This window comes from Rudanella lutea DSM 19387 (assembly GCF_000383955.1).
Lineage (GTDB): Bacteria > Bacteroidota > Bacteroidia > Cytophagales > Spirosomataceae > Rudanella > Rudanella lutea.
In genome coordinates this window covers 1,024,110-1,081,780 of record NZ_KB913013.1, presented here as the reverse complement: position 1 = coordinate 1,081,780, position 57,671 = coordinate 1,024,110, and the positions used below count along the sequence as shown (strand labels likewise).

The 57,671-nt window shown below is 54.5% G+C and carries 40 protein-coding genes and 3 tRNA genes (1 of these 43 only partly in view); 21 read left to right on the top strand and 22 right to left on the bottom strand.

Translation table 11 applies throughout. The features are described 5' to 3' along the window. Both RUDLU_RS0104725 and RUDLU_RS0104720 read right to left on the bottom strand, forming a co-directional pair. Positions 1-865, bottom strand: partial view of a polysaccharide deacetylase family protein gene (locus RUDLU_RS0104725; RefSeq protein ID WP_019987203.1) — the 5' portion only. Its footprint begins 5 nt before the window's first position; only the first 865 of its 870 coding nucleotides appear in the window; it begins with the start codon at positions 863-865; its stop codon lies off the left edge, out of view. 44 nt (positions 866-909) lie between these two features. Continuing rightward, positions 910-1,674 carry a methionyl-tRNA formyltransferase gene (locus RUDLU_RS0104720; RefSeq protein ID WP_027302765.1) on the bottom strand — a complete coding sequence of 255 codons (765 nt, stop codon included), beginning with the start codon at positions 1,672-1,674 and terminating at the stop codon, positions 910-912. A gap of 298 nt (positions 1,675-1,972) precedes the next feature. On the opposite strand from RUDLU_RS0104720, the gene RUDLU_RS0104715 reads away from it, so the two are divergent. The 8 genes from RUDLU_RS0104715 to RUDLU_RS0104680 all read left to right on the top strand — a co-directional run bounded on the left by RUDLU_RS0104715 (position 1,973) and on the right by RUDLU_RS0104680 (position 20,220). Continuing rightward, entirely contained in the window at positions 1,973-2,902 is a 930-nt protein-coding gene (locus tag RUDLU_RS0104715; RefSeq protein ID WP_027302764.1) for a glycosyltransferase family 2 protein, read from the top strand. Then, on the top strand, positions 2,871-3,458 hold the full coding sequence (locus RUDLU_RS0104710; protein ID WP_019987200.1) for a WcaF family extracellular polysaccharide biosynthesis acetyltransferase: 588 nt from the start codon (positions 2,871-2,873) through the stop codon (positions 3,456-3,458). The genes RUDLU_RS0104715 and RUDLU_RS0104710 overlap by 32 nt, the downstream gene beginning before the upstream one ends. After that, on the top strand, positions 3,455-4,222 hold the full coding sequence (locus RUDLU_RS0104705; RefSeq protein ID WP_019987199.1) for a glycosyltransferase family 2 protein: 768 nt from the start codon (positions 3,455-3,457) through the stop codon (positions 4,220-4,222). The genes RUDLU_RS0104710 and RUDLU_RS0104705 overlap by 4 nt, the downstream gene beginning before the upstream one ends. A gap of 183 nt (positions 4,223-4,405) precedes the next feature. Next, positions 4,406-5,623, top strand: a complete 1,218-nt coding sequence (locus RUDLU_RS0104700; protein ID WP_019987198.1) for a glycosyltransferase family 4 protein — start codon at positions 4,406-4,408, stop codon at positions 5,621-5,623. A gap of 767 nt (positions 5,624-6,390) precedes the next feature. Continuing rightward, positions 6,391-14,019, top strand: coding sequence for an Ig-like domain-containing protein (locus tag RUDLU_RS0104695; RefSeq protein WP_019987197.1), 7,629 nt, complete (start codon positions 6,391-6,393; stop codon positions 14,017-14,019). A gap of 72 nt (positions 14,020-14,091) precedes the next feature. Continuing rightward, the gene (locus RUDLU_RS28630) at positions 14,092-17,679 is read left to right on the top strand and encodes an Ig-like domain-containing protein (RefSeq protein WP_019987196.1); all 3,588 of its coding nucleotides are present in this window, start codon (positions 14,092-14,094) and stop codon (positions 17,677-17,679) included. 69 nt (positions 17,680-17,748) lie between these two features. Next, a complete protein-coding gene (locus tag RUDLU_RS28625; RefSeq protein ID WP_019987195.1) occupies positions 17,749-19,287 on the top strand; it encodes an Ig-like domain-containing protein in 1,539 nt (512 codons plus the stop codon). A 9-nt stretch (positions 19,288-19,296) separates the two neighbouring features. Next, complete coding sequence (locus RUDLU_RS0104680) at positions 19,297-20,220, top strand: T9SS type A sorting domain-containing protein (protein WP_019987194.1); 924 nt, start codon at positions 19,297-19,299, stop codon at positions 20,218-20,220. Between the two features lie 190 nt (positions 20,221-20,410). Here RUDLU_RS0104680 and RUDLU_RS0104675 read toward each other — a convergent pair. Then, a tRNA-Arg gene (locus RUDLU_RS0104675) sits at positions 20,411-20,484 on the bottom strand. 412 nt (positions 20,485-20,896) lie between these two features. On the opposite strand from RUDLU_RS0104675, the gene RUDLU_RS0104670 reads away from it, so the two are divergent. Beyond that, on the top strand, positions 20,897-22,054 hold the full coding sequence (locus RUDLU_RS0104670; RefSeq protein ID WP_027302762.1) for a sensor histidine kinase: 1,158 nt from the start codon (positions 20,897-20,899) through the stop codon (positions 22,052-22,054). A 41-nt stretch (positions 22,055-22,095) separates the two neighbouring features. On the opposite strand, the gene RUDLU_RS0104665 is transcribed toward RUDLU_RS0104670, so the two are convergent. From RUDLU_RS0104665 to RUDLU_RS0104635, 7 genes are all read right to left on the bottom strand, one after another. Continuing rightward, positions 22,096-23,502 carry a sulfatase family protein gene (locus RUDLU_RS0104665; RefSeq protein WP_019987193.1) on the bottom strand — a complete coding sequence of 469 codons (1,407 nt, stop codon included), beginning with the start codon at positions 23,500-23,502 and terminating at the stop codon, positions 22,096-22,098. Positions 23,503-23,568: 66 nt separating this feature from the next. Then, complete coding sequence (locus RUDLU_RS0104660) at positions 23,569-24,630, bottom strand: glycoside hydrolase family 2 TIM barrel-domain containing protein (RefSeq protein ID WP_019987192.1); 1,062 nt, start codon at positions 24,628-24,630, stop codon at positions 23,569-23,571. A 193-nt stretch (positions 24,631-24,823) separates the two neighbouring features. Further along, a complete protein-coding gene (locus tag RUDLU_RS0104655) occupies positions 24,824-26,317 on the bottom strand; it encodes an efflux transporter outer membrane subunit (protein WP_019987191.1) in 1,494 nt (497 codons plus the stop codon). Beyond that, positions 26,262-29,474 carry an efflux RND transporter permease subunit gene (locus tag RUDLU_RS0104650; RefSeq protein ID WP_019987190.1) on the bottom strand — a complete coding sequence of 1,071 codons (3,213 nt, stop codon included), beginning with the start codon at positions 29,472-29,474 and terminating at the stop codon, positions 26,262-26,264. Before RUDLU_RS0104650 ends, RUDLU_RS0104655 begins: the two co-directional genes overlap by 56 nt. Before the next feature lie 27 nt (positions 29,475-29,501). Further along, positions 29,502-30,638, bottom strand: coding sequence for an efflux RND transporter periplasmic adaptor subunit (locus RUDLU_RS0104645; protein WP_019987189.1), 1,137 nt, complete (start codon positions 30,636-30,638; stop codon positions 29,502-29,504). Positions 30,639-31,103: 465 nt separating this feature from the next. After that, positions 31,104-31,177 (bottom strand) — tRNA-Pro (locus RUDLU_RS0104640). A gap of 7 nt (positions 31,178-31,184) precedes the next feature. Then, positions 31,185-31,274 (bottom strand) — tRNA-Ser (locus tag RUDLU_RS0104635). Positions 31,275-31,441: 167 nt separating this feature from the next. Between RUDLU_RS0104635 and RUDLU_RS0104630 the strand changes: the two genes are divergently transcribed. From RUDLU_RS0104630 to RUDLU_RS0104595, 8 genes are all read left to right on the top strand, one after another. Further along, complete coding sequence (locus RUDLU_RS0104630) at positions 31,442-32,404, top strand: vWA domain-containing protein (protein WP_019987188.1); 963 nt, start codon at positions 31,442-31,444, stop codon at positions 32,402-32,404. A gap of 57 nt (positions 32,405-32,461) precedes the next feature. Then, positions 32,462-33,127 carry an outer membrane protein assembly factor BamD gene (locus RUDLU_RS0104625; RefSeq protein WP_019987187.1) on the top strand — a complete coding sequence of 222 codons (666 nt, stop codon included), beginning with the start codon at positions 32,462-32,464 and terminating at the stop codon, positions 33,125-33,127. Between the two features lie 129 nt (positions 33,128-33,256). Continuing rightward, on the top strand, positions 33,257-34,432 hold the full coding sequence (locus RUDLU_RS0104620) for an acetyl-CoA C-acyltransferase (protein ID WP_019987186.1): 1,176 nt from the start codon (positions 33,257-33,259) through the stop codon (positions 34,430-34,432). A 63-nt stretch (positions 34,433-34,495) separates the two neighbouring features. Continuing rightward, entirely contained in the window at positions 34,496-35,431 is a 936-nt protein-coding gene (locus tag RUDLU_RS0104615) for a phosphoribosylaminoimidazolesuccinocarboxamide synthase (protein ID WP_019987185.1), read from the top strand. A gap of 111 nt (positions 35,432-35,542) precedes the next feature. Beyond that, on the top strand, positions 35,543-35,953 hold the full coding sequence (locus RUDLU_RS0104610) for an STAS domain-containing protein (protein WP_019987184.1): 411 nt from the start codon (positions 35,543-35,545) through the stop codon (positions 35,951-35,953). Beyond that, a complete protein-coding gene (locus RUDLU_RS0104605) occupies positions 35,916-36,887 on the top strand; it encodes a ribonuclease Z (protein ID WP_019987183.1) in 972 nt (323 codons plus the stop codon). Before RUDLU_RS0104610 ends, RUDLU_RS0104605 begins: the two co-directional genes overlap by 38 nt. Positions 36,888-36,984: 97 nt before the next feature. Then, positions 36,985-37,806 carry a diadenylate cyclase CdaA gene (cdaA, locus tag RUDLU_RS0104600; RefSeq protein ID WP_019987182.1) on the top strand — a complete coding sequence of 274 codons (822 nt, stop codon included), beginning with the start codon at positions 36,985-36,987 and terminating at the stop codon, positions 37,804-37,806. A 54-nt stretch (positions 37,807-37,860) separates the two neighbouring features. Continuing rightward, complete coding sequence (locus RUDLU_RS0104595) at positions 37,861-38,625, top strand: hypothetical protein (RefSeq protein ID WP_019987181.1); 765 nt, start codon at positions 37,861-37,863, stop codon at positions 38,623-38,625. Between the two features lie 39 nt (positions 38,626-38,664). Here the strand turns inward: RUDLU_RS0104595 and RUDLU_RS0104590 are convergent, their stop codons facing one another. The 4 genes from RUDLU_RS0104590 to RUDLU_RS0104570 all read right to left on the bottom strand — a co-directional run bounded on the left by RUDLU_RS0104590 (position 38,665) and on the right by RUDLU_RS0104570 (position 42,237). Continuing rightward, positions 38,665-39,072 (bottom strand): DUF4332 domain-containing protein, encoded by a 408-nt coding sequence (locus RUDLU_RS0104590; RefSeq protein WP_019987180.1) that lies wholly within the window; start codon positions 39,070-39,072, stop codon positions 38,665-38,667. A gap of 63 nt (positions 39,073-39,135) precedes the next feature. Continuing rightward, positions 39,136-39,312 carry a hypothetical protein gene (locus RUDLU_RS29990; protein ID WP_019987179.1) on the bottom strand — a complete coding sequence of 59 codons (177 nt, stop codon included), beginning with the start codon at positions 39,310-39,312 and terminating at the stop codon, positions 39,136-39,138. Between the two features lie 544 nt (positions 39,313-39,856). Further along, the gene (locus RUDLU_RS0104575; RefSeq protein WP_019987177.1) at positions 39,857-40,837 is read right to left on the bottom strand and encodes a UDP-glucuronic acid decarboxylase family protein; all 981 of its coding nucleotides are present in this window, start codon (positions 40,835-40,837) and stop codon (positions 39,857-39,859) included. Between the two features lie 83 nt (positions 40,838-40,920). Next, the gene (locus tag RUDLU_RS0104570; protein WP_019987176.1) at positions 40,921-42,237 is read right to left on the bottom strand and encodes a UDP-glucose dehydrogenase family protein; all 1,317 of its coding nucleotides are present in this window, start codon (positions 42,235-42,237) and stop codon (positions 40,921-40,923) included. 373 nt (positions 42,238-42,610) lie between these two features. On the opposite strand from RUDLU_RS0104570, the gene RUDLU_RS0104565 reads away from it, so the two are divergent. After that, positions 42,611-43,774, top strand: a complete 1,164-nt coding sequence (locus RUDLU_RS0104565; protein ID WP_019987175.1) for an acyl-CoA dehydrogenase family protein — start codon at positions 42,611-42,613, stop codon at positions 43,772-43,774. Positions 43,775-43,982: 208 nt separating this feature from the next. Here RUDLU_RS0104565 and RUDLU_RS0104560 read toward each other — a convergent pair whose 3' ends face one another. Then, the gene (locus tag RUDLU_RS0104560; RefSeq protein WP_027302758.1) at positions 43,983-45,017 is read right to left on the bottom strand and encodes an aldehyde dehydrogenase family protein; all 1,035 of its coding nucleotides are present in this window, start codon (positions 45,015-45,017) and stop codon (positions 43,983-43,985) included. Between the two features lie 178 nt (positions 45,018-45,195). Here RUDLU_RS0104560 and RUDLU_RS0104555 point away from each other — a divergent pair, with 178 nt between their 5' ends. From RUDLU_RS0104555 to RUDLU_RS0104545, 3 genes are all read left to right on the top strand, one after another. Then, a complete protein-coding gene (locus tag RUDLU_RS0104555) occupies positions 45,196-45,546 on the top strand; it encodes a 4Fe-4S dicluster domain-containing protein (protein WP_019987173.1) in 351 nt (116 codons plus the stop codon). A 292-nt stretch (positions 45,547-45,838) separates the two neighbouring features. Continuing rightward, positions 45,839-47,023 carry a porin gene (locus RUDLU_RS0104550; RefSeq protein ID WP_019987172.1) on the top strand — a complete coding sequence of 395 codons (1,185 nt, stop codon included), beginning with the start codon at positions 45,839-45,841 and terminating at the stop codon, positions 47,021-47,023. A gap of 27 nt (positions 47,024-47,050) precedes the next feature. Next, positions 47,051-48,385: an ammonium transporter gene (locus RUDLU_RS0104545; RefSeq protein WP_019987171.1), complete on the top strand. Its 1,335-nt coding sequence runs from the start codon at positions 47,051-47,053 to the stop codon at positions 48,383-48,385. Between the two features lie 107 nt (positions 48,386-48,492). Here the strand turns inward: RUDLU_RS0104545 and RUDLU_RS0104540 are convergent, their stop codons facing one another. The 7 genes from RUDLU_RS0104540 to RUDLU_RS0104505 all read right to left on the bottom strand — a co-directional run bounded on the left by RUDLU_RS0104540 (position 48,493) and on the right by RUDLU_RS0104505 (position 57,504). Beyond that, positions 48,493-49,782: a sensor histidine kinase gene (locus RUDLU_RS0104540; RefSeq protein WP_019987170.1), complete on the bottom strand. Its 1,290-nt coding sequence runs from the start codon at positions 49,780-49,782 to the stop codon at positions 48,493-48,495. Positions 49,783-49,846: 64 nt separating this feature from the next. Beyond that, positions 49,847-51,220, bottom strand: a complete 1,374-nt coding sequence (locus RUDLU_RS0104535) for a sigma-54-dependent transcriptional regulator (RefSeq protein ID WP_019987169.1) — start codon at positions 51,218-51,220, stop codon at positions 49,847-49,849. Between the two features lie 191 nt (positions 51,221-51,411). Beyond that, positions 51,412-52,575, bottom strand: a complete 1,164-nt coding sequence (locus RUDLU_RS0104530; RefSeq protein ID WP_019987168.1) for an ABC transporter permease — start codon at positions 52,573-52,575, stop codon at positions 51,412-51,414. Between the two features lie 4 nt (positions 52,576-52,579). After that, positions 52,580-53,827 (bottom strand): ABC transporter permease, encoded by a 1,248-nt coding sequence (locus RUDLU_RS0104525; protein WP_019987167.1) that lies wholly within the window; start codon positions 53,825-53,827, stop codon positions 52,580-52,582. Between the two features lie 89 nt (positions 53,828-53,916). After that, the gene (locus RUDLU_RS26950) at positions 53,917-54,618 is read right to left on the bottom strand and encodes an ABC transporter ATP-binding protein (RefSeq protein WP_019987166.1); all 702 of its coding nucleotides are present in this window, start codon (positions 54,616-54,618) and stop codon (positions 53,917-53,919) included. A 123-nt stretch (positions 54,619-54,741) separates the two neighbouring features. Continuing rightward, a complete protein-coding gene (locus RUDLU_RS0104510; protein WP_019987164.1) occupies positions 54,742-56,217 on the bottom strand; it encodes a TolC family protein in 1,476 nt (491 codons plus the stop codon). 33 nt (positions 56,218-56,250) lie between these two features. Beyond that, on the bottom strand, positions 56,251-57,504 hold the full coding sequence (locus RUDLU_RS0104505) for an efflux RND transporter periplasmic adaptor subunit (RefSeq protein WP_019987163.1): 1,254 nt from the start codon (positions 57,502-57,504) through the stop codon (positions 56,251-56,253). Positions 57,505-57,671: the final 167 nt, after the last annotated feature.

Below are 57,671 nucleotides of genomic sequence, written 5' to 3'. Positions count from 1 at the left end.
CCGGGGTAGGGGTCAGCTCCCAGCTTTTGCGCACGGCCGACGACCAGTCGATGCGCCGGTCGGCCTCCGAAATGTCGATAAATTCGAAGTCGGTGAGCAGGCGCTTCAGCTTGGGCAGGCATCCTTTTAGCCCGTAGTACGACTTGAACTTGCGCGTCAGGCTGAGGTCTTCAATCATCGGTTGAGCGGGGTCGAAGTCGCGCGGATGGAAGTACGTCATCACGTAGGGCGACTGCCGGGTAAACCGCTGAATCATAGGGTAGGGTAGTAGCCGGAAATAGCCCCCTCCCGAAAAAATCATATCCTGCCCCAGCAAAGGCACCGTGTTGATGGGAAACTCTTTGAGTGGGTAGCCGTCAACGTCGATAATGGCCGGTTGGCTGATGCCAAAGGCTGTGTCGCCCCCGTGAGCCCGGCGCGCCGAAAACACTGAACAGTCAATCTCGATACCGTTCTCGACCAGAATCGGAAATACCCAGCGGTTCAGAAACTTGATTGAAAAGCCGGGTGCCCGGTACGCCCGAATCGGTTTGCCCGTTACGTCCTGCAAAGCCTTGATCGACCGTTCCAGATCGTCGCGGAACTCGGTCTCGGTTTGTTCGTAAGCGAGTTGGTGCGCGTACGAGTGGGTAGCAATTTCGTACCCGGCCGCGTCGATTCGCCGAATTACGTCGGGGTGTTGATCGGCCACCCAACCCAGGCAGAAAAAAGTAGCCCGGCAGTTGGTGTCGGCGAGCAATTGAAAAATCCGGTCCATGTTGGCATGAATCCGGGATTCGTAGCGGCTCCATTCGGTAGCCGTCCGGGTCGATTTATGGTCGAGGAGGTGAAACCACTCCTCAATGTCGAAGGTAAGGATATTCATAGGGCGGTGGCAGGTTTAGGGTTGGGCAAAGGTGACGTAAACCGTCAATAAAACCGTTTGCCAGCGGCCTGAAACGCTTTTACATCGTCCCGGGTCGGAAAGGTGAAATACGTCATCTGCGAAGCATCATTCTCCATGAGTTCAACGGTGCCATCGTGAATTTTCTGTACCGATTCGACAATAGCATCCATGCCCATTTTCTTCGTCACGCGGATCAACTCCTCCTGCGACATGTTGCCGATTGCCAATGGTTTCTGTACAATAATCGGGCCTGAATCAATGCCTTCATCCACAAAAAATACCGACACGCCCGTGTGGGTTTCACCGTTTTTCAGTACCCAGAACGAAGGCATCAGGCCGCGGTATTTGGGCAATAGGGCCGTGTGCAGGTTGATGCAGCCGTGCGGAGCCAGATCGAGCAATTTACGCTTGAAAATCTGATTGCCGGCAATGGACACGAGCAGGTCCGGGTTGTAGGCTTTCAGCCGGGCCAGGTTTTCGTCTTTGTTGATGTTTCCCTCAATCTCAATCAGCGGTACGCCATAGTTGGCAAGCACCTTCCGAACGTTGTTGCGACTATCCAGTTTCGACGCTACAAACTTGAATCCGTAACGCACAAAGAAAGGAAGCCCGAAGATCTGAAGCGTTTTTTTCATCTTGTCGGCAAACGTTTCGCGCTTGCCAAACGGCGACACGTCGAACACAACCGTAGCCACTACCTCGGCGTAAGGAGGCAGGTGCTTCATGAGGTAGTCGATGTTACGAGCCAGATAAAATGGGTCGTCCTGAGTGAGTAAGAGTAGACGCATGAAAAGGAATAATTCGTAGCAATAAGTAGAGCAAAAATAAGGAAAGACCAACCGCCTGTAGCGTCATTCGGGTATTAGCGGCCTAATTTAGGCGCAGAACAAATGATCAAAATTGAACAAAAGTAATTTCCTGTGGATAAGATTACGGTAGTGGTGATAGGTGATTTCTAAAAAAAGTGATAGTATTGCAATCAATCTGGGCAAAAATAAGGCAAATTGTAGCTGTATGACCCGGTTTTGTTCAGTTTAGTCCGCCGACCGGTTTGGTGTATTTTTCAAAGGTAGCAGTGTCGTCTGTATGCTTGATTTGTCCGTCATAATTTTAACCCATAACGAGGAAAAACACATCGGGCGTTGCCTGGAGAGTCTGCGGCCGATGACGGACAAAGTGTTTATCGTCGATTCGTTCTCGACCGACCGAACGGTCGAAATTGCGCGCGCTATGGGAGCCGTGGTTGTCCAAAACCCGTGGGTAACCTATGCCACTCAGTTCAATTACGGGATTCAGCACACGCCGTTCCAAACGGCCTGGCTCATGCGGATGGATGCCGATGAGTATATACTGCCCGAACTGGCCGAAGAAATCACTCACCGTCTGCCGGCACTGGCGGCTCAGGTGGGCGGGGTGTACGTAAAGCGCCGGGTTATGTTTATGGACCGCTGGATTCGGCACGGCGGTTACTACCCGATCTGGCTGTTGCGGTTGTGGCGTCGGAATCAGGGTATCTGCGAGCAGACCTGGATGGACGAGCATATCAAGCTGAGCCCGATCAACGGTGCCCCGGCCCAAACCGTGCAGTTTGCCAACGATCTGGTGGATCATAACCTGAATAACCTGACCTGGTGGACGCAGAAGCACAATCAGTATGCTATTCGGGAGGTGATCGATTTGCTCAACATCCGGCATAACTTCGAACAGGCCGAGCGGGTTACGCCCAGCCTGACGGGGTCGCAGGAGCAGCGGAAGCGGTACCTCAAAGAACGGTACGCATCGTTACCCCTGTTTACCCGCCCGATTCTGTACTTTTTGTACCGGTATTTTGTCCGGTTTGGTTTTCTCGACGGCCGACGGGGCTTTGTCTGGCATTTTTTGCAGGGGCTTTGGTATCGGTTTCTGGTAGACGCCAAAATGCTGGAAGTTTACCGCCGGGCAGGCAACGACCGGGAGGCTATCATCGACTTTTTCAAAACGGAATATGGAAAAGACCTTCGAGCCGGTGTCCGCTAATCCGTCGGGAACCACCGACCTGTCGCGGTTCGACAATAGCTGGTACAATCCGGGGCCACGTCTGAAAGTAATTGGCTGGTTTATTGTCAACTCGCTGGTATTGAATAATCATCTGCCTATTCCGGTCGCTTTTAAGCGCTGGGTATTACGCCTGTTTGGGGCGCGTATTGGGGTGGGCGTTATGATTAAGCCGGCTGTGAATATTAAATATCCGTGGTTACTAACCGTGGGCGATCACGTCTGGATAGGTGAGTACGTCTGGATTGACAACTTGTCGCCGGTAAGCATCGGCAACCACGCCTGCCTGTCGCAGGGGGCGTTGCTGCTGACGGGTAATCACGATTATCGGCTCCCGACGTTTGATCTCACCACGAAGCCCATTCGGCTCGAAGACGGGGTCTGGGTTGGTGCCAAATCGGTGGTTTGCCCCGGTGTCACCTGCCGCTCGCACTCGGTACTGGCGGTGGGGTCAGTAGCTACCCGCGATCTGGAGGCATACGGTATTTATCAGGGAAACCCGGCAATTTGGGTTCGCAAACGAATTATCTCAACGTGAAAGTAAGCATCATAACCGTAGTATATAATGGAGTAAGTACCGTGCGCGATTGTCTGGAATCGGTACTGGGGCAATCGTACCCCGATATTGAGTACATAGTAGTGGACGGTGGCTCAACGGACGGAACGGTTGAGTTGATCCGGGAGTACGGCACGCGAATCAGCCGGTTTGTGACCGAGCCCGACAAAGGCCTCTACGATGCCATGAACAAAGGAATTAGTATGGCCACGGGCGATGTAATCGGGTTTCTGAACTCCGACGATCTGTACCGGCATACTGAAGTCGTGAAGCACGTGGTGGAACGGTTTAAGCAAACCGGCTCTGATGCCGTGTACAGCGATATGGTTTACGTAGACCGGTACGACATCAGTAAGGTGAAGCGGTACTGGAAAGCGGGCAGCTACCGGCCCGGCGACTTTTTGTGGGGTTGGATGCCGGGGCACCTGTCGTTTTTTGCGCGCAAATCGGTGTACGATGCATACGGCCATTTTCGGCTCGATTTGCGGAGTGCGGCCGATTATGAGCTGATGCTGCGGTTTATTCACAAGCACAACATCAGCTTGTCGTACCTGCCAGAAACCACCGTGATTATGCGTGAAGGCGGGGTGAGTAATGCGAATCTGAAAAATCGGGTACGGGCCAATCAGGAAGACCGGATGGCCTGGGAGATGAATGAGCTCAAGCCGTATTTTTTCACGCTGACACTCAAACCCCTCCGAAAAATTGTTCAACTGTTTCAACGGGAACGTCCTTCTGTAAGCTAACCGTTTACTAAGTTCTGACCGTAACTGAAAGAAACTGCTTGGATAATCTTTAAATAATGTAATTTTCGCGCCCGGTTCGCTCTGGACTGAGCCATGGCACACTTTTGGTGTCCAGTTTAGGTAAGACATACCGCTGTCTGCCGTCTCCCGGAGCACGAATGGTTTTAATCCAAGTGACCGCTTATGAACCTCGACCTACTACTGGCTTATTTGCAAAATAAGTTTCGCGATGAACTCTTTACGATTGGGCTTTACCAATCCGTATTGTCGTTTCTCGTGGCTTGTTTTGTGGCTATCATATCGATTCCGGTCGTTATCAAAATATCGGAATTAAAAGGGCTTATGGAGAAAACGGGCGAGCGTCGGGCTCATACCACACCCACGCCCACGTTTGGCGGGATCGCGATTTTTGCCGCTGTCCTGATCAGCTATTTCCTCTGGCCGAGCATTGACCAGACCGACATTTATCGTACCAATCTTTCCATCGTCGGGATGACTATCCTCTTTTTCGTCGGTATCAAAGACGATCTGGTGGGTGTTGATCCGAATAAAAAGATATTCTTCCAGGTACTTCCTGCGCTTATTCTCATTTTCTTCGGCGATCTGAAAGTAGATTACCTCTACGGGATCATGGGCTTTCACCACATAGCCGAGATCGTGAGTGTGCTACTCACCTGTTTCATCTTTATTGCGGTGACCAATGCCATAAACCTCATCGACGGAATCGACGGGCTTGCGGCTGGTATTGCCACTATTGCAAGTGCCACCTTCGGGGCCTGGTTTCTGCTCACTAATCACTTTGCCATGGCCTGCATGGCGTTTACGCTCGCGGGGGCGTTGGTAGGCTTTTTGCGGTTCAACTTCTCCAAGACCAGCAAGATCTTCATGGGCGATACCGGCTCGCTTATTCTTGGGTTTATGTTGTCGTTTTTTGCGGTTCGGTTTGTTAACCTGAATACTTCGTTCCGGTTTGACCCGACGGCTTTTTTCAACGCACCGATCATTGCCGTAGTAGTTTTGATCATCCCTATTTTTGATACGTTGCGGGTGTTTACCGTTCGGATTCTGGCGGGTAAGTCGCCCTTCTCGGCCGACCGGAATCACATGCACCATATTCTGCTCGACAACGGTATGTCGCATATGGGGGCTACCGCAACGCTCTGTGGTATCTCGCTGCTGAATACGGTGTTGTTCTTTGTGCTCCACCGCAACATTACCAACACGGAGTCCGTACTGATTCTGTGTGGTTTGTTTGCCTTGTACATGATGGCGAGCTTCCTGCTCAAGATGCGTGCCCTTGTGATCACCACGCATCCTCGCCGTCGCCGGGCGGTCATGCGTCGGGCCATTCAGAATGCATTTGAGGGCCGAAACACGCGTAAGCTGATCGATTATCTCTAAAAGCACCGGTTTCACATACACGAGGCAGCACTCATTCGGAGTGCTGCTTTTTTTATGTCTGAACTGTAGCACAGCCCTATTTGTCCGGGTCAGCAAACAACCTTGGATAAAGTGGTACACTTACCAAAATACTTAGTAATTACCCGGAGGTAAAGATTGAGTTTTTATACTCAAAAAGCCAAGTTGTATTAGGTTGGATATAAATTAAAAGGAGTATAAAAATACCGTTTTACTAAAGACAAAAATAAGTTTGGTGTACAAATTGTGCGAATATAAGCGATATAAAGTCTCCTAAAAGAGTATGATTTTGAATATAAATTAATATATAAAGTATATAACATTTCGATGTAATTATAGCTATACATGAAGGTTTAGCAATATTTTTGATTCTATATATAGGGGCGTATTTCATACGATTTGATTTCTAAAAAAGCCATCTGAATTAACTCGTATTACTCAAATTTTGATCATGTAAAAATTGAGTAATTGAGTGAGTTGAAGACGGCTATTTCTGCACCTACTCAATAATGGAAAGCTGATCAGGATTCCCGTACTCGAAGAGGGGTAGCATCCCATTGAGAGATACGTACCCCAGCCGCAGAATACAATTGAGTTGGCCTTTCTATCGGTCCTATATGCGTATAAAATTTTACGAGCTTTTATTTTCTAGTGTAGTACAGTGGCGTGCCAGAATCCTGTTCTGGCAACGAGACGGATGTGGGGTATGGTCAACCTCGGCAGGAAGGGCGTTACCTGTCCGATTTATCTTGTGGCTGGCTGGTATAGCATTGCTGGTGGGCGTAACCCCCGAAGGAAGGGCGCAGACGCTGCCTTGCGGCTACCGAACCCTGACGGTCAACAACTTTCCGAATGCGGGCATTGTGAGTGGCCGTACCGGTGGCGTAGGTGGGCTATTGGGCATTGGAGCTGGTAGTGTTTCGAACCCTGGAAACGTGGTAGATGCTAACCTCACCAACCTTGCATCCATCAATACGGTACTCGGCGTAGGCAGCGGTGGACAGATCTCGGTCAATGCTAACCAGAACGGTGGCTCAACCGTGTTTAGCGCTGGCTCGATTGCGGGCTTTGTGGTAGCGGATAACAGCGCGCTTGGGGCTGACCTGCTGGCTTCGATGACTATTCGCACGTACCTGAACGGTACGCTACAGGAATCGTCAGGTTCGTCGTCGTTACTGAACCTGTCCTTGCTTTCTGCCAATGGTCAGATAACGGTGGGCTTCGTGACAACCAAAAATTTCGACGAAGTTCAATTAACTATTGCCAGTGTAATCAGCCTTATTTCCAGCACAGGGATTTACTATCCGTTTGTGCAGTACCCCGACCTGTCGGCCACCACACTGGTAACGAATGCATCGAGTGCAACCACGGCCGACGGTGCCGTTTTTGTAACGGCAAGCGGAGGCCGTACTCCCTATACATATTTATGGAATACGGGAGCCACTACACAGAATCTCCAGAACGTAGCACCGGGCTCCTACACCGTTACTGTGCGGGATGCCAATAACTGTACCACTACGGCGACCGCAACGGTGGGCATCCGGGTATCGGCCTGTCCGGTACCGGGGCAGAATGGATTTACCCAATTTTCGTTTGCTACGGCGCCCGTTATCACTGGGCAGGGCGTTGGCCGACGGGGACGGTATGCAAACGTAGCTACCATTGGTGGGCAGGCCGTCGATATTGTCGGTGAAGTGCTCACGTATTCGGGAACAGCCGATGCTACCTTTCCTCGTTTCGATAACTTCACCAGTGTTACCGGTTCGGTACTCGCTCGTTATGCCATTTCGGGAGCGTCGACGGCACCCAACGGCCTGACATCTACCGTGCGGTGGACCGTTGTGAAGGCGGGGACGAATACGCCGTTTCCGTTCCAGGGTTCCTTCACGGTTGGTGATATCGACAACGATCAGACCCTGAATAGCACAACGCTCGAGTCGGTTATTGTGAATAAGAGCGATTTGTATTCGTACAAGCTGAGTAGCCCAACCAATACCTCTGTCATAACTACTACTGCTTCGCCAACGATCCGATTTCAGGGGACACAGAATCAGGTGGGTATCGACGGAATTGACCCGGCCTTTACGGTGGCACTCGCTTACGTAGGGGTTTCTTCCTTTGATATTACCTACTCCAAAGTCGGATCAAGTACGGGTACGGCCAACTTCCCCTTTGATGGACGGGGAGGCATCGTGTTCACAAATACGACCTGCGTACCTGTACTGGATACAGATGGCGATGGGATTGCCAACGCGGTTGATATTGATGATGATAACGATGGTATCCTGGATGATACCGAGGGGCTACTCGCCGATGCCGATAGCGATGGTATTTCGAACGCGCTGGATCTGGATTCCGATGGCGATGGGATCCCGGACAACATAGAAGCCCAGACAACAAGCGGGTACATTGTTCCCGGAACGACGGTGACTTCGCTGGGTCTGCCAACAGCCTACTCGGCTACCGGAGGTCTGATGCCCGAGAATACCGATAAAACCGACACCCCGGACTATCTGGACACGGATAGCGATAACGATACCAAATCAGATACCAATGAAGCCGGGCTCACACTGGCTGGCGTCGACTCAGACAAGGATGGGCTCGATAATAACATTGACACCAACGATGCCCTTTTCGGGCCGGTCAATGCCGGTATCACCAATCCGCTGGCCACGTATCCATCCGGCAGTGGTCAGGTATTATGGCGGGTTAAAGAGGGGGCGTTTACGTTTGGCAACTGTGCGAATGCTACCGTAGCGGGGACGTTTGTGGTGGGTATTCCCTCTACCGGCGTTCTGAACATCCCAATCACCACTACCCGCGACGGACAAATTATACTGGCCTCGCTTTCGGGTGGAGGCTTTACGTCGGTACCACTCTCGGTAACGACATCGTTAGTGGCTAGCCAAACGGTATTGTCGATCCCGATTTCATACGATGGCTCAGGGAGTATTGGTACCCGCACGCTGTCGGTCAGTTCGGCCCAAGGCACCGGAACCTGTTCGCCAACGGTCAGCGTAATTGGTTTGGCCGATCTGACCACATCTATTGGGCAGCCAACGCCTGCTTTTTTGCCGGGTCTGACCAGCACACTACCGGTTGTGGTGAGCAACATCGGTTCGGCTGCCTCCTCGGGCCTGATTACAACTACGTTGGTTATTCCGACTACGGTTGTTACACCAGCCTCGTTTACCAGTAACGGATTCGCCTGCGTGACCACGGGGGCGAGTGTTACGTGTTCGAGTTCGGCGTCTATCGCTACAGGAGCCAGCACGACCATCAATGTGCCTGTTACACCCGCTGCGGCTGCGGCCGGAACGACTCTCAGCTTCACGCATACGGTTTCGATTACGTCCGAAATCAGCGTGACCAACAACATTGGTACGGCCACTGCGCCGGTTGGTTCGACGGTATCAGCCGTACCTGACTCCGGGACAGTCAGTGCCGGAACCGGGGGGACCGCCGTGGCTAATGTGGTTGCCAATGATTTGGTTAATACGTTGCCCGCTACGTTAGGCGGAGGGGGCAATGCCACCCTGACAGCGGTAGGTACGTATCCGGCGGGCATCAGCCTCAACACGACAACCGGTAGCGTGAGTATCGCTGTAGGCACCACGCCGGGCTCGTACACGGTGGCTTATCAACTTTGTGACAAGCTCACGCCCACCACCTGCGCCACCACGATTGTATCACTCACCGTAGCGCCCAGCGCGACGGCCAACCCTGACAGCGGCACAGCCAGTGCGGGTACGGGTGGAGTTGCGGTGACCAACGTGCGGGCCAATGATTTGGCCAACGGCTTGCCCGCTGATGCGACCAACTCCAGTCTGAGTCTGGTCAGCAGCGGCTCGGCAGGCATCACTCTCAACACGACCACCGGTAGTGTGAGCGTAGCCCAGGGCACGGCTCCGGGAGCTTACACACTGGTTTACTCGTTGTGCACGACCCTTGGCACAAGCACCTGCACTACCGGGATTGTCTCAGTGACGGTGACCCCAAGCGTGGTAGCTAACCCCGACAGCGGCACGGCTAACGCGGGCACCGGTGGGATCGCAGTGGCGAACGTTGCACTCAATGACCCGGTCAACGGTGTGCCCGCAACGTTGGGCGGAGGTGGGAATGCCACTCTGACCCCAATCGGGACATACCTGGCGGGCATCAGCCTCAACACGACAACCGGTAGCGTGAGTGTCGCGGTGGGCACCACGCCGGGCTCGTACACGGTGGCCTACCAGCTCTGTGACAAACTCACGCCCACCACCTGCGCCACCACGATTGTATCGCTCACCGTGGTGCCCAGCGCGACGGCCAACCCCGACAGCGGCACAGCCAGTGCGGGTACGGGTGGAGTTGCGGTGACCAACGTACGGGCCAATGACCTGGCCAACGGCTTACCGGCTGATGCGACCAACTCGAGCCTGAGTCTGGTGAGCAGCGGCTCGGCGGGCATCACCCTCAATACCAGCACGGGCAGTGTAAGTGTCGCCCAGGGCACGGCTCCGGGAGCTTACACGCTGGTCTATTCACTTTGCACGACCCTTGGCACGAGCACCTGCACCACCGGGATTGTCTCAGTGACGGTGACCCCGAGCGTGGTGGCCAACCCCGATAGCGGCACAGCCAGCGCGGGTACGGGTGGAGTTGCGGTGAGCAACGTGCGGGCCAATGATTTGGCCAACGGCTTACCGGCTGATGCCACTAACTCCAGCCTGAGTCTGGTCAGCAGCGGCTCGGCAGGCATCATTCTCAACACGACCACCGGTAGTGTAAGTGTGGCCCAGGGCACGGCACCGGGAGCTTACACGCTGGTCTATTCACTTTGCACGACCCTTGGCACAAGCACCTGCACCACCGGGATTGTCTCAGTGACGGTGACCCCAAGCGTGGTGGCTAACCCCGACAGCGGCACAGCCAACTCAGGCACGGGTGGGGTAGCGGTCGCGAACGTCGCGCTCAACGATGTAGTCAACGGCGTACCCGCTACCTTGGGCGGAGGAGGTAATGCCACCCTGACCCCAATCGGGACATATCCGACAGGTATAACGCTGGATGCCGCGACCGGCAGCGTGAGTGTCGCGGTGGGTACTACGCCGGGCTCGTACACAGTGGCTTACCAGCTCTGTGATAAACTCACACCCACGACCTGCGCGACAGCCATAGTCTCACTCACCGTGGTGCCCAGTGCGACAGCCAACCCCGACAGCGGCACAGCCAGTGCGGGTACGGGTGGAGTTGCGGTGGCCAATGTGCGGGCCAATGATTTGGCCAACGGCTTACCGGCTGATGCGACCAACTCGAGCCTGAGTCTGGTCAGCAGCGGTTCAGCAGGTATCACGTTGAATACCACCACCGGCAGCGTAAGTGTGGCCCAGGGCACGGCTCCGGGGGCTTATACCTTGATCTATTCACTCTGCACCACTCTCGGCACAAGCACCTGCACCACAGGGATTGTCTCAGTGACGGTAACTCCGAGCGTGGTGGCCAACCCGGATGCGGGTACGGCTAACGCGGGCACAGGCGGGGTCGCGGTGGCGAACGTCGTGGTTAACGATGTGGTCAACGGTGTGCCAGCCACCTTTGGCGGAGGGGGCAATGCGACCCTGACCCCAATCGGGACATACCCAGCGGGCATCAGCCTCAACACGACAACTGGTAGCGTGAGTGTCGCGGTGGGTACTACGCCGGGCTCGTACACGGTGGCCTACCAGCTTTGTGACAAACTCACGCCCGCTACCTGCGCCACCACGATTGTATCGCTCACCGTGGTGCCCAGCGCGACGGCCAACCCCGATAGCGGCACAGCCAGCGCGGGTACGGGTGGGGTCGCGGTGGCCAACGTACGGGCCAATGATTTGGCCAACGGCTTACCGGCTGATGCGACCAACTCCAGTCTGAGTCTGGTCAGCAGCGGCTCGGCAGGCATTACGTTGAATACCACCATCGGCAGCGTAAGTGTGGCTCAAGGCACGGCTCCGGGGGCTTACACACTGGTTTACTCGTTGTGCACCACTCTCGGTACAAGCACCTGCACCACCGGGATTGTCTCAGTGACGGTGACCCCAAGCGTAGTAGCTAACCCCGACAGCGGCACGGCTAATGCGGGTACCGGCGGGGTGGCCGTCGCGAACGTTGCAGTTAACGATGTGGTCAACGGTGTACCCGCAACGTTGGGCGGAGGGGGCAATGCTACCCTGACAGCGGTAGGTACGTATCCGGCGGGCATCAGCCTCAACACCACTACCGGCAGCGTGAGTGTCACGGTGGGCACCACGCCGGGCTCGTACACGGTGGCCTACCAGCTCTGTGACAAACTCACGCCCACCACCTGCGCCACCACGATTGTCTCGTTGACGGTTACGGCAGATATTCAACCGGCGCCCGATAGTGGTACGGCACTCGCTACGGGTGGGGTGGCTGTGACGAATGTGGTAGCCAACGATTTAGTGAATGGATTGCCAGCGACGCTGGGAGCCGGTGGCAACGCTACCATAACACCTGTTGGTACGTACCCGTCGGGTATCACACTGGACACCGTGACCGGGCGTTTACAGGTAGCCCCCAACACGTTCCCCGGCTCGTACACGCTAACCTACCAGATTTGTGATAAACTCACACCCGCTACCTGCGCAACCGCATCGGTGGCAGTGACGGTAGTTCCGCTCTCTCCGCTGGTGACGCCCGATATTGCCAACACTCGCCCCAACACGCCGGTGACAGGTAATGTGCTGATCAACGATATTGACCCGCAAGGGTTGCCGCTGACGGCTTCGTTGTTAACGCCACCCGCTCAGGGCACGGTGACCATTGCACCCGATGGTAGCTATACCTACACCCCCCCGATGGGCTTCACCGGCGTGGTAAGTTTCTGCTACGCCCTGAGCAATACGGTTGGCCTGAGTGGTTCGGCGTGTGTGTCGGTCAACGTCGTTCCCGACCCAATGCTCGGCAACGAAAAGCCGGTAGCCAATGACGATAACACGCAAACTATTCAGGATCAGTCAGTCGTGATTGCTGTGTTGGCGAACGATACCGACCCTGACTCTGCTACCTCACTCAATGGGCAGTTAGGGTTACCTATTATTACCACGCCCCCAGCAGTGGGTACGGCGGTAGTCAATGCCGACGGAACCATCACCTACACGCCCCCCACAGGTTTCACCGGTCTGGTAAGCTTTACGTATCAGGTGTGCGACGGGGCAACGCCGAGTCTGTGTGCAACCGCACAGGTGAATGGCCGGGTACAACCGACGCCAGCTCCCGGAACCATACTGGCTCCTGTCGCCGTCGATGATGTGCTTCTGACCCGAATCAATACCATACGTACCGGCATTGTCAGTGCCAATGATCTGGATCTTCAGGGATTGGCCCTGACCTACACCACGGGTCAGCCCGCGAGTGGAACTGTTGTTATGTCGGCTACGGGTAGCTATACCTACACCCCGGCTCCGGGCTTTACGGGTCCCGATAGCTTCACGTATACCGCTTGCAATACGTCTGGTCAATGTAGCCGGGCCACCGTGTCAGTGCTGGTGCAGCCGCAACCCCCGCTCGTATCCGTATCACCTAAGGTGTATTTGCAGGGAGCTTTGATTGGGGTGGTGGGTTCACTCATGCGCGACGACCTGCGGGCGGGTGGATACCTCCCGTCTACGCACCCCTACGCTACGCTCAACCCGATTACGCCGGTAGCTGCGATGGCCGCCGGGGTCACGGCTGTTACGGGCAACAACGCCATTGTCGACTGGGTATTTGTGGAGCTACGTTCGGCCACCAACCCGAGTGTTGTGGTCGATAGCCGGGCGGCCCTGCTGCAGCGCGATGGCGACGTTGTCGATGTGGACGGCACGTCGCCCCTCATCTTCAGTCAATCGCTGCCAGCGGGTTATTACGTGGCCGTGCGGCACCGCAATCACCTGGGCGTGATGAGCCGCCTGGCCGTTCCGTTGTCGACCACAACGACGGTTGTCGATTTCCGCAATCCATCAACCCCAACGTACACCACCACCAGTACCAGTAGCTATACGCAGGTGACCGTCGATCAGGCACAGGTGGTGGTGAGTCAGGGGGTAGCCATGTGGGCCGGCAATATTCTGGCCGATAATGCTCCGGTGGCACCGCGTAACCAAATCATTTATCAGGGTACCGACAACGACGTGAACGGTATCTATCAGCAGGTAGTCAATGCGCCGGCCAACGGCTTGAAAAGTCCATTCTACCGGTTACGCGGCTACTTCTCCGGCGACGTGAATCTGGACGGGCAAACGCTCTTTCAGGGTACCGGCAATGACGTAGAACTGATCTACCAGAACGTGGTGAAAAATCACCCCGGAAATAGCCTTAGAGTTTCATTTTTTACCATCCGTGAACAAATACCGTAACGCAAAAAACAGGGCGAGACCAGGCTTGCCGCTTTGTTTGTCAACTTTTCAAAGTCTTAAAGTTAACCATCGATGAAGCAGTTTTTTACTTGTCTACTTGTAGGGTGCCTTCTGTTGGGGGCGCGCCTTGCCATGGCTCAGCAGTCGACCAATACGGTTGATTATCAGGTCACGTACAACGTCGCAACCGGGCGCTACATCGCCTGGGTGATTCCGAATTATGCTACTCCCAACGCCAACAACCCGAGCAATGATGAATTGGGTGGAACGGCGCAGTTTACCATTAAAGTACCGTCGTCGTTCTCCATTACCAACATTCAGGATTTGACCGGAAGTTGGGACAAGACGCCCCTGCGGCTGGGGCCGGGTAATCCGAACCAGACGTACACCACGGCCCTCGACCCGAACTACAATTACTTCGTGATTGGTAAGTCGCCAAACGAAGTCAATTACGGAAAGTTTACGGCTGGCACACCCGTTCCGCTGTTCTCGTTCACGGGCAACGGCTGTTTCGGTGAAATTACGCCCCTCGCGCCGGGTGATCCGTTTATCGCAGCTGCCGACAACGATTTGTCGTTGAACGTAGCCAACAGCTTCTACTCGCGGTCGGGCCAGCCTGCCGGGGGTAACCAGGCTCCGCTGGAGCAGTTCCGCACGTTGTTTGGCCCGGCGGCTCAGTGCGCCGTGTTGCAGGCCAACCCCGATAGCCAGACGCTCACGGCCGGTATTCCGGTAAGTCTGTCGGTACTGGCCAACGATACCCGCAACGGGGTGCCGGTTGTAAACACCGACGTGACCGTTACGGTAAGTACGCCCCCGGCTTCGGGTACGGCTACCGTGAACCCCGATGGTACCATCAGCTACAGCCCGGCTGCCGGTTACTCAGGCCCGGTATCGTTTACGTACACCCTTTGCGCACCAACCCAAACGACAATCTGCTCGACCGCGAGTGTTTCTCTGACGGTGAATGCGGTGCTTGTAGCTTCGCCTGACCAGGCCACGACGAATGCCGGCACACCGGTAGCGGTCGCCGTTCTGGGCAATGATACGCGCAACGGTGGCCCCGCCAGCACGACCAATGTAACGGTTTCGGTGAGCACGGCCCCGGCAACGGGTACGGCTACCGTGAATGCCAACGGAACGATCACGTACACGCCCGCAACCGGCTTCTCGGGACCGGTGTCGTTTACGTACACCATCTGCGATATTGACCAGCCGTTGCAGTGCTCGTCGGCCGCGGTTAGCCTAACGGTAAATACGGTCATTGTGACGAGTCCTGATGCGGTAACTACCGCTTCGGGTACCCCAATCAGCGTATCGGTATTGGCCAACGATACCCGCAACAGCCTGCCTGCTTTATCTACGACCGTGAGTGTGGCATTAGCCAGTGCGCCAGCCAATGGTACCGCGGTGGTGAATGCCAACGGAACGATCACCTACACGCCTGCTATTGCTTTCTCGGGCAACGAGGTGTTTACGTACACAGTTTGTGATCTGCTCCAGCCGTTACAGTGCTCAACTAACTCGGTGACCGTGACAGTACAACCGAGCCGCCCCGCGCCCCAGAACGACTTCAACCAGACGTTCCTGCAAGTGGCCGTGTCGGGTAATGTGCTGACCAACGACAAAGAACCGGCTGGTTTGGCACTCACCGTCACGACGACGCCGGTGGTAGCTCCGACCAACGGTACGCTGACCCTGCTCGCCAACGGAAACTATACCTACACGCCCGCAACGAGCTTTACCGGTACAGATAGCTTTGTGTATCAGGTGTGCAACACGGCCGCTCAGTGTGCAACGGCGCTCGTAACGATTGAGGTGCGCAACAACGCCCCCAACAACAACGATGCCCCGATTGCCCAGAACGACCTGATTGCTACCACGCCCAACAGCCCGGTGGTGATTGCGGTGCGAGCCAACGATAGCGACCCCGATGCCCAGACGCTCGGCCTGCCGATTCTGGTAAGCGCCCCTACGAATGGCAACATCGTGATCAACCCGAACGGAACCATTACCTACACGCCGGTCAATAGCTTCACGGGTGTCGATTCGTTTGTGTATCAGGTATGCGACACGGGTTTGCCGATTCTGTGCGATCAGGCTACCGTAACGGTGCTGGTGCGGCCCAATCCGGCCAACAATCAGACTCTGGCCTACGACGATGCATACAGCACGTTTACCAATACGGCGTTCATCAGCAATGTATTGACCAACGATCAGGATCTGGAAGGCAACAACCAGACCGTGACCACAACGCCGGTGACCAGCCCAACCAACGGGACACTCGCCCTTTCGACTACGGGTAGCTTCACCTACACACCGGCAGCTGGTTTCAGCGGCACTGATTCGTTCGTGTATCAGGTATGCGACACGGGCACCCCCTCGGCCTGCGCCACGGCAACGGTTTACCTGACGGTGTTCCCTCCCAACGGTGCGGTCGATCTGGCGGTGGGTATTGGTCAGCCACTGACCAGCCTGACCGCTACGCTGTCGAGCAGCCTGCCTATTTCGGTGAGCAATATTGGTACGGGTAACTTCAGCGGTCCGGTTACGGTGACGCTTACTATGCCCGCAGGAGTGACCATCGCCCCCGGCTTTACCACCTCCAACGGCTTCGTTTGCACGGTGTTGGGTCAGCTGGTGAGCTGTGTAAAGTCGGTATCACTGGCTACGCTCACGAGCGAAACCCTCACGATCCCGATTCTGCCCGGCCTGTCCACGGTAGGGCAGCCCCAAACGTTTACAGTGGCTACCAGCGTACCGGCAGGTGATAACACCCCGGCCAACAACGTAGCCACCGTGACCACCCCGGCCGTGATTCCGGCCCCCATTGTGCGGTTGTCGCCCAAGGTGTATCTGCAAGGGGCTCTGTTTGGGGTAACGGGCTCACTCATGCGCGACGACCTGCGGGTAGGTGGCTACATTCCGGCGTCGCATCCCTACACTACGCTCAACCCAATTACGCCGATTACGTCGATTGCCGCTGGTGTAACGGCTGTTACGGGTAACGACGCTATCGTTGACTGGGTGTTTGTGGAACTGCGTTCGGAAGCGAACCCGGCTACGATTGTCGACAGCCGCGCGGCTCTGCTCCAGCGCGACGGGGATATTGTAGGGGTCGACGGCGTGTCGTCGGTAACGTTTGCCACGGCTCTGTCGGGCAACTATTACGTAGCAGTGCGTCATCGGAACCACCTCGGTGTCATGAGCCAGTCGGCCCTGCCGCTGTCGGAGACTGCCACGGTGGTCGACTTCCGTAACCCGAACACGCCTACGTTTACGTACTCAGGTGTTACGAGCTACACCGAAGTGACGCCCAACCAGGCGCAGGTAGTGGTGAGCCAGGGAGTAGCCATGTGGGCCGGCAACGCGTTTGTCGACAATGCGCCGACTACACCTCGTAACTTCGTGATTTATCAGGGTTCCAACAACGACGTAAACCAACTGTATCAGCTGGTGATCAATGCACCGAACAACGGTCTGGTGAGTCCAGCCTTCAAACTGCGGGGTTATTTTGCCGGAGACATCAACCTCGATGGTCAGACGATCTTCCAGGGTACCGGCAACGACGTTGAGTTTATTTACCAGAATGTGATCAAGAACCACCCGGGCAACAGCTTCCGGTTGCCGTTCTTCACCATTCGCGAGCAGTTACCTTAATCGTTCCGGGCGGAGTGCACCAGGGCGCACTCCGCCCGCTTTTTGCGAACGTTGTAAATCAGTGCTTTTATGAAACGATTTGTAAGCGTACTCATCTGGAGCTGCCTGTTCCTCTCGGCCGGGGTTGGCTATGCCCAACAGTCGTCTAATGTAGTGGACTATCAGGTTACGTACGACCGGGTCACCGATCGGTACACGGCTTTTGTGGTACCTCGCTACAGTACGCCCAACGCCAACAACATGGGGGCCAACGAGCGCGGAGGTACGGCTCAGTTTACGCTCAAAGTTCCGGCTTCATTTTCGCTTACCGAAATCACCGACGTGCGGGGTGTCTGGGATAAGGCACCGCTCCGGTTGGGACCCGGTAACGCGAATCAGGACTGGACGGGCTCGGGCCTTGATCCGGCCGTTAACTACTACGTCATCGGAAAATCAGCGTCAGAAACGAACTACGGCCCCTTTGTCGATGGTACGCCGGTGGCTTTGTTTACCTTCCGGGGGAATGGCTGTTTCGGTGCCATCAGCCCGCTCGAAGCGGGTAACCCGTTCATTGTGCAGGCCGATAACCGCTTTTCGCTCAACGTAGCCAACAGCTTTTACTCGGTTTCGGGTCAGCCGTCGGGTGGTAATCAGAACCCGCTGGAGCAGTTTCGGGACGTAACCGGCCCGGCGGCTTCGTGTGCCCTCTTGCAGGCTACCCCCGATACCCAGACCTTGACGGCGGGTACGTCGGTAACGCTGAATGTACTGGCCAACGACACCCGCGATGGGTTGCCGATTAGTGCTACGAGCGTAACCGTGACGGTGAGCGCGCCAAACAGTGGTACGGCGGCTGTCAACCCCGACGGAACCATCCGCTACACGCCAGCTCCCGGCTACACCGGCCCCGTTAGTTTTAGCTACACCCTCTGCGATTTGGCTCAGCCTACGCTCTGCGTGACGGCGGGCATTAGTCTCGATGTGGTACCGGCTTCGAATACCCCCGCCGATCTGCTCGTAACAAAGCAGGTGAGCCAGTCGATGGCGGCTGTAGGGGCTGCGGTGAGTTTTACAGTTACGATTCAAAACCTGGGGCCGGGCAGTGCCGTGGGCGTAACGGCCCTCGATACCCTCACGCGCAACGGCGCGGCCGTGTTGCAGGGAACACCGACAGCCAGCAAAGGAAGCTACAATGCGACAAGTGGCGTCTGGACGATTGGCGGCCTGGCGGCTGGTGAATCGGCCACGCTCGTGCTGACGGTCCTGATTCAGGCCGAAGGCATACTGACCAATACCGCGAGTGTAACGGCTACCGGTAGCCAGGACCCTAATCCGGCCAACAACGAAGCGACAGCCTGTACATCGGTACCGGTGAAACTATGCGCGGGCGATGAGTTTATTGTCAGCGTACCGGCCCGGTACACGGATGTACGCTGGTTCCGCAACGGTGTATTGTTTGCAACCGGTAGCTCAACGACGCTGACCCAGACGGGTATTTACACCGTCGAATCGTCGTCGGCAGGTTGCCCGATCACGGGTTGCTGCCCAATTGTGGTAGAGGCTGGCAACTGCTGCCCGCCCGACCTTTGTGTGCCGTTTACGATCAAGAAAACTAAATCACGTCTTTAATCAAACCTTATGAAACGCATTGGCTTTATGGTGCTGGTCTGGTTGCTGGGTACCCATGCGTGGGCGCAGAGCCGGGTGATGACCTCGTCGAGCGACGTTCGGTACATGGTGACGTACGAACCGGCCACGAGCCTGTACACCGCCTGGCTAATTCCGAATTATAATACCCCCAATGCCAACAACCCCGAAACCGACGATCGCGGGGCTACGGCTCAGTTTTCGCTCAAGGTTCCCAAAGCATTTGAGCTCACATCGGTAGGCGATGTGCGGGGTGTTTGGGACAAAACGCCTTACAAACTGGTACCCCCGGCTGCCCTGGTGCAAACCGGTGCCGTGGATGCCGACTGGGCGTATTACATCATTGGTAAATCTCCACAGGAAACCAATTACGGCCCGTTTGTGACTGGCGAGCCCGTAGCCTTGTTTACGTTTAAAGGCAATGGTGGTGCTCCGGAGCAGGTGCAGGTACTCGATACCGAAGACAAGTTTGTGCAACTGGCCGACTCAAAACTGGCGCTGAATGTACGGAGCAGCTTTTACTCGCGGTCAGGGCAGCGGGCCTCCATGTCGGCACACCCGCTGGAGCAGATGAACGGCGTTGTTTCGCTGAGCGAGGTGCTCAAGAACAAGCAGGCTCAACTGGGTATTGACCCCCAAAGTACGCAGGAGTCGGTTGCTGATCTGTCGGTGCAGGCTTACCCAAACCCAACCACCGATCTGATCGAGGTGAAATACTTCAGTGCCGCCGATCAGTCGGGCGTTCGGCTGGAGCTGCTCGATGCGCAGGGCAATGTGAAGCTGACCAATGTACTGCAAGCCAAAACGGGTTTCAACTCGACCCGGTTTGTGGTGTCGGCCTTGCCGGGCGGGGTGTACTTTGTGCGCGGTCAGGTGCAGGGGCAGCGCGTAACCCGCAAGATTGTGAAATTGTAAACTAACGAGACACGAAGGCTGGTAGCCGGCTTCGTATGTGTAAAAACCCCCGTTGCAGAGGCATAGTAGAGCCTGCAACGGGGGTTTTTAGCGTTTGTATGGAGCCTCAGGAAGGAGTTGTGTAACCGCGTTTGTAAACCACCAACAAAAAAGCCACTCAGGCTTAAGCATAAGTGGCTGGTTGTCAGTGTGATCCCGCTTGGATTCGAACCAAGGACCGCCTTCTTAGAAGGAAGATGCTCTATCCAGCTGAGCTACGGGACCGTTTTACAACACTGCAAAGGTAACGTATGAAGCCCGCAATCCCAACAAAGCGGCCCGTTGCGGTGTATTTTGGCTTTTTATCCCTCGTGTAAACCTAATCTCCTGTCAACTCCGGCCGTTTCAAGTAAAAGCGCTGGTACTGGGAGTCTGGTAAGCTTCACCAAACAAAAATATAGAAACAATTTATCTGGCTTTTAATTTGATAGGTGTAACTAATCGCATAGCAATTCGTTAGTACAGAGCCTGGGATTGGTACAACAGGTAAGATAAGATAATGGGGCCGTTTAGTCGATAAGTTTTAGCTGACAAAAGCGGCTGAGCCCCGTATAACCTCTTATATTTATGAGTTATATGCAACGGATTGCATACATGAAAGTCAACCGGTTGCCCCGAGTACATCACTACCTTCGATATGAACGAGTTGTTTGAGTTTTTTAGCCGCCTAACCGATATGAGCGACTGGCCACCCCGGTGGTATTGCGGGCGCTGGACGGATTTTCACGGATGGTTATACATTGCCTCAGACCTGACCATCTGGTTGGCGTACATGACCATTCCACTCGTTCTGATTCGGTTTGTGCTGATCAAAAAAGGGGTTCCGTTGCCGGGCGTATTCTGGCTGTTCGGAGCGTTTATTTTGTTGTGCGGGCTTACCCACCTCATCGACGCCATGATGTTCTGGTACCCTGCTTACCGGATCAACGCGCTCATCCGGTTTCTGACCGGGGTGGTTTCTATTGCTACGGTCATTGCCCTGTTTCGTTATTTCAACGAAGCCGTTGGCCTCCGAACCTCCAAAGAATACGACCGGGAGCTATCGTACCGGATGCTGGCGATGCAGGAGCTGACCCGCTCCAATCAGGAGTTGCAGCAGTTTGCTTACGTAGCGTCGCACGATTTGCAGTCGCCCCTCAAAACAATCGCCAATTACCTGACCTTGCTCGAAAGCAAGCATGGCGCGGCACTCGACACCGACGCCCGGCGGCTCATTGGGGTATCGGCCGCTGCTGCCGAACGGTTGCGGCACCTGATCAATGATTTGCTGGAGTTTTCACGCGTGGGGAGTGAGGTGTCGTTTACCCAGGTCAATCTGAACGAACTGGTAGCCGAAGTGCTGGAGGATCAACAGGCTGAAATTCAGCAAGTAGGTGGCAATGTGGAGGTAGGGAATCTGCCTACACTGACTGGCCATCGAACCGACTTAAAACAGGTATTTCAGAATTTGATTTCCAATGGTCTTAAATATCGGCGGGCCGGGGTGACGCCCCAGATCAGGATCAGCGTAAAAGACGAAGGGGACCAGTATCGTTTCTCAATCAGCGATAACGGCATTGGGATCGACCAGCAGTATTACGATCGTGTGTTCGAGATTTTTCAGCGATTGCACGGGCGCGGGCAGTACTCAGGCACAGGTATTGGGCTGGCAACCTGCAAGAAAGTAATCGAAATTTACGGTGGCACGATCTGGCTCGAAAGTACGCCCGGAGAGGGAACTACGTTCTTCTTTACCATTCCGAAGGTGATCAAAACGTTGCACCATTACACCCAGGCCGACCTGGTGCAGGCCTAAATAAATCGCCCGGCGCACAAAGTACGCCGGGCGATTTTCGTTTACCGTGATGCTACCCGACCGGGTGGCCGGTTATTGGCTCCGGGGCGTTGTTGGAGGTCGTCGCCGAGGTCGGCGCGGGCCTGCTCGGCTAATTTTTCCAGCTCAGCTACGCGTTCGGGGTGTTGTTCGCGCACATCGTACCGTTCGCCGGGGTCGCGTTGCAGGTCGTACAAGGCAGTAGGGAAGGGGCGGTTCTCGGTATTCGGGCCGGGTTTACCATTTTGTCCCGGCAAATAGCCCTCATAGGTGCGGCCGGGGTGGGCAAATACCAGTTTCCAGTCGCCTTTCCGAACGGCCTCCAGACTGTTTCGGCGGTAGTAATAATAAAAATGATCGCGCGGTGTTACCGACTCATCGCCTTTGAGTAGGGCCAGCCAGTCTACCCCGTCGATGCGTTGTTTGGGCAAGCGCGCCCCACAAATCCGGGCTACCGTAGGCAGCACATCGAGCGCCGTCAGGAGCTTGTTGCTTACCCGCCCCGCCGGTACTACCCCCGGCCACCGAACCAGGCAAGGTACCCGGTGCCCGCCTTCGAACGTGGTACCTTTCCCCTCGCGCAGCCCCCCGGCCGATCCGGCATGATCGCCGTAATTGAGCCAGGGGCCATTGTCGCCCATAAACAGGACAAGGGTGTTCTTGTCGAGTCCCTGTTTTTTCAGCTCGTTAAGTACCTGCCCCACCGACCAGTCGATTTCCATCAGCACATCACCAAACAAACCCCGCCCGCTTTTGCCCCGAAACCGGGCCGAAGCCGCCAGTGGAACATGCGGCAACGGGTGCGGGATGTACAGGAAAAAGGGCTCCTTGCGGTGGTTTCGGATAAAGCCCAGTGCCCGCTCGGTGAAGGCCGTGGTGAGTTCGGCAGCATCGTTCAGGTCTTTGACCTCACGCGTCTGCTTTTCGCCCTCCATCAAAAACAGCGAGGGGTAGTTGGCGCGGGCCTGATCGGGGTGGAGGGGCCACATATCGTGCGAGTAAGGCACCCCAAAATATTCGTCGAACCCGTGCCGGGTGGGCAAAAACTCGGCTTTGTCGCCCAAGTGCCATTTGCCAAACAGCCCGGTGGCGTAGCCCTGCTCTTTCAGCAGTTCAGCCAGGGTTTCTTCGTTTGCGTTGAGGCCAATGGGCGAGTTGGGGCCGAGTGCGCCCGTCAGTCCAATCCGGTTGGGGTAGCAGCCCGTCAGCAGGGCCGCCCGCGACGCCGAGCAAACAGCCTGGGCCACCAGAAAATTGGTGAACCGGCTGCCTTCGGCGGCCATGCGGTCGAGGTTGGGCGTTTGGTAGCCCATGGCCCCGGTGCACGACAGATCGCCGTAACCCAGGTCGTCCATAAAAAACAGCACCACATTGGGCTTCTCCTGCTTAGTTGGGCGCATCCAGCTACCGAGCAGGAGAAAACAGGCCATCGCTAATGAGATGGCCCCTAAAACACGCAGATACGGTTGGTGGGTCATGATAACAGCCGCAAACGCTTACTTCTTTCCTGTCAGGCTCTTGATGGTATCTACCTCGTTTTGGCTGAATGGGGTGCCATCTTTCCGGTAGATGTCGTGGAACCAGAGTTCGGGTTCTTTGCCGTTGGCTATGGGCGTGTCCCAGGCAAAAATGGTATTCGTCTTACCTGATACAAAGCCCCAGTTAATGGCCCCGATGTTTTCGGTTTTGAGCATCGGCATGATGGTCTGGAACAGGCTCCCGTTTCGGCGGGCCATGTACTCAGTGCAAATAAGGGGGCGGTTATGCTTACGGAGGTCCTGAATCAGCTCCTTGTGCTTGTCGATGTAGCCGTAATGATGGTACGTAATCACGTCGGAGTTTTCAAGCTGAAACTTGTTGAGTTCGGTAAACTTGTTGCTCCAGCTCCAGACACCCGCGCTGATAGGCTGTGAGGGGTTGACAGCCCGGGCCCAGCTAAATACGGCTTTCAGCAAGGGCATACTCTTGTCGAGATACCCGCTGTTGCCGGGCTCGTTGTATAAATCCCACAGCAGAATCCGCTCGTCGTTCTTAAACGTGGTCATTACATCTTTCACATAGCGCTCCAGCATGGGCAGGCTATCGGGCCGGTTCAGGATCATGCTGCCGGGGTCGCGTACCCAGCCGCTATTATGTACGCCGGGCTTTGGCTCGGGCTGTTTGCCGGCCTGATAGGTGTCGTTCCAGCAATCGTCGAAAAACACCAGAATCGTTTTGATGCCGTGCCGACTTGAAATCTGAAGGTACTGGTCGAGCCGCTTTTTGAAACCTTCGCGGTCCGACGTCCAGGCCACGTGGTGGAGGTACACGCGCATGGCATTGAGGCCCAGCCCTTCGGCCCAGCCCAATTCGCGGTCGATGGTTTGCGGGTCGAAGGTAGCGGCCTGAAACATTTCGAGCTGGTTGATGGCCGTGCTTGGCTGGAAGTTGCAGCCGCGTATCCAGCCTTGTTTGGCGTACCAGGCATTGGCTTTTTCGGCGGTCCAGATGGTGCCTTGGCCGTAGAGCGTGGTTACGGCCAGCAGAAAGCTCAGAAGGAGGGTTATTCGTTTGTTCATAAAAAAGGTTTGTCGCGGCCCAGTGTGTCGGTAGCCTGTCTGCCTGTATAAAGCGCATTGGGTGGTTTTTCACCTTGTTTGAACCCGAAGAATCTACGCAGACGGGGCGAAATAAAACAAAACCGGACGCCTGGAAATGCCTGGCGTCCGGTTCGATAGAGAGTCCAAAAATTGTCTAAAAAAAATGGAACTGCTACTCCCAGCCACCCCCCAACGCCCGATACAGATCGGTGAGAGAGGTAAACTGAGCCTGTTTGGTGGTAATGAGAGCGAGTTCGGCTTCGAGCACACTTCGCTGCGCCGTAATCACCTCAATGTACGATGCGTACCCCCCCGTAAACAGATCTTTTGATACACTCACGGCTTGCCGGAGTACGTCAACTTCCTGTGCTTGTAACTCGGCTACCTGCCGGTAATTTTCCACGCCCCGCAGGTTGGTGGTTACCTCACTGTAGCCGTTCAGAATCGTCTGCCGATACCGGTTGAAGGCTTCCCGGCTTACAGCTACCGACTGCCCGTAGTTGGCTTTCAGAAACCGCCGGTTAAACACCGGGGCGGCCAGGCCGCTCAGTACCCCGGCCGCCAGCGAAGCGGGGTTGAAGAGCGTCTCGGCCCGGAACGATTGCACACCGATGTAGGCATTCAGGTTTAGGCTTGGTAAAAACTCGGCCCGGACTACCTCCACGTCAATATTGGCAGCCTGTAGTTCGAGTTCGGCCTGCCGGATGTCGGGTCGGCGGCTAATCATCTGGGCAGGTAGACCCGTGATCACCTGGCCCGGTAACTCGCGCATCTGAAGCGATTGGCCCCGTGGAATCGGTTGCGGGTACCGCCCCAGCAGCCGATTTAGTTCGTTTTCGGCCTGAACAATCTGTTGTTGTAACTGCCGCTGCCGACTGCGGGTGTTCAGCAGCTGAGCCGTAAACTGTTGCACAGCCAGCTCCGTAACCCGGCCGGCCTGTTTCTGAATACCGACCAGCTCCACGGCGTTTTGCTGGAGCTCGATGTTTTTCTGGATGATTTCGAGTTCGCCATCCAGCGCCAGTAACGTGTAGTAGTACCGGGCTACCTCGGCAACCAGGGCCGTTACAAGTGCATGACGCCCTTTCTCAGAAGCCAGAAACCGCATGTAAGCGGCTTTGCGCCGGTTGCGCAGCTTGCCCCAGATGTCGATCTCCCAGGTGCTTCGGGCACCCAGGAAAAAGTCGGGTGTAGGGTTGGGTATCCGCCGACTCCCCCGGATGTTGGGCGAGAGGTTGGTGTCGAAGTTACCCACCCCGTTGAGGGTATTCCAGCCGTACCGGTCGACCCCGGCCGAGGCCGTTGCGTTGACCTGCGGGGCCAGAAACCCGAGCGTGTAATCGAAAGCCGCCCGGGCCTGTTCAATCCGCTGGGTGGCAATGCGCAGGTCGAGATTGCCCGTCAGGGCCGTGTCGATCAGCTGTACCAGTTGCGGGTCGTTGAAAAACGTGCGCCAGTTCTGTTTGGCAATGCCCGACGTATCGATTTGGTTGGCGAAGGCCGTGGGGCGAGGCCCCGTATTATCCGAGGTCGGCAAGGCCGTTCGGGGTACCTGACAACTGCTCAGAACGGCCCCTGTGAATAAAAAGCCGGAAAAAAGCGAAACTGATTTATGAGTGAACAATTGCACCGTTGACGTGATTTTGGGTGGTAACTGAAGCCCCATCGCCCGATTGGGCAGGGTGGTTGTGGGGCTCGTTGTCGGCCGATTTTTTCGACCCGAACCGCTCAGCCAGTTTGGCGAAGAACACATACAGACCCGGAATCAGGATCAGTCCGAACAGGGTACCGGTGAGCATGCCCCCCGCAGCCGCCGTTCCGATCGACCGGTTGCCCATGGCCCCGGCCCCCGAGGCAATACACAGCGGAATCAGACCGGCAATGAAGGCAAAGGAGGTCATCAGAATCGGGCGCAGACGCGATACGGCCCCTTCCAGAGCTGCATCGATAATCGACAGGCCCTCTTTCTGGCGCTGATTGGCAAACTCCACAATCAGAATGGCGTTTTTACCCAGCAAACCAATGAGCATCACGAGCGACACCTGGGCGTAGATGTTGTTTTGCAGACCGGCCAGTTGCAGAAACGCAAACGAACCGAAAATACCCGTTGGGAGAGAGAGCAGTACCGGCAGGGGTAAGAACAGGCTTTCGTACTGCGCTACCAGCAGCAGGTACACAAACACCAGACAAATAGCGAAAATGTACAGCGCCTGGTCGCCCGACAGAATCTCTTCACGCGTCATGCCCGACCACTCATACCCGAAGCCCTGCGGAAGGGTTTTCTCGGCGGTTTCCTGAATGGCCCGGATGGCATCGCCACTACTGTAGCCTGGGGCCGCTTCGCCGTTGATCATGGCCGACGTGTACATGTTGTAGCGCGTGAGCTGCTCAGGGCCATACACACGCTCCAGCCGGACAAAGTTGGAGTAAGGTACCATCTCGCCCTGCTCGTTTTTTACCCGCATGTTGAGCACATCTTCGGGTTTGGTCCGGTACATGGGCGCGGCCTGTACCATCACCTTGTACATCTGGCCAAACCGGATAAAGTTCGATGCGTAGTAGCTACCCATCAGCGTTTGCAGGGTGCTCATGGCGTTGTCGATCGAAACGCCTTTCTGAGCGGCTTTTTCCTGATCAACGTGCAGCAGATACTGCGGGAAACTGGGGTCAAAACTGGTAAAGGCATCGCCAATTTCGGGGCGCTTTTTGAGAGCTGCGATAAAATCTTTAGCGGCTGTAGCCGTTTTGTTCAAGTCGCCACTCCGACCCCGGTCGAGCATCCGCAATTCAAAACCGCTGGAGTTACCGAAACCCGGAACCGTTGGGGGCGGGAAAAACTGAATGCTGGCATCGGTGATGTGCTTGGTGTCTGCTTCGAGCTTTTCGATCAGCTCGCGCATGGTTACGGTACGGTCGTCCCAGTGTTTGAGGTTAATCATCCCCATACCGTACGAGGCTCCGGCCCCGTCGGTGAGAAGGCTGAAACCAGCCAGCGTCGACACGTTTTCGACGGCCTCGTACTTCGACGCGACAGCCTCAATGGCATCGAGTACCTTCTCGGTCCGGTCGACGGTGGCACCCACGGGGGTGGTTACGTTGACGTAGATCATCCCCTGATCTTCGGTCGGGATAAAGCCAGCCGGCAGAATCTTGTTCACGCCCCAGGTGGCCAGTACGAACAGGAATAACACGCCCCAGGTAATAGTCCCCCGGTTGACAATCCGGCGAAGCAACCCCTGATACTTACGTGCCAGCGACTCATAGCCCCGGTTAAACGAAGCAAAGAACCGACCCATCAGCCCTTTCTGGTCGCCATGTGCGGGGCGCAGCAGAATAGCGCAAAGGGCCGGGGTGAGCGTGAGCGCGTTGACCCCCGAAATAACAATTGAGATAGCCAGTGTGAGCGAGAACTGCCGGTAGAAGATCCCGACCGGGCCCGACATGAAGGCTACCGGTACAAACACCGCCGACATCACGAGTGTAATGGCAACAATGGCCCCGGCAATGTCGCCCATGGCCGCAAACGTGGCCGCGCGGGGCGTTAACCCGGTCTCTTCCATTTTGGCGTGCACGGCCTCGACTACCACAATCGCGTTATCGACCACAATACCAATGGCCAGTACGAGGGCAAATAAGGTGAGCAGGTTGATAGAGAAGCCAATCGTGTTCATGAACGCAAACGTACCCACGAGCGCTACCGGCACGGCCAGAGCGCAGATGAGCGTTGAACGCCAATCCTGTAGGAACACAAACACGATGATAAACACCAGAATGAAGGCCTCGATGAGCGTCCGGACAACCTCATGGATCGATGCGTCGAGGAACCGCGACACGTCGTAGGCGTAGTTGTAGGTCATACCCGGCGGAAACGAAGTCTCTTTCAGCTCAGCCATCCGTTTCTTCACGCCCGCAATAACTTCGCTGGCGTTGGAGCCCGGCCGCTGCTTGAGCATGATAGCCGCCGAAGGCCGACCGTCGGTTTTCGAGAGAACCTCGTAGCTTACCGAACCAAACTCCACATCGGCCACGTCTTTCAGGCGCAGAATCGATCCGTCGCTGTTGACGCGTAATACGAGATTTTCATACTGGGCCGGTTCGAAAAACTTACCGGTATAGCGCAATACGTACTGTAACACATTGGGGTCATAGCCCGAGCTTTCACCCGCTTTACCGGGGGCTGCCTCTACGTTCTGCTTCCGAATAGCCCCAATTACTTCATCGGCCGAAACCTCGTACACCGTCATGCGGTCGGGCTTAAGCCACACTCGCATCGAGTAATCGCGGTTACCCATGATGGCCGCAAAGCCGACCCCATCGATCCGCTTCAGCTCGGCCAGTACGTTGATGTCAGCAAAGTTGTAAATGAATTTTTCGTCGACCGTGGGGTCTTCGCTGATGATGTTGAGGTACAGCAGCATACTGTTTACCTCTTTCTCGGTTACTACCCCGGCTTTGATTACCTCCTCGGGAAGCTCGTCAAGAACGGTCGTTACGCGGTTCTGCACGTTTACGGCCGCCAGGTCGGGGTCGGTGCCTACCTTGAAAAAGATCGTGATCAGCGTGGTACCATCGTTACCCGAAATCGACGTCATGTAGGTCATGTCGGGTACCCCGTTGATGGCGCGTTCGAGCGGAGTGGCCACGGCCTTTACGCACACATCGGCGCTGGCACCCGTGTACTTGGTGGTTACGGTTACCGAAGGCGGCACAATATCGGGAAACTGTGTAACGGGCAGGTTGGTCAACGCCAGTAATCCCAACAGCACGATCAGTACCGAAATGACTGTGGATAGGAGGGGGCGTTTTATGAACGTGTTGAACATGAGGATCGAAGCTTACTGAAAAGTCGGTTAGTCGGCCGATGCAAACAGGGCCCGGAGGCTATCGGAATTGAGGGGGCGGGGCACAATCGTCATGCCGTCTTTGAGGTTCTGAATCCCCTCGTACACGACGCGGTCGCCCGGCTTCAGGCCGGACTTTACAATGTAAAACTGATCGACCCGGCTGCGGGGAACGAAGCTGCGGGTACGTACTTTGTTGCCGCCGTCTACTACGTACACAAAGTTTTTATCCTGCACCTCAAATACGGCTTTTTGAGGCACCAGAAGGGCATCATCAACGTCGGTTGTCAACCGTACTTTGCCTGTGGCTCCGTGCCGGAGTAGCTGTTTGGGGTTCGGAAACCGGGCCCGAAACGCAATGGTACCGGAGTTGCCTTCAAACACCGTTTCGGTGGTTTCGATAAGGCCTTTGTGGGGGTACTGGGTATCGTCGGCCAGCATCAACTCTACCTCCCGAACAGTGGTTTTGCCGGGGTCCTGCCGTTTTTTTACAAAAGCCAGATATTCTTTCTCCGACACGTTAAAGTAGGCATACATCTGACTCAGGTCAGAGATAGTCGTTAGCAGTGTGCCGTTTTCGACCAGGCTGCCCTGCTTGAACGGAAGCCGGTTGATAACCCCGTCGAAGGGTGCCCGGATGCTCGTCAGCGACACCATCAGCCGGGCGTTGGCCAGCGCGGCTTTGGCTTGATCGATGGTGGCGCGGGCCGTTTCCATTTTGGCGCGGGCCAGTTTTAATTCAGAGGGCGAGATAACGTTTTTATCAACCAGTAATTTCACCCGGCCCATCTCCACCTCGGCCGACTGGGCCTGGGCTTGTGCACTTTCCAGGCTAGCCTGAGCTTCGGCTACTTTTACCTGGTATTCGGCGGGGTTGAGCTGAAACAGCAATTGTCCTTTGCGTACCGGCCGACCCTCGTCGACCAGGATTTTGTCCAGGTAGCCCGATACCCGGGCGCGTACTTCAACGTTCTGTACGGCTTCGAGATGACCGGCGTAATCATTATCGAGTGTAGCATCGCGCTGGGTCAGCTGAATCACCGGCACCGCCGGGTCTGATTCCTCTTTTTTGGTGTCACTCTGATTCGAGCAACCAGCAAATACAATACCTAGAAACAAGGCTAAAGTGCCTGTAGAGCCGTTCATAATGCGTATGTCCGAATGTTAAGATTACACCCTAATTAACGGGCTTTTAATCTTAATGGTTGATTCAGCACGCAATTAGTTGCCCTTAAATGAAGAGATACTTAGAAAATTATTAGAATTTCCTTAGAAGAGTAAATTCATTGATCTTAGTGGGTATCAATTTGAAGAATAAAATGGCTGTATTTAGAAATTATAACTCCTGATAATTCTGTTTTTGTACCATTCCGTGGTAGCGAATTGGGTATAAAAGATAAATGGCAGCGGTTGGGTGCAGGTAAAAATCGCCGAATTTTTAACGCGGATAGCCTGTAAAATCAGAGAGGGTGGCAGCGGAAATGGTGTACTCTTTTAACCGCCTTCCGTGTAGGAGTAAGATAGTATATTGACCAGAGCCCGGATTGGTAAACGGGTAGATGTAAAAACAAGAAACCCGACTAATCCTTACGATTAGTCGGGTCTTGTCAGTCGGGGTGGCAGGATTCGAACCTACGACCTCCTGCTCCCAAAGCAGGCGCGATACCGGGCTACGCTACACCCCGAAGGTACTGGCGGAGAGAGCGGGATTCGAACCCGCGGTACCCTTGCGGGTACGGCAGTTTAGCAAACTGCTGGTTTCAGCCACTCACCCATCTCTCCATTCTCTCGCTCGGCGTTGCTGCCGTTTGAGGACACAAATATAGGGGCATTTTTTGGCCACAGCAACATCCAGCACGAAAAATCTTTCTCAAAACGCTAATTTCGCCTTTCGCATAGCCTGGCAAGCACCCGCCAAAAAACACTATGTGGCTGGTTGACAAGACACCATGAATTGGCTGTACCCTTTCGGAACAACAGAAATTTTTTTTGCAGTAGCCTTCACTATACTGTACCTGATCTACTTTGGACGGGTATTTTGGCTGGCTCGGCAGCTGCGTACTTCGGCTCGGGCCGTGATTCCGAAGTTTTTTTTGCGGACGGGTTATTTCGTGTTGCTTCTGATTGCCTTGCTGGGGCCGTCTTTCGGCGTGGCCGATCAAACCATCAGTGCCCAAAGCCGTGATTTGTTTGTGGTAGCCGATCTGTCGCGGTCGATGGATGCATCCGATGTGGTGCCCACCCGGCTCGAACGACTCAAATTTGATATTCGTCAGCTTACCGATTCGCTGGCGGGTGACCGTATCGGGCTTATCGTGGCCACTGATGAGCCATTTGTGCTTACGCCCCTTACGGCCGATCAGGAAGCTATTCGGCAGTCGGTGCAGGCCCTACGCACCGACTACAACGCCACTGGCGGGACCAATCTGTGCCGGGCTATTGAACTGGCGCAGCAGAAATTGCTGAGCGATTCATCGGCGAGGCTGGCTGCAAAAGGCATCATTATATACACTGATGGTGAAGATGCCACCGATTGCGACCGGGCTGTTCTGGCGCGGCTACGTACGTATCGGATGCCCGTCATGGCGGTGGGAGTTGGTACGCCCAAGGGGGGCACCATTCGTGACCGGACCGATTTTGTACGCGACAATCAGGGGCAAATTGTTCGCAGCCGACTCAATCGTACTTACCTTAACCGGTTGGCCACGCAAACCAACGGCTTTTACTTCGAGCTCACCACCGATGGTACGTACCTGCCCGACCTCACCCGGACCGTGCGCGAGATCCGGGGCGTGGGCCTGAGTCAGCAACAGGTGGCCGTGGCTACAAACAAATACTACTATTTTGTGTGGATTGCCTTACTGCTGATTGCCCTCGATCTGGTAGTAACGGTACGAACATTCCGGCTTTAATTCCGACTTTCCTGTTATTTTTGGGCCGTTGAGCTGTTCTGGAATAGCCCGTTTTGTATGCGCCTGATTCTCTCGTTTCTGCTTGCCGCCATCTGGCCTTTCGGGTCATTCGACTCGATTAGTCAGAACAATCGGGCGCGCAAAGAAGCCGACAACGCCTTCCGGGCGGGCGATTACAAGCGGGCCGTTCAGTATTACGCCTTTCTGACCAAACAACCCGCGCAGACTGAAGCGGCTATTTGGCTTAATCTGGGCCATGCGTATTTTGCCCTGGGGCAGTACGGGCAGGCTAATGCAGCTTATGGGCGTTTCGAGCCAACCGAAACGGGCCCTTTACTGGCCGTGGCTTACGTGCAGCGTAGCGTGATTGCCTGTGCCGCCCGCGATACCACGCGCGCGTTGCAGTTATTGCAACAGGCCTTACTGATTGACCCACAAAACGAACCTGCCCGCTATAATTTTGAGTTAGTAAAGAGTCGGTTTTCGGGTAAAAAACCGCCCCAGCCACGTCAGAAACCGTCGGCTCGTCCGCAGACCCAACGCGATAGTAGCGGTCAGGAGCTGGTACGGTCGCCCCGGCAGGAGCAGGTGTTGCGCCGATTGCGAAACCTGAACATGACCGAAGAGCAGGCCAATTTGCTGCTCAACGCCATGCGCGACGACGATGTGCCGCTCGAGCTGGCTCGTCGTCGGACGGCTCGGAAAGGGGGGACTCGGTGGTAGTTTGCTCGATTTGGGGTATTTGTTTAGCTGTTTTGAATAGCGGTTAGTCTTTACCAGAACAACCAACTGAAAACCATAAACGCTAAACTGAAAACTTTATACGAATTACATAGCATCAATAAACAAACCATGATAGACGTAGTAATTGTATCGGCTGTGCGTACACCCATCGGAAGCTTTGGGGGTGTCTTGTCGGCCCTGTCGGCCACCGAATTGGGGGCTGCAGCCATCAAGGGTGCATTGAGCCGGGCCGGGGTAGCCCCCGAGCTGGTCGAAGAAGTATATATGGGCAATGTAGTGTCGGCCAATGTGGGGCAAGCCCCCGCCAAGCAAGCCGCCCTCAAAGCCGGCCTGCCCGCTACCGTACCATGTACCACGGTAAACAAGGTATGCGCGTCGGGTACCAAAGCCATTATGCTGGCCGCTCAGTCAATTCAGTTGGGTCTGGCCGAGGTGGTGGTAGCTGGTGGTATGGAAAGCATGTCTAATGTGCCGTACTACGTGCCCAAAGCGCGCTTTGGCTACAAATACGGTAATGCCGAACTCGTAGATGGACTGGCTAAAGATGGCCTGCTCGATGCCTATGATGAATGCGCTATGGGCGTTTTCGCCGACAAAACGGCCACCCGGTATGGGATCAGCCGCGAGATGCAGGACGCCTACGCGGTGCAGTCGTACCGCCGGGCCGAAGCCGCTACGGCTGATGGTACATTTGGAGCCGAGATTGTTCCAATTGAAGTGCCGGGCCGCAAAGGCAGCGTTACGGTGACGGAAGATGAAGAGTATAAAAACGTGTTTTATGACAAGATTCCGGTCCTAAAACCCGCCTTCACAAAAGACGGTACCGTAACAGCGGCCAATGCGTCGACTATCAACGATGGGGCCTCGGCCCTGGTGCTTATGAGCCGCCGAAAAGCCGATGAACTGGGACTGAAAGCGCTGGCCCGGATTGTGTCGTATGCCGATGCTGAACAGGAGCCCGAATGGTTTACCACTGCCCCGACCAAGGCGGTACCCAAGGCGCTGGAACGGGCTGGGCTTACCACGGCTGATATTGATTTTTTTGAAGTAAATGAAGCCTTCTCCGTGGTTCCGCTGGCCTTTAGCCAGGTACTTGAGGTGCCGCAGGAGAAACTGAACGTACTTGGCGGGGCGGTCTCGATTGGCCACCCCCTGGGTGCGTCGGGGGCCCGTATCGTAACCACGCTCACCAACGTGTTAGCGCAGCGCAACGGCCGTTTCGGGGCCGTGGGTATCTGCAACGGGGGCGGAGGCGCGTCGGCCATTGTGATTGAAAAACTGTAAACAGGGGCCGGGCCGGGGTGTTCTGGCAGAACCTCCGGCCCGATACCCACAAACCACCAATCAGTGTCTATTTCCCAAACCAATTTCAAGTTTCCCGGTCAAACGGGCTTTTACCGGGGTAAGGTTCGTGAAGTGTACTCGTTCGACGACCACCTGGTCATGATCGCTACGGACCGGATTTCGGCGTTCGACGTTGTGTTGCCCCGTGCTATTCCGCACAAAGGACAGGTACTGAATCAGACGGCCGCCCATTTTCTGCGGGCTACGGCCGATTTGGTGCCCAACTGGCTCATCAACGTACCCGACCCGAACGTGAGCATTGGCTGGCGTTGCGAGCCCTACGCGGTAGAAATGGTCGTACGGGGATACCTGGCTGGTCATGCCTGGCGCACGTACCGCGATGGAGGCCGGGTGCTTTGTGGCGTAACATTGCCCGAGGGACTGCGCGAAAGTGACCGGTTGCCAACCCCGATTATTACACCGACAACAAAAGCCCACGAAGGCCACGACGAAGACATTAGCCGTGACGAAATCATCAGCCGGGGCATTGTGTCGGAGGCTGAGTATGAGCAGTTGGAAGCATATGCCCTCGCCTTGTTTGAACGGGGTACGCAGATGGCCGCCGAGCGGGGCCTCTTGCTGGTCGATACGAAATACGAATTTGGTAAGCGCGACGGGCAGATCTACCTGATCGACGAGGTGCACACGCCCGATTCATCGCGTTATTTTTACGCCGATCAGTACGAAGACAATCTGTTGCACAACCGGCCGCAGAAACAATTATCGAAGGAGTTCGTTAGAGAATGGCTGATTTCGCATAATTTTCAGGGAAAAGACGGTCAGGTGGTGCCGGAGATGTCCGACGAGTGGATCGCTCAGATTTCGGCTCGGTACGTAGAGCTGTACGAAACGGTGACCGGAATGGCGTTCGAACCCGCCGACCTCACCGATCCCGTAGCACGTATCGAAGCGAGTATTCAGGCCCAGTTGCCCCTGTAGTCAATTATTTGCCAATAACAAACACATAGCTAAAACAGGAACGAAGTTTGTCAGGCGCTGGAAAACAACCTTGCGACCTCAGACAATAAACCTTTGACAGCTTTTCTACCTATGAATCACTCCATTGAGAAAAACGAGCAATATGCCTTGATTCGACTGGCTGAAACCGAGTTTGGGGGCGAGGTGCCCACCGCGTTTGAAACCGCCACCCGGTCGCTCATTCGGGAAGGGTACAGTAACCTGATTATCGACATGGCTAGTGTGAAGTCCATTGATACGGCAGGGTTTGGCTCGATTCGAAAAATTAACCGGCAGTGTGCCAACGAACTGGGTATCATGGTGCTGGTCTCGAAAGATGATAACCTGATTGACAGCCTAGAAGATATTGCTGATCTGACCATTCTGCCAACCGTGGAAGAAGCCATCGATGCGGTGTTTATGAATGATCTGGAAAACGATTTCCGCAACGACGACGACGAGTATGATGGAGAATACGGAGCTGGCCAGGAACCCGAGCAGTGAGGCAGAAGGGCACCATTCGCCGATTCCGTTTAACGTTTTGTTTCTGGGCGTAGGCTCGGCAACACCCACGTTAGGGCGGCATCAGACCGCCCAGATTATAACCTACCAGAACGATCTGTTTCTGATCGACTGTGGGGAGGCCACTCAATATCGGTTAATCGAACAGCGTATCCGCCCCAGCCGGATACGCTGCATCTTTATTAGCCATTTGCACGGCGACCACTATTTCGGCTTGCCGCCCTTGCTGTCGAGCCTTAATCTGAGCGGTCGGACGGAGGACTTGTGGCTGTTTGGGCCGCGTGGGCTCGATGATGTGCTGACAACGATGTTTCGCGTGGCCGATCAGCGGCTGAACTTTCCCTTGCATTTCCAGGCTATCGACCCGACGGCCCCGGAATTGCTGCTCGATTGGCCCACGCTGACCGTGACGAGTATTCCGCTCGATCACCGGATTCCGTGCACGGGTTTCCTCTTCCGCGAGAAGCAACCCAGGCCCAAACTTCTGCGCGAGCGCTTACCCGACGACGTAGAGGTGGCGGTACTCAAACAGCTGAAAAACGGGCAGGATGTCCGGCATGCTGATGGCAGTATTCGGTTTGCAGCTGCCGATTATACCGTGCCCGGTCCGCCCCCGCGCAGTTACGCCTACTGCTCCGATACCCGGTTTCGCGAGGCTATTATTGAGCAGGTGGCTGGTGTTGATGTGCTCTACCATGAGTCGACCTTTATGGAAGACAATGCCGAACGGGCTACTGAAGTGTATCATTCAACGGCCCGGCAGGCGGCCCTGGTTGCGCAACAGGCGCAGGTGGGGCGGTTGTACATCGGGCATATTTCATCGCGTTACAAACAGTTCGACGGATTTCTGGCCGAGGCACAGTCGGTCTTTGCGGCATCATCCTTGGCCGTAGAGGGCGAACACGTCGACATCTAAGCCGCTGGAGGGGCGGGCAAGTGGCTTATTGGTGAACGCATTCTCAGATTAACCGGCCCTGGCATTCCCTTCATTTCCAAACCTGAACCGTTATACCATGTTTTTACTTCGTCTTGGCTTTTTAGAAATCGGCTGGCTCGACATCCTCGACGTGGCGCTGGTGGCCGTATTGCTTTATCAGATCTATAACCTCGTTCGAGGCAGCATTGCCAGCCGGGTGTTTGTGGGTTATCTGCTGGTTTACCTGGTGTATCTGGTCGTAAAAGCCCTGCGACTCAACCTGCTGACCACCATTCTGGAGTATTTTATCAGTGTGGGGGCGCTGGCTCTGATCATCATTTTTCAGCACGAAATTCGGCGGTTTCTGTTGCTTATCGGTAAATCAACCAATGCCGTCAACAACCGGTTTATCCGGCGTTGGCTCCTGCGCCAAACCGTGGCCGACGAGCCGATGCTTTCGCTGAAACCGATTCTGGACGCGACCAAAGTGCTGGCCGATGAGTTTTCGGGTGGCCTGATTGTGGTGCAGAAAAACGACGATCTGGAAAAATACGCCCAGTCGGGTGAACCTATCAACGCCGACTTATCGAAAGCCCTGCTGTTGGCAATTTTCGGGCAGTACAGCCCTCTGCACGACGGTGCCGTGATTCTATCGGGTGGCCGGATTCGGGCGGCCCGCTGTATTCTGCCGGTGTCCGACGATGCCGATATTCCGGCGGCATTGGGCTTTCGGCACCGGGCGGGTATTGGTATGAGCGAAGCCACCGATGCTGCTGTGATTGTTATTTCGGAGGAAACCGGCCGGATTTCGCTCGCTACAGATGGCGAGATGGCCCTGAATCTGAATATCTCGGAGCTGGAAAATCGCTTACAGGCCTATTTAAAGCAGCCGAGCAACCGGCCGGTACGCTCAGTATAACTAACCTTTTGGAGAGAGCGCGGTTTCAGAGGAAATCAACAGACCGATTTACCTATGAAATGCTTCCCATTCTGGAAAGGGGTTATGCTATCGGCAGCCCTGAGTTTTACCTACCTGAGTAGCCATGCGCAAGCTTTTTTAGACATTGAAGGGGGCCTGGTGACGGGCACGCGATACAACAAAGTACGCATATTGAACCAGGGAGGAACGCTGTTTAACCTGGCCGAAGACCTGCGCGTACAGCCGCAGTTGTTTTACCGGCTGCGGGCGGGTATAACCCTGGGCAGGCGGCATACGATCACCGCGCTGTATGCGCCCCTGACCGTGCGCTACGAGGGGACGTTTCCCCGCGATGTGAACTACAACAACGTCATATTCCCGTCGGGGCAGCCCCTAACCGCCGACTATACCTTCAATTCGTATCGCCTGACCTACCGGTATCATGTCATCGACCGGCCTCGTTTCGATCTGGGGCTGGGCCTTACCGCCAAGATCCGGGATGCAAACATTGCGCTTCGAACGGAGAACGGCGCACTGGAAACAAACTACGATAATGTTGGTTTTGTGCCCCTGATTAACTTCTGGCTCCAATATAAGCCGACCGACCGATTGAGTGTGTTGCTGGAAGGCGATGCGCTGGGGGCGAAACAGGGGCGTGCTGAAGACGTTTTTCTGGGGCTTACGTATGGGCTGACACAGAACCTCCGGCTCAAAGGTGGTTACCGGGTGGTTGAAGGAGGGGCCGATGTGAGCGACGTGTACAACATGAACTGGATCAATTATGCGTCAGTAGGGGTGGTGATTGGTCGCTGGAAGTAGCAAAAAAGAGCGACCCGGTTTGGGCCGGGTCGCTTATGGTTAATATTCGAGAGTAGCTGGCAGTGATTTCGCCTGATTGATAAAGTCGGCAACCTGATCGAGGGAAGGGGGGCGTTGAGTCAACTGGCGTTTCGAATTAATTTCGATCAGCTTAGCGTGTAAATTAGCTGGAACGCGTTGGGCGAGTTCTTTCACGGTATCCACGCCGGCTTCTTCCATCAGGTCGCTATACACGCGGCCAATTCCCTTTACCCGGGCAAGGTCAGCCCGGTTGGCAATGTCAAGAATCATTGCCGCATCAACACCGATCGTTTTACTCAATTCTTTACGGCCTTCGGGCGTTTTGGCTACCTCTAAAAGCTCTTCGCTTGTTCCAAGTCCCTGGGCTTTTAACAGATTCAGTACGGCATCGGTAATGCCTTTCAGTTCGCCTAAATTTACGCTCATAGCTTCAAAAGTTTGGGGTGATAAATAACGAAAACAGATGTATCGGTTTCATTTAGTTACAAACTAACGCAACTGATACTTTCTACGAATATCGTTGAGCAAAAATTTTTTTTGAGCGGTAAAGCTTTCCGGATGAATTTGCTCAAATACCTGCTTCCATTGCTCATAGGTTTCGGGCTCTTGCTGACGGAAGAAAACGGCGTTTATGTTCTTCTGGGCCAGATAATCGTCAAATTCCATGTGTCTTTCAGTTGTTTTTTGCCCATTTTTTTTGTCAGGTTTTTTTATTAAAACTGACAATTGGGTTTAAGTAATTTTACTGAACGGGACAGTGCAAAGTATCTATTCTATTTGTAACGCTGTGTCATTCATATGTATCATATGTGTCGGCAGTAGGCTACAAGTAAGATATCACTACCCATTTTTGAGTTAGTTAATGAAGGTAGTTCAGATAGTCGACCAGAGGAGGTTTTCGCTTATCGTCCGGTTGAACCAGAAGCGCCAATTGAAGAGCTCAAAGGTAGCCAAAAAAGAGGAGCGATTGCTGACTAGGTCGTAACCGAAGTGAATATTGGTGATAATCGCCCAATGTCAGGTGAAATTACATCTCCAAGTGTACCCTGAAATTATAGTTGCAACCCGGAAAGGCCGGTTATACAGGTACAATAAAAAAACCTGTACGCTTGAAGCACACAGGTTTTTGTCAGACAGCTAAAGGTGTTATGCGTGTCGCATACACACCCCCAAAGTTACGTAAATTTCGGTGGCTATCAGAACGTTTGCTTTATTTTTTAGAGAATTCGCGGTGGTAAGCGGCCTTGTACAATTCTTCTTCCGGAAGGTTTTTAAAGTAGGCGTATGTGATGGCTAAGCCTTCCGCGCGTGATACTTTCGGCTCCCAGCCGAGCAGTTCCTTCGCCCGGGTAATATCGGGTCGGCGCTGTTTTGGGTCATCGGCCGGCAATGGCTTAAACACTAGCTTTTGGGAGGTTCCGGTCAGTTTGATAATCTCTTCACCAAACTCTTTAATGGTGATCTCGGCCGGGTTACCCACGTTGACCGGGTAGGCGTAATCGCTCAGCAGCAATCGATAGATGCCTTCCACTAGGTCATCAACATAGCAGAACGAGCGCGTTTGGCTACCGTCGCCAAAAACCGTAAGGTCTTCGCCACGCAGCGCCTGCCCAATAAATGCTGGTAGTACCCGACCGTCGTTTAGGCGCATACGGGGGCCATATGTGTTGAAAATACGAACAATGCGGGTTTCGAGGCCGTGGTACGTATGGTACGCCATGGTCATGGCTTCCTGAAACCGCTTGGCTTCGTCGTACACACCGCGCGGCCCTACCGGGTTTACGTTGCCCCAATAGTCTTCATTTTGTGGGTGAACGTGCGGATCACCGTACACTTCCGACGTTGACGCGATCAGAACCCGGGCATTTTTTACCCGAGCCAGACCCAGGCAGTTGTGTATACCCAATGAGCCTACTTTCAGCGTTTGAATCGGAATTTTCAGGTAATCGATCGGGCTGGCCGGCGAGGCAAAATGCAGGATGTAGTCAAGCTCACCCGGAACATGGATAAACTTCGACACATCGTGATGGTAAAACTCGAAGTTAGGCAGGTGGAACAGGTGCTCGATGTTCCGAATGTCGCCTGTAATCAGATTGTCCATCGCGATGACGTGGTAGCCTTCTTTGATGAACCGGTCGCACAGGTGCGACCCTAAGAATCCGGCTCCGCCGGTGATAAGTACTCGCTTCATAGGGGGGTGAATGTACAATGAAAAATAGAGAATGGATAATGTTGGCTACGATTTCACCCGCATTATCCATTCTGAATCAATCATTAGTCATTTTTTACGGTTTCACGACCAATTGAATAATACGTGTAGCCCATCTCTTTCATCTGATCGAGCTCGTACACATTCCGACCGTCGAAAATGACTTTGTTTTTAAGCAACAGGTTCATTTTGTCGAAATCGGGCGTACGGAACAACGGCCACTCGGTCATAATCACGAGGGCGTCGGCGTCGTCGAGGGCAGCGTACGAGGTATGTGCGTAGGTGATCTGATTCCCCAGAATGTTCCGAACGTTGTCCATCGCTTCGGGGTCGTAAGCCGTGATTTTGGCCCCCTCGGCCAGCAGAGCCCGAATGTTTTCAAGGGCTGGGGCTTCGCGGATATCGTCGGTGTAGGGCTTAAACGCCAATCCCCAGATCGCGATGGTTTTGCCTTTCAGGTCGCCCCCGAAATACGCTTTGATAAGCGGGAGCAGTTTGCTTTTCTGGCTGGCGTTCACATCCATAACCGACTTCAGTATCTTGAAATCGTAGGCGTGGTCCTGCGCGGTTTTAGCCAGCGCCTGTACGTCTTTCGGGAAACAGCTACCGCCGTACCCAATCCCGGCAAACAAAAACCGCTTCCCGATCCGGCTGTCGGTGCCAATACCCCGACGAATATCGTCGACGTTGGCGCCGGCCAATTCGCACAAGTTAGCGATCTCGTTCATGAACGTGATTTTGGTGGCCAGAAACGCATTGGCTGCGTATTTGGTCATCTCGGCCGAACGCTCGTCCATGAAAATGACGGGGTTGCCTTGCCGCACCAAAGGGGCATACAACCGATTCATTACCGATTTTGCCTTGTCGGACTTAGTCCCGATCACCACCCGGTCGGGTTTCATGAAGTCTTCAACCGCAACGCCTTCCCGTAAAAACTCGGGGTTCGATACCACGTCAAACTCGACCTGTGCGTTTTTGGCAATGGCTGCGTGTACCTTTTCAGCCGTTCCGACGGGAACCGTGCTTTTGTCTACGATAACGGCATACTGCGACAGAATTGGCCCGAGGTCATCGGCTACTTTCAGAATATACTTCAGATCGGCCGATCCGTCTTCGCCCGGAGGGGTGGGCAAGGCCAGAAAAATCACCTCGGCCCCTTTAATCCCGTCAATAAGGCTGGTTGTAAACTTGAGCCGACCTTCTTCTACGTTCCGGTAGAACAGAACATCAAGACCTGGCTCAAAAATTGGGATAATCCCGTTGTTCAGCTTTTCAACTTTACGCTCGTCAATATCAACGCACGTTACCTGATTTCCGGTTTCGGCAAAACAAGTCCCCGTGACAAGTCCAACGTAACCAGTGCCAACGACTGCAATTTTCATATAAATAGTTTAATGAAGGATTCGGTTGTATAAAGGTTATTGCATTTTTTTAATACAGTGCCCTTCGCCTGCAAAAATAGGGCTTTTCGGATAATGCGCCCTAAAAGGTTTTAGCCGACGGCTTTTTACCCAAAATTAGTGACTATTTTCGTACAGATGAAGAAACCTTCAAATTGGTTGTAAACTCACTTTTATTGCCAAAATCAGGCCTTTTCGGGCCTATACAAGCGCTCGCGTGCCCCCCCGGAGATTCTTAGTAAATGGTAACTCGCCGGGCTTGTGACCAGTAAATAACATCCCATCGAAGTGTCGCGTTATAGCTGTAGATTTAAGCAGTATACACTTCATCTTTTGCTACGTTACACGCTTATTTATGGTTACTGAAATTGCAGAAAACAAAGGCACTGCCAACGCTGAAGTTGCCGAGCTCGTTACACAGTCTGTTCGTGATTTTGCCCGGCAATACGTTCGGCCCCACGTGATGGAATGGGATGAGACGCAACATTTTCCGGCGGAGGTGTTTCATCAGCTCGGTGAACTGGGGATTATGGGGATGCTCGTTCCCGAACAGTACGGCGGGGCGGGTCTGAATTACCGGGCTTATGTATCCGCTATTGTCGAGTTATCGAAGGTTTGTGGAGCGGTTGGGCTGTCGATGGCGGCACACAACTCACTCTGTACCAATCATATCCTGTTATTCGGAAACGAAGCGCAGAAGCAGACGTATTTGCCCCGGCTGGCGTCGGGTGAGTGGATTGGGGCCTGGGGCCTGACGGAGCCTAACACGGGTTCCGACGCGGGCAATATGCGGACTACTGCCGTGCGTGATGGTGATGATTGGATTCTGAACGGCTCTAAAAACTTTATTACCCACGGCCGGAGCGGTCAGGTGGCCGTTGTGATTGCCCGTACGGGTGAGCCTAATACTTCGCACAATGCGACAGCCTTTGTGGTGGAGCGCGGAACCCCCGGCTTTGCGGGCGGTAAGAAAGAAAACAAACTCGGTATGCGGGCTTCCGAAACAGCTGAGATGATTTTTGATAACTGCCGGATTGCTGACAGCCAACGATTGGGTGCCGTGGGCGACGGGTTTGTGCAGTCGCTCAAAGTGCTCGACGGCGGGCGCATTTCCATTGCAGCTTTGAGCCTGGGTATTGCGTACGGCGCGTACGAAGCGGCCCTGCAGTACGCTAAAGAGCGGCAGCAGTTTGGGCAACCCATTGCGAATTTTCAGGCCATCGGGTTCAAATTAGCCGATCTGTACACGCAAATTGAAGCGGCCAGGCTGCTCACCTATCAGGCGGCCGACCTGAAAGACGCCCGCAAAAACACGACGCTGGAATCAGCAATTGCCAAACTTCATGCCTCCGAAACGGCGGTGCATGTCGCCAACGAAGCCGTGCAGATTTTTGGCGGTTACGGTTATATCAAGGACTTTCCGGTCGAGAAGTTCTACCGGGATGCCAAGCTGTGTACTATTGGCGAAGGAACAAGTGAGATTCAAAAACTGGTGATTTCGCGGCAGTTGTTGCGGTAAAGGCTACGTGAATGTACAATGAATAATGTATAATGGTGCAATCTGTTGATTGTTAGCCGCCTATTTTGCATTGTCCATTATCCATTCGATTTTGTCTTAGTACGTAAGCGTATTGAGTTACACAAAGGAGCACCGAGTTATGCAGCGGTTTTAAACCACACTGCTACTCGGTGCTCCTTTATTTAGAATCCGAAAAAAGCTTCTGACTTTACAGTTTGGCCAGAAACGCCATTGTGTCGATACCGTCGGGGTAATCGGTCAGGGTGGGATGCTGCGTTTGCCCAAACGGCACGCTACCGGGGTAAGCTCCATCTGCTGAGGCCACCACCTGAATCTTGTCGGCCTGCCTGGCGAGCAGGGCAGCCGCATGGTCGGCGTCGCGGTAGGTTTGGTAATACACCACCGAAATAGGCGATACGAGCCCGTCCTGCTGAGTTAGCAGCAAAAATCCGTTATCAAAGTGAGGCACGCCATTGACCAGATAAATCGACTTGTTGTAATCGTAGTTATTGACCCACTTGCTCAGGTTCCGGTACGTCGGCGCCAGTGGGTCGAGGGTTTGCAGCAACGGAATAAAGTCGTAAGGTGCGCCATGAATGCTTTCGGGAACGAGTAGGGTAGAGACATTGCGACACCCTAACCCGAAGTAAGTCAGGATATCATCGCCGAGCCTGGCAAACTCCTCTGGGCTCTCCTGCCCTGTCAGGATACCTACCGATGTTCGGTTGCGCCGGATGATGTGGGGGCGTTTACCAAAGTAATACTCAAAATAACGGGCCGTATTGTCGCTACCGGTAGCGATGAACGCATCGGCGGCATTGAGCCGCTCAGCAATCGTAATGCGTTCGGCAAATGCGGGGTTGATCTCCGTGATTTTTTGTATTAAATATTGAATTAATGCAAAATCCTGGCTACTTGTTTTGGCAAGCAGTTTGTGCCCGCTAATCAGAACGCACAGGAGATCGTGAAAACCAACTGCCGGAATATTACCAGCCATTGCTACGCCAATGGTTTTAGGTTCGGCAGGTTCCGGGTTGTACTGAGCCAGCCAGTTTGTCAACGACTCGGTCGTGAGCATATCGTTGGCAATTGCGTTCAGCGCCTTGTGGTTGTTTTCGGGTGTAAACCAGTTGTTGTAAAAGTTAGCACGGTGGCAAATTTGTTCGCGCTCGGCTGCTGATTCGTCGGAGCGGAGGTATTCGCCTAAGGCAATAAACGTATGGAGTCGTTCGGATTGTTGCATGGTCAGAAAACCGGGGCAAAAAGAACCCAATACTTTACGGGTTACCGGGAAGTGCGTAAAGTGGGTGTATTGTTTCAACCCACAAATCTAAATATTAGTTTGGCCCCAAACTTTAAATAGTTATATTTGTTGTTCAATTACAAGATGCCATTTTTTACGATATAAACTTGCATTGCTTATGGCAATCATGATCACCGACGAGTGCATCAACTGCGGTGCCTGCGAACCGGAGTGCCCAAACACGGCCATCTACGAAGGGGGTGTAGAGTGGACCTGGGGCGGTGGAACAGAACTTACAGAAGTTGATTTTGGCGATGGAACAGTGGTAAGCGGTAAAGCTCCGCAGTCGCCTGTTTCCAACGAGTTTTACTATATAGTTTCGGACAAGTGTACGGAGTGTGTTGGTTTCCATGAGGAGCCTCAGTGCGCAGCCGTATGCCCGGTTGATTGCTGTGTGCCCGACCCTGAGCACGAAGAAGATCAGGATACGCTGCTTGCTAAAAAGGCCTGGTTGCACGCCGAAGCTTAAACCGCATTTATTCTCTTTTTCCAAGAGCCGACCCACGTAGGGTCGGCTTTTTTTGTGGCTTTACGAAATGAAAAGCAGAAATGTATAGGTTTTAAAATGAAGAATTTTCTAAAAAATTTCTTTAAAAATAGGATTATTAGGTTCAGTTTTATGGTGCAAATTATAAAATAATGCAAAAATCAGCTAAATATAGGTTTTGATAAAAGTCGTCTATTGACTGAATAAATTTTTGTAATAACCTTTGCAGTGTTCAATTATAGTTGGCAAAACCACTTATTACCCAAAGGAAATTATGAAAAAAGAATTTTTACTTTTATCTGCTCTGGTTTTGTCTGCTGGTGTGTATGCAGGTGATCCTGTTTCTTCCCCAAATGCAGACGATGATAGCAAGGGAAAATTTACTTTTTCCGGGTATATCGACTCGTATTACATAGCCAACCTCAACAAGCCTGCTTCGCGCAGCAACCTGGGAGCGGCTGGTACGGCTCGGGTTTTTGATCAGCGCTCTGGACAGTTCTCGCTCGGGTTAATTCAGACCAAGATTGGCTACAGCACGGCCAAATCGGATGTGGTGGTTGATCTTACCTTCGGCCCGAATGCCGACTTAGGTAACTACGGAAACCTGATAGGTCCTTTGGGCCCCGGCGGTAGCTCGATTGCCATTAAGCAGGCGTATTTCAACTGGAAAGCGACGGATAAGCTGACGTTTACAGTAGGTCAGTTTGGTACCCATATCGGGTATGAGGTGATCGACGCCCCTGTCAACTACAATTATTCGTTATCGAACCTCTTCAATAACGGCCCCTTCTACCACGTCGGTGCCAAAGCCACCTATGCCTTCTCCGACAAAAGCTCTCTCATGGTGGGTGTGGTGAATAACGTAGACGCTCTCAATGATAACAACCGGAAAAAAGGCTTGATCGGGCAGTTTTTTGTGTCGCCGGCCTCGGGTTGGAACATCTACCTCAACGGTATCTACAGCAATGAGGCAACCCCCGACTCGCTCGGTGTAACGCCCGAAGCCAGCTACGGCGTTGTCGATCTGGCAACAACCTATCAGATCACCGAGAAATTCTTTGTGGGTCTCAATGCTGCCATGGGTTCGCAGAAAGGAGATTATCAGGGATACACATTTGCCGACGGTAAGAAATCGTGGGGCGGGGTAGCCCTCTACAGCAACTACGCGCTGACGAGTAACTTCGGAGTTGGGGCTCGTTACGAATATTTCGACAATACGGCGGGTGTGCGCGGACTGCGCAACCGGCTGGGCGATGGCACAAGCGTAAACTCAATCACATTTACGGGCAACATCACGGCGGCCGATGGGCACTTGCTCATCAAACCAGAAGTACGGGTAGATAGCTACGCTAAACCAGCCAGCAGCGCCGAAGGAAACCTCCAGTTTGAAGACAGTAAGGGCAATTTCACCAAGAGTTCGCAGACTACGGTGGGTATGGCCTTCATCTACAAGTTCTAAGTACAACAAAAACCTAAAATTTCAGCTATGCAAAAGCCTAACTACATCCCACTTGCCGTACTGCTGGTTTTAGCAGTGATTGCCATCCTTCCCCAGTTTATGGGCGTGCCGACCCAGATCGTAACCGAAGGGCTTAACACCGGCGATATGGCCTGGATGCTTATTGCCACGGCGCTTGTGCTTCTGATGACCCCCGGCCTGGCGTATTTCTACGGCGGTATGGTCAACAATAAAAACGTGATCTCGACCATGCTCCAGAGCTTCATCGCTATGGGTGTGATTTCGGTTCTGTGGGTAGTTTGCGGGTTCAGCCTGGCATTCGGTGAGTCGATTGGTGGATTTATTGGTAACCCGGCTACGTTTTTCATGTTCAACGGCGTAGTGGATGGGAAACCCTGGTCACTGGCCTCTACTATCCCGCTGGTTCTCTTTGCCTTTTTCCAGTTGAAGTTTGCCGTTATCACCCCTGCGCTGGTGACAGGTTCGATGGCTGAGCGCATCAACTTCCGGTCGTACGTTCTGTTTATGGTCTTGTTCTGCATCTTCGTGTACGCTCCGCTGGCGCACTGGACGTGGCACCCCGACGGGTTCCTGTTCAAGCGTGGGGTTCTTGACTTTGCAGGTGGTACCGTCGTACACATGTCGGCTGGTTGGGCGGCTCTGGCAGGTGCCCTGTACCTGAAGCGTCGGCGGGCACACGTTGAAGCCAATATTGCTCCCCCGGCAAACATTCCGTTTGTGTTGCTCGGAACAGGTCTGCTGTGGTTTGGCTGGTTCGGTTTCAATGCGGGTTCGGCGGTAGGAGCATCTTCGCTGTCGGCTATTGCACTGGCTACTACCCACACGGCTGCGGCTGCGGCTGGTCTGGCCTGGGTTCTGTTTGATGCCGCCAAGGGTAAGAAAGTATCGGCGCTCGGGTTCTGTATCGGTGCCGTAGTAGGTCTGGTTGCCATTACCCCGGCGGCCGGTTTCGTCACGGTGCCATCCGCAATTTTCATTGGCACGATTGCAGCCATTACGAGTAACTTCCTGGCTCACCTGCGCACCAAGTCGACCCTCGACGATACCCTCGACGTATTCCCCTGCCACGGTGTAGGCGGTATGGTTGGTATGGTAATGACGGGCATTTTTGCATCGAAAGGGATCAATGCGGCTGTAACGGTAGAAGGTCTGGCGTTTGGCGAGACCGGCCTGTTCATCGAGCACCTGATTGCCCTGGTGGTAGTGTCGGCCTTTGCGTTCGGCATGTCGTACCTGGTGCTGAAAGTGACCGATTTGATTCTGCCGCTCCGCGTATCAGAAGAAGACGAGAAGGTGGGTCTGGACGTTAGCCAGCACGACGAGTTCTTGATTGAAGCATAAGGGTTCAGAGACAAACCCACAGGTCATTATCCCTGTGGTTTTGTTGTACTCGGGAAGCCGTTCGCCGTTGGCGGGCGGTTTCTTTTTTTGTCGAGAGTTATGCGTCATTACCGCCGTTGACAACCAATCTTAAACGCTGTCCAGCCATCGGCCTCGGTGCCCAGCGAGAACGTAAATCCGTGGTTGAGCAGAATCTCGCGGGTCAGTGTCAGCCCAATGCCCTGACCCGTAGGCCGGGTGCTGAAAAACGGATTGAACAGATTGGTAGCTACCGATTCGGGGATAGGCTGACCGTTATTGCGCACCGTCAGTTCACTGCCCGAAAGCCTGATGCGTATCGTTTGCCCTGGCTCGCAGGCTTCAATAGCGTTCTTGATCACGTTGACCAGCACCTGTTCCATTTGGCTACGATCCGCAGGCCAGAACATGGGCTCATCAGGCAGGGCAAGCTGTAGCGCAACGGCCCGATTGTCGGCCTGAGGTTGCATGAGTCGGGCAACGTTGCGGGTGAGCGCGAGCATGTCGGTGGGTACGATTACGGGTGTGGGCAGGCGTACCACATCGGCAAACCGACGCATAAACCCGTTGAGCCGGTCGTTGCGTTCGATGGCTACCCGTACAGCCTGCCGTACCTCAGGGTCGGCCACGTCGGGTTCGGCAATGTGTAAAATGCTGTTAATTGCCCCAATGGAGTTGTTTACCTCGTGGGCCATCATCCGAATCACCTTGCCGTATGCCTTTTTTTCGGTTTCGATGATTTCGGCCGTGAGTTCTTCGATAAACATAAACTGCCGCCGAAACCCCCGGTCGATAAACTGCCCCCGGAGTACCCGGTACGTTTCGACGCCCGCCAGCCGGATCGTGTGGGGCTGATCGGGGGCCAGGGTTTCGAGTTGGGTGAGCAAAGGATGGGCCACCCCCGTCAGCGTACGGCCCAGCAAGGCCGATTCGGGCAGTTTGAGCAGCTGCCGGGCCTTTGGGTTAGCGGCCGATATACGCTCGTCGAAGTCGAAAATAAGCAGAGCAATAGGGGCTGCTTCAATCAGTTTGTCCAGAAAAAACTGTTGCTCGGCCTGCCGGGTGCGCTCCTGCCGCAACTGATCGATCATGAGGTTATAAACCCGGATCAGCTGGTCAATTTCGTTGTTGCCGGTGGCGACAAACTTGACCGTAAAATCTTTGTCGCGGATGGCCTCGATACCCGACGCGATAAAGTCGGACGGTTTCCGAAACGAGCGGTATAACCCGATTGCCACTAGCACCGAAAGCCCAATCAGAATCTCGGATGCGATAAATAGGGGCTTGTTCTGCTCCAGAATCTGGAACGTAAGGCCCACCAGTACGGCATGTACCGTCAGGATGTAGATCAGGTATCGGGTCTGGAACGTGAAACGCATGGTTGTGTTGCCGCAAGGTGAGCGAAGACCTCCAAAAGCCCCGTAGCCGTTGCGAAGGGTGAAGTTACTCCTCGCTTTGGTAATCGATGCCGTATTTTTCCAGTCGCCGGTACAGGGCAAACCGCGTAATGCCCAAAGCGCGGGCCACGTTGGCAATTCGGTTGTGGTGGTAGGCCATGGCGCGCTCAATCATTTGCCGCTCCATTTGGTCGAGGGTCATGGTGCCCACAGCGGGCAACTGAGTCGTTGATGCCGAGGTAGCCGGGCGGGTAGCGAGGTGTTTCTCAAAGTCGGCAATGGTCAACATATCGGAAGGGGCTAACAACACGGCCCGCTCCACCACGTTTTTCAGTTGACGGATGTTGCCGGGCAACGAAAGCCCCCGGAGCCAGAGTTGAGCCTCTTTGCTAACCTGTAAATTAGGTCGTCCGTACAGCGTTTTGAGGTTATTGATAAAGAAATTGGCCAGCCGTGGAATATCGGCCGGGCGTTCGCGGAGGGCAGGCAGCCGCACCGTAATCAGGTTGATCCGGTAGTACAGATCTTCCCGAAAATCGCCCTGAGCGACCATTTCTTCCAGGTTTCGGTTGGTAGCGCAGATCACGCGCACATCTACTGTTCGGCTTTTGCTGCTGCCTAGCGGCTCAAACGTGCGGTCTTGTAACACCCGCAATAATTTCACCTGCGAGGCCGGGTCGAGGTCTCCGATTTCATCCAGAAAAATGCTGCCTTTGTGCGCCAGTTCGAAGCGCCCCACCCGGTCGGTTTTGGCATCGGTGAAGGCTCCCCGAACGTGGCCAAACAGTTCGCTTTCAAACAACGTGCTCGATATACCCCCCAGGTTCACCTTCACAAAGGGCTGTCGTTTTCGGCGGCTGTTCTGGTGAATGGCCTCGGCAATCAGCTCTTTGCCGGTGCCGCTTTCGCCCGTAATGAGTACCGGCGCGTCGGTCGGGGCAATCCGGCCAATCGTGGTTAGTACGTCGAGCAGGTTGGGGTCTTCGCCCACGATGTTGTCGAACTGAAACTGCTCGTTCAGTTGCCGCCGGTTGGCCGAGAGGGGTTCGCCAGCGGCCAGTTTGAGCGCTGTTCGTACCGACCCAATCAGGTGGCTATTTTGCCAGGGCTTGGTGATGAAATCATGCGCGCCGGCCTTCATGCCCTGCACGGCAAGGTCGATACTGCCCCAGCCGGTAATCAGGATAACGGGTACGTTGGGGAGCCGCTCGCGGAGGTACCGCAGCAGCCGCAGGCCATCCTCGCCCGACGTATCGACCGAAAAATTCATGTCGAGCAGGATGGCTTCGGGCGTTTCTGAGTCCAGAATATCGCGGGTTTCAAACGGCCCGTCGGCGGTGCGCACGGTAAATCCCTCTTTCCGAAACAGCAGAGAGAGCGACGTCTGAATGGCGCTATCGTCGTCGATGATTAAAATCATTCACATTGAGCAGTAGTGATCAACGAACAATTAACAGTGAACAGTTACCAACGATCAACGAACAATGAGCAATACGCAGTTATAAATGGCAACTGACAGTTTTCAGTTATCCCACTGTTGGTTGTTCACTGTTGGTTGTTCGTTGTTCACTGTCAGTTGATCGTTGTTCACCGTTGGTTGTTCGTTGTCTTTTATTCTTCGTGCAGGGCGACGGCTGGTTGCACGGTAGCTGCCTGCCGACTCGGATACACGGCGCAGAGTGTAACAATCGCGTACACGACCACCACCGAAATCAGAATGGCCTTGAGGTAAACACCCGTGTCGAGATCGAATACGTTCATGAGCGGAAACTGCCCGGCCAATACCAAACCCAGTACGACAGCAAAAGTAGCAAGTACCCACATTTCGCCCACGAAATGCCACGAAATGCCCGATTCAGTGGCCCCCAGTGCCCGGCGTAGTCCAATTTCGCCCCGGCGTTTGGCGATGCTCACGTTCAGAATGCCAAATAAGCCCAGCGCTACATTGATGAGCAAAAAGCCACACACAATCAGGAAGATCGTCACGGGTACCAGGGCCAGATTGTGCTGGTTCTGCCGGGAGTCGGTGAGGTACGTAATTTCGGCGCCCCACTCAGGTGCCATCGACGTAATATCTTTGACGAGTTTAGCCTCGAATACGGCATCGGTACCCGGCTTTATCCGGATGAGCACCGTCTTGTCCCAGGGGGTATTTTCGTTCAACTGCTCAAAAATAGTCGGTTTGTCACCCTGAAACTCACCTTTCGATTTAAACGTGTTCACGACGCCCACCACTTTATACCGCCCGTCTCCACTCGTGATGACCTTGCCCAGCGGGTCTTCGTCGCCAAACAGTTCGTCTTTAGCCAGTTGATTGATTACTGCAGGCCGGAACTTACCTACGCTATCGGCGGGGGTGTACCAACGCCCGGCCGTTAGGGGCATCTGGAGTGTTTTGGCAAAATCGCCATCCGTGACAAAGAAATAGGCCAGGGTAGTGGCTTTGTCGTGCGTCACGTTGTTGTTCATCGTATTGGCCGAAAAGGGGTAGTTCGAGCTCATGCGTGAGGCCGACTGAACCTCCGGGTAGCTGCGTATACGTTGCATAATCGCCTGTGTTTTGCCCGTCACGGCTACTGTGTCCTGATTGTTTCGGAGGTCGATGGCCCAGACATTTTCATAGGCGAAACCAAGCGGCTGATTGTAATTCGACACGTTGAAAACAATCAGCGACGACAGACCGAACAGGACCAGAAACGACGCCCAAATCTCGATGATGAGCAGCGTATGGGCTTTTTTCTTGTTCCAGATAAGTTTAAAAAGGTGGCGTATCATGGGTTTAGGCTTTTAAGGCGTCGGCAATATTGAGTTTCGACATACGCAGAGCCGGGAGCACGCCCGACAGAAATCCGAAGAGCAAACAGACCAAGACGCTGATCAGAAACACACTCAGGTTGATGGTCAGGTCGGCGTGGGCAATCCAGCCGCTTTGGTTGATGAGCTGAATGATGCCGAAACTCAAGACCAGCGCAATGGCCCCGCCGATAAACGTGATGAAGATGTTTTCGATGATAAACTGCCATAGCAGCGTGCGTACCGGTGCCCCAAAAGCTTTCCGGATACCGATTTCGGAGGCTCGCTCCAGAATCCGGCTGATGTTGACGTTGACCAGATTGATGGCCGGTAAGCCAATGAGCATGAACAGGATAAAGCTGACGACACCGATCAGGGCGGCTTTCAGGCCCGGCCCGCCGTCCAGAATAATACTCAGAAAGTTGTTGACGTAGGTCTCACTTTTAACATCGATGAAGGCGTATTTGAAATCGCCATCGACGCCCGGCACTGGCAGTCGGCGGATCCGCTCCTGAAACTCGGCCTGTATGGCGGGCAGGTCGCTTTTGTCTTTGGCCAGCACAATGGCGTTGTACTGACCGTTCATACTTTCGCGCTGATAATTGCTCTTGGGGGCCGTGTACGGAAAATACACATCGGCATGGGTGAATAACCGGGTGATGGGGCTCCCTTTCACCACCCCAATGACCCGGTAGCGGGTGTTTTCAACGTCGATGTCTTTCCCCACGGCCGACTCCTCGGGGTTGGGGAAGTACTGCTCCTTGAAGTCGTTGGTGATAACGGCTACGCGCTCGCCACTGCTGATAGTTTGCTCGTTGTAGGGCTTGCCTTCCAGAAACGTAAACTCGTTGACCCGCCAGAACTCAGCATCGGTATAGGAGGTGTTGAGCTTGATCTTGCGCGTACCCACGTAGGCGTTGGATGCGTTGAAAAACGAAAAAATGGTGGCCCGTTCCGGGGTTTTAAGCGGCCGTACGTGCTCGGTCAGAAACCGGAAGGACATGGGGCTCGTTTGCCGCGCGTTACGGCTCGAATCGCTCCGCAGCATAATCTGAATATACAGCGACCGGTCGCGGTTGACTTCGGGGTAATGGCTGCCAAACAGGTGGTCCAGAAACGAGGTCAGTACCATGAGCACCGTCAGGGTCAGGCTGATGCCAAACAGGGTAATGAAGGTGTAGAACGGATGCCTCAGCAACACCTTCCAAGCGATTTTGATGTAGTTCAGTAGCATTTTAGCGATGAGTTATGAGTGATGAACGATGAGTGACAGTGACCGGATAGATAAACAAACGCTCTTATTGCAAGCCGCTTTTCACTCATTCACTCATTCACTCTTTCGCTCATTAAAACGGAGTCTCCCACCATAGCCCCGTCAAACAAACGGACCAGCCGATGGGTTTTTTTTGCCATTGTTTCGTCGTGAGTAACCATCACAATGGTAGCCCCGTCGGCGTTGAGCTGTTGTAGAATCGACATGATCTCGTTGCCCATCGCGCTGTCGAGGTTACCGGTGGGTTCGTCGGCCAGGATGATGGATGGTTGGCCCACGATGGCCCGCGCAATAGCAACCCGCTGTTTTTGCCCACCCGACAGCTGGTTCGGGAAATGGTTCATTCGGTTGCTCAGGCCTACTTTTTCGAGGGCTTCCCGCGCCAGTTGCCGACGCGACGACCCCGATGCGTCGCCCTTTCTGTACAACAGGGGAATCTCTACGTTGTCGAGCACCGAGAGATCGTTGATCAGGTGGAAGCTCTGGAAAATGAACCCAATTTTCTGGTTCCGAAGCCGGGCCAGTTCTTTGTCGCGGTACTGCGTGACGGTCTCGCCACCAATCTCGACCCGGCCCGCACTGGGGGCGTCGAGCAGGCCCATGAGGTTGAGTAACGTCGACTTGCCGCAGCCGCTTGGCCCCATGATCGAGACGAATTCACCCGTCCGGATGTGCAGATTGATGTTGTTCAGGGCCAGCGTTTCGATGGTGCTGGTCCGGTACACTTTTTCGATGTTCTGGAGGTTAATCATAATTGTTGGGGGAAAGGAGAAGAGGGGGAAAAAGGAGGAGGGGGAGGAAAGGGAAGAGTAGGAGTAAGAGAAAGTAAGATGTAAGAGATTCTTTGTCCTTTTCCTCCTTCCTCTCTTCTCCTTTCATTCTCTTTTTCCTTCTATTTTCTGGTTACGTTCAAAATCATACAAGGTGAGCAGTCGGAGCGTGTAGTACGACTGCCAATAGTCGCGGAGGGCCAAAATGGCATCCCGGCGGGCGCGGTCTTTGTCCTGAATGGCAATGCCGAGGTCGGTTACGGTCAGGTCGCTGAGTTTAAATCGTTCCTGGGCGATCTGGTACCGATTTTGGGCAATCTGGTCGGCTTCGGCGGTCAGTTTCACCTGCTGGCGTAGCATATCGAGCAGGGTCACCTGCGTGTACAGCTGTTGCTCGAAGGTTCGTTTAGCCTGTTCTACGGTCTGAATGGTCAGTTGCCCGTTGGCCTCGGCGGTTTCGGTGCGGGCTTTGGCCCGTCCCCACGTCATGATGGGCATTGTAAACCGAAGCTCAACAAACTGCCGATCCTGCGGGCGTTGGTACACATCAACGGGCCGCGCCCCCCGGTTGGTCAGGCCAAAATCGGCGTTTAGCACCGCATTCAGGCCGTTTTCTTTCCGGGCTTTTTCAATGTCCCGCTCGGCTTCGAGGAGCCGACGCCCAAACGCAATGGCATCTGACCGGTTGGCAAACGCCTGGTTCAATGCCTGTTGAATATCGACCGGAAAGGTGCTGATCTGAGCCGGAATAGCGAGGTCAAACGAACGCAGGGCCTCGTTGCCCTGAAGGTTCAGAAATGCCCGCAGCTTGAGCGAGGCTACCTCAGCCGTTTGCCGGGCCGACGCCAGGTCTTTGCGGGCATTGAGCACGCTCAGCTGGAGTTGCAGTAAATCGTTGCGCGAGATTTTACCCAGTTCGAGCTTGTGCCCGGCAATGGTAAACAGGGTGTCGTTGTTGGCCCGGTTGGTCTCGGCAATTTGCAGGTTCACCTGCGCCACCAGCAGATCGAAGTAAAGCCCGGTGGCATCGAGCGCCACCTGTTCGAGGGCCTCCACATATTGTCCGTTACTCTCTGCGTAGCGGAGCGGCTCAATCCGGCGCTCCCACTTCATGGGGTTGAACCGAAATAGGGGCTGACTCAGGCCAATGGCAAACGGAATGCCGTTGTATAGGGTGTTGCGGGCCATAAAATTGTCGAACCGCTGAAGCTGATGCTGCACGTAAATGGCCCCGCCCGTGAGCGGAATATTCTGGCTCAGTTCCAGATTCAGCAGGGAGTTGTTGTTCGAAACGGGCTGAAACGCAATGGTTCCGTCGGGTTGCTGTACCTGAATAAACGAACGGGTAAAGCTCGGCAACGACCCGTTGAGGCTCAACTGAGGCTTGTAATCGGCCAGAAATGAGCGGTATTTCCAGTAATTGGTTTTCTGGAGGGTAGCCGCCTGCCGGGCCGCAATGGATTGCTCGCGGGCCATCTGAACCACCTCTTCGAGTGTCAGCCGCAACGGTTGCGCCTTGGCCCAGATCGTGGCAAGCAGCATCAGCCAAACCGTCAGACAGTATGTATTTCGTGCGTTCATGGATGGGTTGATTCTAGTCTAAACGGCCCTGGCTCATTGGTTCACAATCGTGAGCTGATCTACGTGCTCGTACTCGCTCATATCGGTCAGGATTACCCGTTCGCCGGGTTGCAGCCCGCTTTTGATCTCGACCCAGTCGAAGTTGGTCAGGCCAATCTCGACTTCGCGCCGGTGGGCGATGTTGTCGGTGCCCATCACAAACACAAACTGTTTCCGCTTGCCTTTAAACGCAGGGCCGTTGGCTATCCGAATGGCCTGCGGGCTGCGGCTCGTGACCACAAACACCTCAACTTTCTGGTTAGGCCGGAGCGATGCGTGCCGGTTATCGTCCAGGGACACGGCAAACTTCACCGTGCCGTTTTGCACCGACGGCTTGATCTGGGTAATCAGGCCCCGCAAATCCACCTCGTTGATGCGCACAATCACGGGCAGGCCCGTCCGGAGCTGGTCGGCGTAGGTGTCTGAGCAGGAAGCCTCGACCCGGAAGCTGCCCAAATCGGCCACTTTCACGAGCATTTCGCCCTCGTTCACAGCCGAGCCCACGTTTTCGTTTACCCACGTGAGTACCCCCGCCCGGTCGGCCAGGATCTCGGCCTGCCGCAGCTTTTGGGCCAGTACCTTGAGGTTGGTGCCTTCGATGCGGGCCTGCAATTCGGATTCCTTCAGGCTGGCACCCATCGACCGACGGTTGTAGGCCAGATCGTTTTCGAGTTGTTTTTTCTCCAACTGCGCAATGCGGAGGGCGTTTTCGGCACGGGTCACATCTTCGGGGGTTCGGCCGCCCACTTTGAGCAAGCGCCGGGCATCTTCGACTTCGGCGCGCAACCGATTGATGTTTAGAAGCTTGATCTGGTCCGAGATGTCGGCATCGTACAGGTTCTTGTCGAGCTTCATCCGCAACTGTTCAATGCTGTTTTGTTTGAGCGCCAGTTGGTCCTGTAGTTTTTCGTACTCGATCTGGGTGAGCGATTTGTCTAATTCCAGAATGGCCTGACCGGGCCGCACCCGCGCACCGGGCGTTAGGAGTACCCGTCGGATGCTCGCCCGGATGGGGCTGGTCATGATTTGTTCGTAGGCCGGGATAATTTCGCCGGTGGCGGTGAGGGTATTTTCTACGGGCCCGGTTTGGGCAACGGCCGTTCGGATTCGGGATGCTTCGACCGATGTGTGCAGCAGGGAGCGAAGGCCCACGGCTGCACCGACCAGAGCAGCTAAAGCCAGCAGGCCAACGGTCCAGCTTTTACGGCGGGAGCGGGTAATTTGTTCGGGAGCAAGGGCGCGGTCCATACAGTGTCGGGTTTCGCATACTGTAGGTGCGAATCGTGTGCCATTGCTTAATTGGTTAATAGTGAGATAGTTGTGTTCGTGTCTGCTATAAGGTGAGGTGCGTAACCGCTCGGTCTGTGCGAAAACGCACACGCCCCCAGTCTAAAAACAAACAGCCGCCCCGGTGT

Excerpts from the sequence above, each read along its gene's own strand:
- RUDLU_RS0104510 (WP_019987164.1), bottom strand. The coding sequence starts at position 56,217 with ATGAACGCACGAAATACATACTGTCTGACGGTTTGGCTGATGCTGCTT.
- RUDLU_RS0104720 (WP_027302765.1), bottom strand. The coding sequence starts at position 1,674 with ATGCGTCTACTCTTACTCACTCAGGACGACCCATTTTATCTGGCTCGT.
- RUDLU_RS0104610 (WP_019987184.1), top strand. The coding sequence starts at position 35,543 with ATGAATCACTCCATTGAGAAAAACGAGCAATATGCCTTGATTCGACTG.
- RUDLU_RS0104650 (WP_019987190.1), bottom strand. The coding sequence starts at position 29,474 with ATGTTCAACACGTTCATAAAACGCCCCCTCCTATCCACAGTCATTTCG.
- RUDLU_RS0104545 (WP_019987171.1), top strand. The coding sequence starts at position 47,051 with ATGCAAAAGCCTAACTACATCCCACTTGCCGTACTGCTGGTTTTAGCA.
- RUDLU_RS0104665 (WP_019987193.1), bottom strand. The coding sequence starts at position 23,502 with ATGGCCTGTTTTCTCCTGCTCGGTAGCTGGATGCGCCCAACTAAGCAG.
- RUDLU_RS0104530 (WP_019987168.1), bottom strand. The coding sequence starts at position 52,575 with ATGATACGCCACCTTTTTAAACTTATCTGGAACAAGAAAAAAGCCCAT.
- RUDLU_RS0104670 (WP_027302762.1), top strand. The coding sequence starts at position 20,897 with ATGAACGAGTTGTTTGAGTTTTTTAGCCGCCTAACCGATATGAGCGAC.
- RUDLU_RS0104570 (WP_019987176.1), bottom strand. The coding sequence starts at position 42,237 with ATGAAAATTGCAGTCGTTGGCACTGGTTACGTTGGACTTGTCACGGGG.
- RUDLU_RS0104505 (WP_019987163.1), bottom strand. The coding sequence starts at position 57,504 with ATGGACCGCGCCCTTGCTCCCGAACAAATTACCCGCTCCCGCCGTAAA.
- RUDLU_RS29990 (WP_019987179.1), bottom strand. The coding sequence starts at position 39,312 with ATGGAATTTGACGATTATCTGGCCCAGAAGAACATAAACGCCGTTTTC.
- RUDLU_RS0104710 (WP_019987200.1), top strand. The coding sequence starts at position 2,871 with ATGGAAAAGACCTTCGAGCCGGTGTCCGCTAATCCGTCGGGAACCACC.
- RUDLU_RS28630 (WP_019987196.1), top strand. The coding sequence starts at position 14,092 with ATGAAGCAGTTTTTTACTTGTCTACTTGTAGGGTGCCTTCTGTTGGGG.
- RUDLU_RS0104590 (WP_019987180.1), bottom strand. The coding sequence starts at position 39,072 with ATGAGCGTAAATTTAGGCGAACTGAAAGGCATTACCGATGCCGTACTG.
- RUDLU_RS0104605 (WP_019987183.1), top strand. The coding sequence starts at position 35,916 with ATGGAGAATACGGAGCTGGCCAGGAACCCGAGCAGTGAGGCAGAAGGG.
- RUDLU_RS0104645 (WP_019987189.1), bottom strand. The coding sequence starts at position 30,638 with ATGAACGGCTCTACAGGCACTTTAGCCTTGTTTCTAGGTATTGTATTT.
- RUDLU_RS0104550 (WP_019987172.1), top strand. The coding sequence starts at position 45,839 with ATGAAAAAAGAATTTTTACTTTTATCTGCTCTGGTTTTGTCTGCTGGT.
- RUDLU_RS0104575 (WP_019987177.1), bottom strand. The coding sequence starts at position 40,837 with ATGAAGCGAGTACTTATCACCGGCGGAGCCGGATTCTTAGGGTCGCAC.
- RUDLU_RS0104620 (WP_019987186.1), top strand. The coding sequence starts at position 33,257 with ATGATAGACGTAGTAATTGTATCGGCTGTGCGTACACCCATCGGAAGC.
- RUDLU_RS0104625 (WP_019987187.1), top strand. The coding sequence starts at position 32,462 with ATGCGCCTGATTCTCTCGTTTCTGCTTGCCGCCATCTGGCCTTTCGGG.
- RUDLU_RS0104535 (WP_019987169.1), bottom strand. The coding sequence starts at position 51,220 with ATGATTTTAATCATCGACGACGATAGCGCCATTCAGACGTCGCTCTCT.
- RUDLU_RS0104660 (WP_019987192.1), bottom strand. The coding sequence starts at position 24,630 with ATGAACAAACGAATAACCCTCCTTCTGAGCTTTCTGCTGGCCGTAACC.
- RUDLU_RS0104565 (WP_019987175.1), top strand. The coding sequence starts at position 42,611 with ATGGTTACTGAAATTGCAGAAAACAAAGGCACTGCCAACGCTGAAGTT.
- RUDLU_RS0104555 (WP_019987173.1), top strand. The coding sequence starts at position 45,196 with ATGGCAATCATGATCACCGACGAGTGCATCAACTGCGGTGCCTGCGAA.
- RUDLU_RS0104630 (WP_019987188.1), top strand. The coding sequence starts at position 31,442 with ATGAATTGGCTGTACCCTTTCGGAACAACAGAAATTTTTTTTGCAGTA.
- cdaA (WP_019987182.1), top strand. The coding sequence starts at position 36,985 with ATGTTTTTACTTCGTCTTGGCTTTTTAGAAATCGGCTGGCTCGACATC.
- RUDLU_RS0104680 (WP_019987194.1), top strand. The coding sequence starts at position 19,297 with ATGAAACGCATTGGCTTTATGGTGCTGGTCTGGTTGCTGGGTACCCAT.
- RUDLU_RS0104715 (WP_027302764.1), top strand. The coding sequence starts at position 1,973 with ATGCTTGATTTGTCCGTCATAATTTTAACCCATAACGAGGAAAAACAC.
- RUDLU_RS0104560 (WP_027302758.1), bottom strand. The coding sequence starts at position 45,017 with ATGCAACAATCCGAACGACTCCATACGTTTATTGCCTTAGGCGAATAC.
- RUDLU_RS0104525 (WP_019987167.1), bottom strand. The coding sequence starts at position 53,827 with ATGCTACTGAACTACATCAAAATCGCTTGGAAGGTGTTGCTGAGGCAT.
- RUDLU_RS0104700 (WP_019987198.1), top strand. The coding sequence starts at position 4,406 with ATGAACCTCGACCTACTACTGGCTTATTTGCAAAATAAGTTTCGCGAT.
- RUDLU_RS28625 (WP_019987195.1), top strand. The coding sequence starts at position 17,749 with ATGAAACGATTTGTAAGCGTACTCATCTGGAGCTGCCTGTTCCTCTCG.
- RUDLU_RS26950 (WP_019987166.1), bottom strand. The coding sequence starts at position 54,618 with ATGATTAACCTCCAGAACATCGAAAAAGTGTACCGGACCAGCACCATC.
- RUDLU_RS0104540 (WP_019987170.1), bottom strand. The coding sequence starts at position 49,782 with ATGCGTTTCACGTTCCAGACCCGATACCTGATCTACATCCTGACGGTA.
- RUDLU_RS0104655 (WP_019987191.1), bottom strand. The coding sequence starts at position 26,317 with ATGGGGCTTCAGTTACCACCCAAAATCACGTCAACGGTGCAATTGTTC.
- RUDLU_RS0104595 (WP_019987181.1), top strand. The coding sequence starts at position 37,861 with ATGAAATGCTTCCCATTCTGGAAAGGGGTTATGCTATCGGCAGCCCTG.